This window comes from Leucobacter sp. UCD-THU (genome assembly GCF_000349545.1).
Classification (GTDB): domain Bacteria; phylum Actinomycetota; class Actinomycetes; order Actinomycetales; family Microbacteriaceae; genus Leucobacter; species Leucobacter muris.
In genome coordinates this window covers 375,470-432,589 of the sequence record NZ_KB714604.1, presented here as the reverse complement: position 1 = coordinate 432,589, position 57,120 = coordinate 375,470, and the positions used below count along the sequence as shown (strand labels likewise).

Sequence of the window (57,120 nt, the reverse complement as noted above, 5' to 3'; positions counted from 1 at the left end):
ATCCAGTAGAAACAGGAGAGATGCTCCTTGCTCGGGCGGAGGGGATCTAGAGAGGATTGTCCGTTAGGGCAAGCCCGATAGGCGCGCCGTTCCTAGTAAAGGTAAGGCAGAGAAGATGTGGCCGGGAGCAAGACCGACGGATTATGAGTCCGCTGCTCTAACCGACTGAGCTAACGCCCCTGGCAACCGTTCCATCCTAGTGGAGGCGTTCCGCGGGCTCACCCGTACGCGTCGGGGACGCACGCCTGGCGCCGCGAACGGTCGAAAAATGCCGCGACGCGCGAAGGTCGGAGCGCTTTTCGACCACTCGTGGCCCGTATCACCACGCCCTCGCTCATGTGGCACCCTCACCCAAGGCGGTGCCACGAGAACCGCGGCCCGCGAGAACTGCGAGTGCGACCCGGCAGCCCACTCAGGCCGGGGCGCGGTCGGGGTCGTAGCCCGCGTCGATGAGCGAGGTCGCGCGCTCCGTCTGCGCACTGAAGTCGAGCATGTCGGTGCGCAAACCGAGGTCGCGGTCGACGTGCAGCGCCATCGAGTGCGCGGCGTCGCGCACGTCGCGGGCCGCGATCGCGTCGAGCACTGCGCCGTGGTCGCGGTGCATCGTCTCGAGGGTGGTGCCGAGGATCACGCGCCCCTCGGTGCTCGCACCCTCGAGCACCGACATGACGCCGAGGTAGAGGTCGAGCAGCAGCTTGCTGCCGCTCGCCTCGACGACGAGGCGGTGGAATGCGTCGGGGGCGGTGCTGCGGTTGCAGGTGTCCAGGGCCTCCGGCGCGGCGCCCGCGACCAGCCCCTCGTGCACTCGGCGGTGCGCCTCTCGCAGGCCGGCGAGCTGTTCCTCGGTGCGGTGCACGGCGGCGTGCTGGGCGGCCTCGATCTCGAGCGACCTGCGGTAGACGAGCACCTCCTCGAGGTCGTGATCGGCGAGGAACTCGGACAGGATCGAGCTCACGGGGGTGCGTGATCGCACGAACGTGCCGACCCCGGGAACGGTCTCGAGCATGCCGAAAGCGGCGAGAGAGCGCACCGCCTCCCGCACGGTCGACCGGCCGACGCCGATCAGTTCGACGAGTTCGGGCTCCTTGGGGATCAGGTCGCCGACCGCCCATTCGCCGGTGGAGATCTTGCCGCGAAGGAAGTCGAGCGTGTCGCGCGCCTTCTGCGAACCGCGGGTGGTGCTTGTCATGTGACGACCTCGTGAGGGTTGGGGGAACAGCGTCAACTATATCGGGCGGCGTCGCCGTCGTTCCGCGTCGCTCTGGGCGCCCGACGGGCGACGCGCCTCACATCACGATGGTGGTGGCCGACACGTCGAGGCGGCGCAGCCGGTTCGCGGTCCAGATGATGAGCGCGCCGAGCAGCACGAGGCAGACGCCGCCGATCACGGCGACGACCGTGAGCGCGAGACCCGGCCAGGCGAGCGCGACCACGCCGCCGACGAGGATCAGCACGCCGGGTACGAGGATCGCGGGGCTGCGCCCGGCGAAGCGGGCGCCGATCGCGATCCAGAGCACCCCGAAGACCACGAGGCCGACGCCGACGAACGCGACGATCGCTCCCACGGTGAGATCGGAGAACACGATCGCGAGCACACCCGCGGCGATGAGCACGATGCCCCCGACGAGCGCGGCGGGCGACGCCGCCGACCGCGTGAGCACGGCGAGTCCGTTGGCGATGAGCGCGGATCCGAAAAGCACCACCAGCATCCAGGTCGCGGCGAAGAACGGCCACACCAGGAAGCCCACGCCGACCGCCCCGACGAGCACGCCGGTGACGAGCAGCGTCCACCACGGGAACCGCCGCTTCTCGGTGGTGTAGACGACGGGTTGCTGGCTCACGGTCGACCTCCTCGGCGCCCGCACACTGGCGGTGCGCTCGCTTCCAGACTACGACACCGCGCCTGGGCGAGAATGGAGGGATGGACCGTGAGCTCTTCCTCTCCCCCGCGCTCGAGGTGGCGCCCCGCCTGCTCGGGGCGACGCTCTCGGTGACCGGCGATGACGGCCTGGGAAGCGCGGGCACGGTGGCGATCCGGATCACCGAGGTCGAGGCCTATCACGGGGTCGGCACCCCCGGCCCCTACGATCCGGGATCGCACTCGAAGGATCGGCGCACCGAGCGCAACGCGTCGATGTTCGGCCCGCCCGGCCACGCCTACGTCTACTTCAGCTACGGCATGCACTTCGCGCTGAACATGGTGTGCTCGCCCGAGGGCACGGCGTCGGGGGTGCTGATCCGTGCGGGCGAGGTGGTCGAGGGCGGCGAGATCGCGCAGCGTCGGCGCTCCGCGAAGCGGGGCGGCGCGACCGTGCCGCAGCACATGCTCGCTCGCGGCCCCGGCAATGTGGCCGCGGCGCTCGGGATCGCCCGCGAGACCCATGACGGCCTCGACCTCTTCGAGGCGCCGTTCGCGGTTGCCCGGGACGGCGCCGTCTCCGGCCGGATCACGAGCGGTCCGCGGGTCGGGGTCGCGGGCGAGGCGGGCGGGCCGGCGTTCCCCTGGCGGTTCTGGCTCGCCGACGAGCCAAGCGTCTCCGCATTCAGGCCGGGGCGCGGCGCCCCGAAGCCTCCACGGAGGGAGCGCTCGCCGAGGTAGCGCCCGGGCCGCGCCCCGGCTCAGGCCGGAAGCCAGGCCCGCAGCGCCCCGCCGTCGGCCTCCCGCTCCAGTTCGAGCTCTCCACCGCGGTCGGCGATGCGGTTGCTCAGTCTGGCGAGGCCGCTGAGCGCCGGGTTCTCGATCGGCACCACGCCGAGGTGGCGCACTTCGGCGAGAAAGCGGCCGTCGCGCGCTTCCAGCCGCAGTTCGAGCCGGCTCGCCTCGCCGTGCCGTAGCGCGTTCGAGACGCCCTCCTCGATGGCGCGCACGAGCAGCAACCGGCTCGTGCGATCCAGCGGGTCGGGCACCGGGATCTCGTCGGCTGAGATGCGCACCGGGATCGAAGGCGGGATGCGGGCGACGAGCGCTCGAGCGGCCGGCAGCAGGCCGCGATCGAGGGCCTCCGGGTAGAGCGACGCGCTCAGTGCGCGCAGCTCGCGCTCCCGCAGCTCGTCGAGCTCGGCGCGCACCTCCTTGAGACGGGAGGCGAGTTCCCGGGCTTCGGCCGGCCCGACCCCGGCTTCGCCTTCAAGCCGCGCGCCGGCCTCGCCGAGGGCGGCGCCGAGCATCACGAACCGGTTCTGGAGCGTGCCGTGCAGCGTGTCGGCGACCTCGCGTCGCACGCGGATCTCCTCCTGCTGCAGCTCGTCGAGCGCCTCGGCTGCACGGATCGCCGCCGCCTGCCGGTCGCGCTCCGCCCACCGGGCCCGACGGCTGAGCCCGACGATCGAGACGGAGATCCCGAGCACCGCGAGACCGACCGGCACGGCCGTCAGGGCGTCGTGCAGCGCCTCCTCGGCGCGCGCGACCGGGTGCACGTTGAACAGCAGCTGCAGGCCGGCCCGCGCCACGACGCCGGTGGCGACGATCAGCAGGGCGAGCGCCGCGGCGCTCCAGAAGGGGCGGTCGATGATCCTCGTCCACGCCGCCCCGAACGCCATGATCGCGACGCTCACCAGGTTGATCGAGGCGCGCAGGCTCGCCTCGGCGACCGGCCCGAGCGCGTGACCGCCGATGCGCGGCGCGGGCACGCCGTGGACGAGCATCGACTGCGCCGTGGCCCCGAAGGCGAAGAAGACGCCGATCAGCAGCACCGAGAGCACGAGCATCCGAGTATCGGACACCCGGTCGGCCGCAGCCTCGCGCTGCGCACCGCGCATCACGCGGTCTCCTCCAGGTACAGACGTGCGGCCGCCACGCGGGGGTTGAAGCGCGCGCGGTCGATCTGCAGGCCGGCGTAGATGGCGTTCACGTGGTTGTTCACCGAGCTGAGGGCGAGGCCCAGCCGTTCGGCGATCGCCTGGTTGGTGAGCCCCTCGGTGACGAGCTGCAGCACCTCGAGATGCCGGCTGCTCAGTCCCTCCAGGCGGCCGCCGGCCCGCACTCGGCGCGAGCCGACCACGTCGGGATCGATCACGCGACGGCCGGCGGCACAGGCTCGAATAGCGCGTATCAGCTTCGCCGAGGAGGTCGAGGAGTTCTTCGAGAGGTAGCTCCACTGCTCGCGCTCGTCGAGCTCGAGCAGCAGCTGCGAGCGGTCGACCGCGGAGAGCAGCACGACGCGGAGATCGGGGTTCGACCGCTGCAGGGCGCGGCCGACATCGAGCCCGGTGCCGTCGGGCAGCTCGACGTCGAGCAGGGCCACGTCGAGGGCGCGCGCGTCCCAGTTCGACGTCGCGTCCGAGCAGTCGGCGGCGGTGACGACGGCGAAGCCGGGCACCGCACGGAGCAGATGCTGCAGCATCTCCCTGAAGAGCGGTTGATCCTCGAGAAGCCCGATCCTGAGCGTCTGCGTCATCGTGTCTCCCGGTCACCCTGCCGTGTGCGAGAAGCTTATCGCACCGGACGTCTCAGTCGGTCGCCGGCCCCGCGGACCCCGGCTGCTGTCCGCCCGACCCTACGGCCTCGGCAGGCGCGTCGAGCGCCGAGGCGCCGGTCTGCGGGTGGAACTTCGCGAGGCCGATCACCCCGACCACCGCGAGGGCGCCGGAGGCGATGAACGCGAACACCGCCCACCCCGGGGCGTTCGCCGCCTCGTTCAGCACGATGATGCCGATGAGCACCGCGACGATCGGATCGATCACCGTCAGCCCCGCCACCACGAGATCGGGCGGGCCGGACGAGTAGGCGTTCTGCACGAACACCATGCCCAGCAGGGCGCCCACCACGAGGGCCGCGACGCAGAGCCAGGTGAGGGTCTCGAACTCGCCCTGCTGCAGACGGCCGATCACCGCCTTCGCGAACGTCGCGACGAAGCCGTACAGCACGCCGGCGCCCACGATGTAGAGCAGCGCGACCCGGTGGTGCCGCAGCAGCACGAAGGCGATCAGGGCGAGCACGAGCACGACCGCGAAGGTGATGAGGATCGTGGTGAGCTTCGCATCGGTCACCGGGCGATCGGTGGCGGTGAAGGCCGCGATGCTGACGAAGGCCACGATCCCGAGCACCGCCAGGCCGATCGAGATGCGCACGCGAGTGTCGAGCCGCACGCCGCTCAAGCGCGAGTTGAGGATCGACGTGATCACGAGCCCGACCACGCCGATGGGCTGCACGATGATGATCGGCGAGAGGGCGAGCGATCCGATCTGGAACGTCACCGCGAGGCCGAGCAGCAGCGTGCCGCTCACCCAGGACGGGCGCCGCAGCAGCCCCAGCACGTGCCGAAGCGAGAGTCCGGAGCCCGCGCTCGCGCCCACGATGCGCTCGACCTTGTTGAGACCCCGCGACTGGTACTGCGCCCCGAAGGCCAACAGGGCGGCCCCCAGCAGGGCGAGCGGAATGCCCAGGAACTGCCTGGGATCGAGCGAGGCGACCTCGCCGAGCCCCTCCATCGGCAGCACCGACGCCAGCACCGTCAGGCACCGCCGCGCATGAGCTCGACCAGCCTGGCGGCGGCCCGTGGCACTTCGTCGTTCACGATGATCTCGTCGAACTCCTCGGCCGAGGCCAGCTCGACCTTCGCGGTCTCGAGCCTGCGGGCGCGCTCCTCGGCGTCCTCGGTGCCCCGGCCCACGAGCCGCTGCACGAGCTCGTCCCAGCTCGGCGGCGCGAGGAACACGAGGCGGGCCTCGGGCATGCTGGCCCGCACCTGTCGGGCGCCCTGCAGGTCGATCTCGAGCAGCATGAGTTCGTCGCGGGCGGCGGCCTCGAGTACCGGCCCCCGCGGCGTGCCGTAGCGGTGCTGGTTATGCACGGTGGCCCACTCGAGCAGGTCGTCGGTGGCGAGCATGCGGTCGAAGCCCTCGTCGTCGACGAAGAAGTAGTGGCGGCCGTGCTCCTCGCCGGGGCGGGGGGCACGCGTGGTGGCCGAGACCGAGAGCCGCACCTCGGGGTAGTGCTCTCGGATGTAGGCGGCCACTGTGCCCTTGCCGACCGCGGTGGGGCCCGCGAGCACGGTGAGGGGCGGGCGCTCGGAGGACGCGCCCGTGCGTTCGCGCACGAAGGCTTCCAGGCGCTCGCGCTGCAGCGCGCCGAGCCCGCCGAGGCGCTTGCGCTCGGAGATGCCGAGGTCTTCGCGTACGCGGTCGGCCTTCACGGCGCCGATCGCGGGGAACGAGAGGAGGAAGTCGGTGATGCGCAGCGACGCCTCCGTGCTGCCCGGGGCTCGCGATTGCTCGAGCACGCGCAACGGCGACACCTCGCCGCTGCGCAGCTTGCGCTTCAGCTCGGCGCGCGCGCGCCGCGCCGCGATCGCGGCACGGTTCGCCGCAACCCGGTCGACCTCGGGCATCGCCCGCTTCTGCGGGTTCCCATTCGTGCTCATCGTCCTGTTTCCCTCTCCCCGTTCCAAGCCTAGGGTATGTCTCGCGAGCCCTCGTCTCCCGCGCGGGTCGGTTCGGAGCGCCGCGCGCGCCGCCGTCGTCGACTCGGCACCAGGCGAACCCCGCCGCCGCTCCGGGCGAGGCGCCCGGCCGTCCGCTGCGACGCGGGCCACGAGGCGCGGCCCGGGAGCCTAGGCTCGCGAGGCGGCGAGGGCGGAGGCGATCGCGTCGGCGCGCCCGCGCACACGATCGGCGAGGCCGGCCGCTCCCCCGGCGAGGATGCTGCGAGACTCGTTCGCGAGCAGCGCGTGGCCGATGCCGCCGAAGATCTGCGCCGCCTGTTCGATGCGCGCCCCCTGGTGGCCGAAGCCGGGCGCGAGCACCGGCAGCGCGGGGCGCGCAGCGGGCTTCGCGACGTCGATGCCGAAGTCGGCGAGGTCGAGCGTCGCGCCCAGCACGACGCCGACGGAACCGACGCCCGAGCCCGCGGCGGCCTCGGCGTTGAACGCCTCGGCGTCCTCCACCATCGCGCGGGCGACGCTGCGGCCGTCGTCACGGGCCGCCCGCTGCACCTCGCGGGCCTCGGGGTTCGAGGTCGCGGCGAGCACGAAGAGGCCCTTGCCGTGGTCGCGCACGTGCGCGAACGCCCCGACGAGGCTCTCGAAGCCCTGGTAGGCGACGGCCGTCATCGCGTCGGCCTCGAGCGGGGATCCGGGTGCCAGCCAGGCGTCGGCGTAGGCCCCGAAGCTGGAGCCGATGTCGCCGCGCTTCACGTCGGCGACCACGAGCAGCCCCGCCTCCCGGGCGTCGGCGAGCACGCGCTCGAGCGCGGCATAGCCCGCCGAGCCGAAGCGTTCGAAGAACGCCAACTGCGGCTTCACGCACGCGGCCACGCCGGCGGCGGCCGCGACGACCTCGCGCCCCATCCGCTCGGCGCCGGCGGCGTCGTCCCCGAGACCCCAGTCGGCGAGCAGCGGTGCGTGGGGATCGATCCCCGCGCAGAGGTGCCGGCCCGCGGCGAACTCCGCCGCGAGTCGGCCCCCGAAGGAGCGCGCGCTCATCGCGCGGCCGCCGCCTCGGCGAGCACCGCGTCGCGATCGGCCTGGTACTCCTGCAGCGACTTCACCGCGAAGCCCTGCTGCTGCGCCGAGATGGCGCCGACCGCGGCCGAGAGCTCCGACACGGTCGTGAAGATCGGCTTGTCGGCCGCAACCGCCGCAGCGCGGATCTCGTAGCCGTCGGCGCGAGCCGAACTGCCCGACGGGGTGTTCACGATCATGTCGATCTCGCCGCGGTTGATGAGGTCGACGATCGTGTCGCCCTCGGCGTGAGCCGAGTGCTTGCGGGCGACCTCCGAGGAGATGCCGTTGCGCGCCAGCACCACCTGCGTGCCCTGGGTGGCGAGGATGCGGTAGCCGAGCTCCTGCAGCCGCAGCGCCGGCAGCACCACGGAGCGCTTGTCGCGATCCGCCACCGACAGGAAGACCGTGCCCGAGGTGGGCAGCTCGCTGCCGGCCGCCGACTGGCTCTTCGCGAACGCCGTCGGGAAGTCGCGGTCCATGCCCATGACCTCGCCCGTGGAGCGCATCTCGGGGCCGAGCAGCGAATCGACCACGAGGCCCTCGTTGGTGCGGAAGCGCTTGAAGGGCAGCACGGCCTCCTTCACGGCGATCGGCGCGTCGATGGGCGCGCGCGAGCCGTCGCGCTCGGGCAGGAAGCCGCTGTCGACGAGCTGCTCGATCGTCTCGCCCGCCATGATGCGCGAGGCGGCCTTCGCGAGCGGGATCCCGAGCGCCTTCGATACGAACGGCACCGTGCGACTGGCGCGCGGGTTGGCCTCGAGTACGTAGAGCACACCCTGTCCGATCGCGAACTGCACGTTGAGCAGGCCGCGCACGCCGATGCCCTCGGCGATGCCGAGCGTGGCTTCGCGCACCTGGGCGATCTGGTCGTGGCCGAGCGTGACGGGCGGCAGGGTGCAGCTGGAGTCGCCCGAGTGCACGCCGGCCTCCTCGATGTGCTCCATCACGCCGCCGATGTAGAGCTGCTCGCCGTCGTAGAGGGCGTCGACGTCGATCTCGATGGCGTCGTCGAGGAAGCGGTCGACGAGCAGCGGGTGGCCGGGGCCGACGAGGGCGTGGCCCTCGATGCGGCCGAAGTAGCCGCGCAGCGTCGCCGTGTCGTACACGATCTCCATGCCGCGCCCGCCGAGCACGAACGAGGGGCGGACGAGCACCGGGTAGCCGATCTCCTCGGCGACGCGCACGGCGCCCTCCTCGTCGATGGCGGTGCCGTTGCGGGGCGCCACGAGCCCCGCGCGCTCGAGGATGCCGGAGAACGCACCGCGCTCCTCGGCGAGGTCGATCGCCTCGGGGGTGGTGCCGAGGATCGGGATGCCCGCGTCCTTGAGCGGCTGCGCCAGGCCGAGGGCGGTCTGCCCGCCGAGCTGCACGACGACGCCCAGCAGCTCGCCGCTCTGCTGCTCGGCGTGGATCACCTCGAGCACGTCCTCGAGCGTGAGCGGCTCGAAGTAGAGACGGTCGCTCGTGTCGTAGTCGGTCGACACGGTCTCGGGGTTGCAGTTGATCATGATCGTCTCGTAGCCCGCATCGCTCAGCGCGAAGGAGGCGTGCACGCACGAGTAGTCGAACTCGACGCCCTGGCCGATGCGGTTGGGGCCGGATCCGAGGATCACGACCTTCTTGCGGTCGCTCGCCTGCACTTCGGTCTCGAGGTCGTACGACGAGTAGTGGTAGGGCGTGAGCGCGGGGAACTCGCCCGCGCAGGTGTCGACCGTCTTGTAGACGGGGCGCAGGCCGAGGCCGTGGCGCAGGCCGCGGATCTCGGACTCGGACACCCCGCGGATCGCCGCGATCTGCGCGTCGCTGAAGCCGTGGTCCTTGGCCTCGCGCAGCACGTCGAGCGTGAGCTGCGGGGCGCCCTTCACCGTCTCGGCGACCTCGTTGATGAGTGCGATCTGATCGAGGAACCAAGGGTCGATCGCGGTCGACTCGAACACCTGCTCGATGGTCGCGCCGAGGCGCAGCGCCTGCTGCACGTCGACGATGCGGCCGTCGGTGGGGCGCGCGATCGATTCGAGCAGTTCGGCGACGCGCGCCTCGCGCTCGGACTCGGCGACCGGCTCCCAGTGGAACGAGGTGCCGCGCTTCTCGAGCGAGCGCAGCGACTTCTGCAGCGCCGTCGTGAAGTTGCGGCCGATCGCCATGGCCTCGCCCACCGATTTCATGGTGGTCGTGAGGGTGTCGTCGGCGGCGGGGAACTTCTCGAACGCGAAGCGGGGGGCCTTGACCACGACGTAGTCGATGGTGGGCTCGAAGCTCGCGGGCGTCTTCTGCGTGATGTCGTTCGGGATCTCGTCGAGGCGGTAGCCGAGGGCGAGCTTCGCCGCGATCTTCGCGATCGGGAAGCCGGTGGCCTTCGAGGCGAGCGCCGACGAGCGGGAGACGCGCGGGTTCATCTCGATGACGATGATGCGACCGCTCACCGGGTCGACGGCGTACTGGATGTTGCAGCCGCCCGTGTCCACGCCGACGCGTCGGATGATGTCGATGCCGATGTCGCGCAGCTTCTGGAACTCGCGGTCGGTGAGGGTGAGCGCGGGTGCGACGGTGATCGAGTCGCCGGTGTGCACGCCCACGGCGTCGACGTTCTCGATCGAGCAGACCACGACCGTGTTGTCGGCCGTGTCGCGCATGAGCTCGAGCTCGTACTCCTTCCACCCGAGGATCGACTCCTCGAGCAGCACCTCGCTGGTGGGGCTGTAGTGGAGGCCGTCGCCGGCGATGCGGATCAGGTCCTCCTCGGTGTAGGCGAAGCCCGAGCCGAGGCCGCCCATCGTGAAGGAGGGGCGCACGACGAGCGGGTAGCCGAGATCCTTCGCGAACTCCTTCGCCTCCTCGAGGGTGTGCGCGATGTGCGAGCGGGCGACGTCGGCGCCCGCCTCGATCACGAGCTCCTTGAAGATCTGGCGGTCCTCGCCGCGCTGGATCGCCTCGACCTTGGCGCCGATCAGCTCGACGTCGTACTTCTCGAGGATGCCCTGCTCGTGCAGCGCCATGGCCGCGTTGAGCGCGGTCTGGCCGCCGAGGGTGGGCAGGATCGCGTCGGGCTTCTCCTTGAGGATGATCGACTCGATCACCTCGGGGGTGATGGGCTCGACGTAGGTGGCGTCTGCGAAGTCGGGGTCGGTCATGATCGTCGCGGGGTTCGAGTTGACGAGGATGACGCGCACGCCCTCTTCGCGCAGCACTCGGCAGGCCTGGGTGCCCGAGTAGTCGAACTCGCAGGCCTGGCCGATCACGATCGGGCCCGAGCCGATGACGAGGACGGAGTTGATGTCTGAACGCTTGGGCATGGCTTAGTTGGCTCCTTCTGCGCTGGCCGAGCCTGCCGAGGCCCGATCCTTGACCAGCTGGCGGAATCGATCGAAGAGGTAGAAGGCGTCGTGCGGACCGGCGGCGGCCTCGGGGTGGTACTGCACCGAGAAGGCGGGGATGTCGAGGCACTCGAGCCCCTCCACCACCTGGTCGTTGAGGCTGTAGTGGCTCACCTGCACGCGCCCGAAGCCCTCGGGAGCGTCGAGCTCGCCCTCGATGGGCGCGTCGACGGCGAAGCCGTGGTTCTGGGCGGTGATCTCGACGCGGCCGGTGCGCTTGTCGAGCACGGGCTGGTTGATGCCGCGGTGGCCGAAGGGCAGCTTGTAGGTGCCGAAGCCGAGGGCGCGGCCGAGCAGCTGATTGCCGAAGCAGATGCCGAAGTAGGGCACGCCGTCGCGCAGCAGCTCCCGCAGCAGCACGACCTGCTGGTCGGATGCCGCGGGATCGCCGGGACCGTTCGAGTAGAACAGCGCGTCGGGGGCGATGGCCCGGATCTCGTCGAGCGAGGTGGAGGCCGGCAGCACGATCACGTCGAAGCCGTGCTCGGAGAGGTACTGCACGGTGGCGCGCTTGATGCCGAGGTCGAGCACCGCGATCGAGCCGATGCGCTCGGCGCCGTCGGCGGCCGGCACGTCGTAGCGCTCGGGCGTGGTGACCTGCTCGGAGAGGTTCTTGCCCGCCATGCCGGCCTGCTCGCGCACGAGCGAGAGCTGTTCGTCGGCCGAGAGCTCGAGGTCGGCGCCCGAGAAGATGCCCGCGCGCATGGCGCCGGCCGAGCGGATGCGGCGGGTGATGGCCCGGGTGTCCACGCCCGAGATGCCGACGACGCCGTCGTCGACGAGGTCCTCGTCGAGCGAGCGCTGCGCGCGGAAGTTCGAGACGCGGCGTGCGGGATCGCGCACCACGAAGCCGGACACCCAGATCTTGCGCGACTCCATGTCGGTGTCGTTGGCGCCGGTGTTGCCGATGTGGGGCGCGGTCATGAGCACGATCTGGCCCGCGTAGGAGGGATCGGTCAGCGTCTCCTGGTAGCCGGTCATGCCGGTCGAGAACACGACCTCGCCGAGCGTGCGACCGGTCGCGCCGTAGGCGCGCCCGTCGTAGCGGGAGCCGTCCTCGAGCACCAGCACGGCGCCGCCCTCGGGCACCGCGGCCGCGGGCGGCGCCGTGACGCCGCTCGTCGTCGACTCGGGGGTCGACACCTCTTCACCTGTGTTCGTGGTCACGCGTCCTCCTGCGTCGTTCCGTCTGTGTCCGTCTGTCCCGGCGCCCCGCACATGGCGGGGGTCAGGATCTGCTCGATCGCCTCTGCGAAGCGCCGCTGCTCGGCGGGGTCCGCGAAGCGGAAGCTCGATTCGAGGGTGCGGCTCTCGCCGCCGGCCTCGCTGTCTCCGTGGGTCTCGTCGGCGCGCCAGGCGAGCAGGGAGAGGCCTCCCCGCTCGACGGCCTTGCCGATGCGAACGCCGGCGTCGCCGGTGCCCAGCACCCGGTCGGCGGCGATGTGCACGGGGCGCTCTCCGGTGACCTGGATGGTGACGCCGTCGCGGCGCACCGTCACCTCGGCGTAGCCCTTGTAGCGCAGCCCGGGCAGGGCGATGCGCTCGAGCGGGGCGCCCGCGGCGGTCGTGGAGACGTAACCCGCGCGCGGGAAGCGCTCGATGATCTCGCCGCCGGGCTCGTCGGACGACGCCGCTGCGGCCGCGTCGCGCTTCAGGCGCGCGCGCCAGGAGCACCACATGCCGACGAGCACGAGCACGCCCACCGCGCCGAAGAGCAGCGCGATCGAGTAGGCGCTCATCGGGCCCCCTCCAGCGCTGCGGTCGCGGCGGCGGCCGCCACGGTGGCGGTCTCGACGAGTGCTCCCCCGTCGAGCGTCAGGTAGCCGCGGCGCACCGTGTAGGCCACTCGACCGGGCAGCTCCATCCCGAGATAGGGCGAGTTGACGCTGAGGCCTCGCAGCCTGGCGAGGTCGAACTCGCTCGCGCCGCCCGGGTCGACGAGCACGAGGTCGGCGCTCTCACCCTCGGCGAGGGCGGCGGGGTGCCCCTCGAGCCTGCCGATCTCGGCGGGCTTCTGCGAGAGCAGGGTCTCGAGCTCGGCCCAGCTGGTGTGGCCCTCGTTCACGAGGGTGAGCAGCGCGATCGGCAGCGCCGACTCGAGGCCGACCATGCCGAAGGCGGCGACGTCCCACTCGCACTCCTTCGCCTCGACGGGGTGCGGCGCGTGGTCGGTCGCGATGATGTCGATGACTCCCTCCGCCACTGCGCGGCGCAGCGCGCGCACGTCTTCCTCGCGGCGCAGCGGCGGGTTCACCTTGTAGCGGGGGTCGTAGCTGCGCACCAGCTCCTCGGTGAGGATGAGGTGGTGCGGGGTGACCTCCGCGGTGACCTGCACGCCGCGGGCCTTCGCCCAGCGCACCACCTCGACCGAGCCGGCCGTCGAGAGGTGGCAGATGTGCAGGCGCGCGCCGATGTGCTCGGCGAGCAGCACGTCGCGGGCGATGATCGACTCCTCGGCGACCGCGGGCCAGCCCTTCAGGCCGAGCTCGCTCGAGAGCGCGCCCTCGTTCATCTGCGAGCCCTCGGTGAGGCGCGGGTCCTGCGCGTGCTGCGCGATCACGCCGTCGAAGGTCTTCACGTACTCGAGTGCGCGGCGCATGAGCAGCGGATCGTGCACGCACTTGCCGTCGTCGGAGAACACGCGCACGGCGGCGCGCGACTGCGCCATCGCGCCGATCTCGCTGAGGCGCTCCCCCGCGAGGTCTTCGGTGACCGCTCCGATGGGGCGCACCGTGGCGTAACCGGCGGCGTCGCCGAGCGACTGCACCTGCTCGACCACGCCGGCCGTGTCCTGCACGGGCATCGTGTTGGCCATCGCGAACACGCTCGTGAAGCCGCCCGCGGCGGCGGCCCGGGTGCCGGTGAGCACGGTCTCGGACTGCTCGAAGCCGGGCTCGCGCAGGTGGGTGTGCAGGTCGACGAGGCCGGTGAGGGCGACGAGCCCCTCGGCGTCGATCACGCGCTCGCCCTCGCGGGGCTGCAGCTCGGCGCCGCGCTCGACGATGCGGCCGCCCGAGATGCGCAGGTCGACGGAGGCCGCCGAACGGGGATCGGCGCCGCGCTCGGTGAGGTCGGCGGCGAGACGCGCGCCGCGGATCAGGAGGTCGGGGTTACTCATGGGTGCTCCGTTCGGATCCGCTCAACAACAGGTACAGGGCCGCCATCCGCACCGAGACGCCGTTCGCGACCTGCTCGAGCACGGTGGAGCGCTCGGAGTCGGCGGCCCGCGACGAGATCTCGAGGCCGCGGTTCATGGGGCCGGGGTGCATCACGATGGTGCGCTCGCCGAGTCTGCCGAGCCTGGCGTCGTCGAGGCCCCAGTTGCGGGCGTACTCGCGCTCGTTCGGGAAGAAGGCGGCGTGCATGCGCTCGGTCTGGATGCGCAGCAGCATCACCACGTCGGGCTGCTCGTCCCGCAGAGCGGCGTCGAGAGAGTGGTGCAGCGTGACCGGCCAGTCGCGGGCGCCGTAGGGCAGCAGGGTCTCGGGCGCGACGAAGCTCACGTGCGCGCCGAGGGCGTTCAGCAGCCAGAGGTTCGAGCGGGCCACGCGGGAGTGGGCGACATCGCCGACGATCACCACCGAGACGCCGTCGAGGTCGCGGCCCCGGCTCGAATCGGCGAAGAGGCGCCGGCGCATCGTGAAGGCGTCGAGCAGCGCCTGCGTGGGGTGCTCGTGGGTGCCGTCGCCGGCGTTGAGCACACCCGCGTCGATCCAGCCGCTGCGGGCAAGCCGTTCGGGGGCGCCCGAGGCCGGGTGGCGGATCACCACGCCGTCGGCGCCGATCGCCTGCAGGGTCTGCGCGGTGTCCTTGAGCGACTCCCCCTTCGAGACCGACGATCCCTTCGCGCTGAAGTTGATGACGTCGGCGCTCAGGCGCTTCGCCGCGGCTTCGAAGGAGATGCGGGTGCGCGTCGAGTCCTCGTAGAAGAGGTTGACCACCGTCTTGCCGCGCAGCGCGGGCAGCTTCTTCACCTCGCGCTGCTGGGCGGCGTCCATCTCTTCGGCGGTGTCGAGGATGAGGATCGCTTCGTCTCGGCTCAGCGTGCGCGTGTCGAGCAGGTGCCTCATGCGGTCGCCTCCGGAGCCGTCGCACGCACCCGGGCCGGCGCCTGCGCGAGGGAGGGATCGTCGACGCTGCCGATGGCGACCTCGTCGACGCCGTCGAGCTCTTCGAGCCGCAGCGAGATGCGCTCGTGCTTGGCGCTCGGCAGGTTCTTGCCGATGTAGTCGGCTCGGATCGGCAGCTCGCGGTGGCCGCGGTCGATGAGCGCGGCGAGGCGCACGGCGCGGGGGCGGCCGTGATCGTTCAGCGCGTCGAGGGCGGCGCGCACGGTGCGGCCCGAGTAGAGCACGTCGTCGACGAGCACCACGGTGACGCCGTCGATGCCGGCGACGGGCATCTCGGTCGGCTGCGGAGCCCGAGCGGGCTGCCGCGAGAGGTCGTCGCGGTACATGGTGACGTCGAGACTGCCGACCGGCACGTCGACTCCCTCGATGCGGGAGATGGTGGCGGCGATGCGGTGCGCCAGCAGGGTGCCGCGTCTCGGGATGCCGACGAGGATCAGGTCGCCGGTGCCCTTGTTCGCCTCGACGATCTCGTGCGAGATGCGGGTCAGCGCCCGCGATATGTCGTCGGCGTAGAGGAGGGTACGCATGTTCCCAGCACTCCTTTCCCGCCTCACAGGACGGACTTAAAGGAACTCATTTCCCTCAACAATAGCAGGCCCGGCGACCCGGGCCCGCGCTCGGCCCGCCGCGGTGCTCCGCCGCGGCGAAGCACCGCGAAAGGCGAGTTTCGCAGCTGAACCCGGAGCTGCACCTGCGAAATCCGCCTCTCGGCGCCTGCCGCGCCGTCACTCGCGCCACACCGGCGCGAGCAGTTCGTCGAGCCCGACGCCGAGCGCCCTCGACAGCTTCAGCCAGGTCTTGAGGTCGCCGTGGTGCTTGCCGGAACCGAGATTCAGGATCGTCTGCCGGCTGACCCCGGAGGCCTCGGCGAGCTGCTCGATGGTCAGGCCGGCGCGCGTGCGCTCCCGCCCGATGATCACTCTCAGCTGGGTGAGGTCGGGGTTGGGAGGAAGTGGCACCTCACCAGTCCATAGAGTTTGCCCCCGCAGCGCAGCACAGGATACTGTGCATAAAGCACAGGTTCTTGTACCCTGCCGGTGCACTACCCATCGGAATCCCACTGCCCCGACCGAAAGGACCCCGATCCACATGAAGAAAACGCTTCCCTCACTGGCAGCCGTCGCCCTGCTGACCATCGGCCTCGCCGGCTGCTCGGGCGCCGCGGAGCCCGCCGCCCCCGCTGCCCCCGCTGAGGCTCCCGCAGAGGAGGTCGTCGCCGAGCCCATCTGGACCCCGGTCGCGACGATCACCGGCAACGCGGACCAGCAGTCGGACACGATCGCGCTGACCGGCGGGAAGGTGCGCGTCACCTACGACTTCGTCGACAACGCGGGCGCGAACATGGTCGTCGGCGCGGTCTACGTGCTCACCGAGGACACCGACATCATGACCGACGGAGCGATCCCCGACGTCATGATCAGCGAGCCCGGAGCTGGCGAGACCATCCTGCGCAAGGACGCCGGCGACTACTACGTGAAGGTCACCGCGGCGAACGCCGACTACACGGTGACGGTCGAAGAGCAGAAGTAGCGCGTGGGCGCGACGAGCGCCGCTCCCGAACGACGAAAGGCGGGTTTCGCCGGCGATTCCGAAGAATCACCGGAGAAACCCGCCTTTCGACTGGGCGGCGGAGGCCGACCCGAGAAGCCCTACGCCTGCGCGTGATCGGCGATGCGGCCGAGCACGCCGTTGACGAAGCGGCTGGAGTCCTCCGTGGAGTAGTCCTTGGCCAGTTCCACGGCCTCGTCGATCGCGACCGCCGTGGGCACCTCGTCGTTGAAGAGGATCTCCCAAGCCGCGAGGCGCAGCAGCGCACGGTCGACGTTCGGCATGCGCTCGAGCGTCCACCCCTGCGCGTAGCTCATGATGAGCTCGTCGATCTCGTCGCGGTGGTCGGTGACGCCGTCCACGATCTCACGGGCGTACAGCCACGAGGCCTCGCGGTCGGGCTCGCCGGCGGCGCGCTGGGCCTCGGCGTTCACGATCGTGATGATCGACTCGTCGCGCACGTCGGCCTGGAAGAGCATGTCGAGGGCGCGCTTGCGCGCCTTGGTGCGGGCTGACAACGGTACTAGTCGTTGACTCGGCCGAGGTAGTCGCCCGTGCGGGTGTCGACCTTGACCCGGGTGCCGGTCTCGAGGAACAGGGGAACCTGGATCTCGGCGCCGGTCTCCACGGTCGCGGGCTTGGTGCCGCCGGTGGAGCGGTCGCCCTGCAGGCCGGGCTCGGTGTAGGTGATCTCGAGCACGACCGAGGCGGGCAGCTCGAGGTAGAGCGGATCGCCCTCGTGCAGCGCGATCTGCACGTCCTGGTTCTCGAGCATGAACTTCGCCGAGTCGCCCACCACGGCGCCCGAGACGGTCAGCTGGTCGTAGTCGCTCTTGTCCATGAAGACGAAGTCGGCGCCGTCCTGGTAGAGGTACTGGTAGTCGCGGCGGTCGACGTTCGCGGTCTCGATCTTGGCGCCCGCGTTGTAGGTCTTGTCGATGATCTTGCCCGAGACGACGTTCTTCTGCTTGGTGCGCACGAAGGCGCCGCCCTTGCCCGGCTTGACGTGCTGGAACTCGACCACGCTCCAGAGCTGACCGTTCTCCTTGATCACGGTGCCGTTCTTGATGTCGTTCGAGGTTGCCATACAGGTGTTCTCCGGGTTCTATCGGGTTCGAGCGCCAGAGCAGCGCCGATACAGTTTACACCGCGCTTACCGAGGCCGCCTTGCAGTTCTCCCACAAACGGCGTGCGGCCGCGATCCGCGCCGCTCTATCCTGCCGTGATGCACATGCTCTTCCGCACCCTCTGGCATCTCTGGTTCGTCGGGCCGCGCGGCCCGCGTCTCGGTTTCAGCGACGTCTCCCGCTCGCGGTTCCGCGTGTGGCCGACCGACCTCGACGTGCTGCGCCACATGAACAACGGCAAGTACCTCTCCATCATGGACGTGGCCCGGTTCGACCTGATCCAGCGCAACGGCGCGCTCGACGTGTTCAGGCGCGAGGGCTGGTACCCGGTCGTCGTGGGTCAGACCATCTCGTACCGCAAGTCGCTGAACCCGTGGATGCGGTTCTGGATCGAGTCGCGCATCCTGGGCTTCGACGAGCAGGCCGTCTACATCGAGCAGCGCTTCGTGCGGCCCGACGCGCAGCGCCGCCCCGAGATCTACGCCCGGGCGATCGTGCGCGGGCGCATCCTGCGCCGCAGCGGCGGCACGGTGCCGGTGAGCGAGGTCATCGAGAAGAGCGGGGCGGATCCCGAGCAGTTGCGCGTGCCCGACGACGTGCTCGCGTGGGGCGCGTCGTCGCGTCTCCCCTCCACCCGATCCGACGCGCGCAGCGTCTGGGAGTAGCCGGCGGCAGCCGGGCAGGGGCGCCAGCCCGGTACGGGCGCAGGGTCAGCCGACCGGCGGCCGTGCCCCGAGGTGCGGCCCCTGGTTGCCGATCTCGCGGCAGTTGATGCGCACGCTGCGCTCGCCGGCGTCGTAGACGTGGCGCGCGGCCAGACGGCCGTCGGCGAGTGCGCCCGCCAGCCAGGTGAAGCTGCGGGCGTCGACCAGCGGCTCGCTCGAGGCCGCGCGCATCAGCTGCAGCATCAGCATCTCAGGCAGCGTGGCGTGCGGGCCGTGCTCGAAGCTCAGGCCGAGCACGGCGGGCGCGAGCCCTCCCGGCACGAGCCGCAGCGTCCACCCCGTCTCGGCGCCCGCGCGGGTGCGCACGATCGGCACATTCGACGGTGCACGATCGAGCAGCGCGAACTCGCGCTCGGCCTCGTTCGCGAGCACGAGCGGCGAACCGCCCTCGGGCTGCGACAGCGGCCCCTCATGCTCGGCCGCCCGTTCGAACAACCGTCGCCAGCCCGCCGCCCCCAGGCCGTAGGGCGCCGGCACGGGCACGAGCGTGGGGTCGCCGGACAGGGCCGCGCCGAGCCGCGCGAGATCCGCACCGGCCTCGGCGAAGGCCTCGGGCTGCGGCGGTTCGAGGCCCACCCAGCCGGCGACGGCGCGAGCGGCGTCGAAGGCCCGCCCGAACCGGTCGCGCTGCGCCTCGTCGAGCACGTCGGCGAACGCGACCGAGGAGAGCGATGTCGCGCGCAGCGCTTCGGTCTCGCCGTCGAGCCAGGCGTCGAACTCGTCGGCTCGGTCGCCCCCGTTCGACGCGAGGGCGGCGTCGAGCTCGCTCGCGAGCTCGGGGAAGAGCGCCCGCGTGAGGCGGATCCGGTCCCCCGTGTCTGGCGTGCTCATGTGCCCTCCCGCTCCCTGTCGCTCATCTTCACGGTAGCTCACTCTCGACCAGGTCGAGGATCGCCTCGGCGATGCCGCTCGGGTCGTCGACGCGACGGCTGCTCGGTGCGTAGCGCCGCACGATCTCGTCGGAGCCGATGCCGATCCCGTGCACGTCCACGCCCGCGGCCCGCAATCGCCGCAGCTCGCGTGCGGCCGCGACGGGGTCGTTCGACCCTCCGTCGCTCACCAGCAGCACGAGCCGTCGTCGTTCGACGCCATCGGCCGCCGCGGCCGCACTCGCGCCGGCTGCGCCTGGCGCGACCCCGAGCTGCTGCGCCGCGGTGAGCAGCGCAGCGCCGTCGTTCGTGGAGCCCCTCGGCGATCGGATGCCCGAGTGCATGCGGCGCCTCGCCTCGTCGTCGAGGCCCCGGCTCAGCGGCTTCACCACGAGCGGCTCGGCGTCGAACAGCACGAGCGCGGTGCGGATGTCGAGGTCGAGTTCGATCCCCGCCCGCTGCTCGGCGTGCGCGACGTCGCGTTCGACGCCCGCGAGCGCCTCCATCATGATGAGCGCCGCATCGGCCGCCGCGTCGGCGATGCGCCCCTGCATCGACGCCGAGCGGTCGACGAGCAGCACGTAGTCGGTGCTGCCCGCGCGGCGGCGGCGGCGCGGCCGGGACTCCCGGCGCAGAAAGGCGGCCGGGCGCGCCACGCCCGCCCGCGCCTCGGCGACCGCGCGGGCCAGGGCCTCGGGGCTCAGCATCTCCCCCTCCGGCACCGGCCGGCGACCGATCCCGCGCACCTGGGCGACCCGCTCGGCGATGACCCGCGCCCACACCGCCCGCATGCGTTCGATCGCGTCGGCCAGCTCGCCGGCCCGACCGCGGTAGTCCGAGAACGCGAGCCCGCCGTTCGCTGCGGCGCCGCCCCCGGCCTCCCTCGGATCGCCGCTGCTGCGCGGCGCACCCTCGAGCGGAGGCAGGGACATCGCCTCGAGCAGCGCCCCCTCGGCGGGGAGCGGCGTCGCGAGCAGCGCGCTCACGAATCCCGCCTGCTCGGCGGCGAACAGGTCTGCGCCCTCGGCCGTCTGACGCCCCTCGCCCGCCCGGGCGCGCTCGTCGTCTTCCGGCGCCGACGCCTCCCCGTCCTGGCCGCCCTCGTCGGGCGCCTGCTGAGCGGCGTCGCCGCCCGCGCCGGCCGCGCCGAAGTCGTCGGAGGCGCCGCCGCCCTCGTGCTCCTGAGCCTCGGCTCCCCGGGGCGCCTCACCCCACCCGCGGTCACGCGCGTCCCTCGCGAGCAGCCGTTCGTAGGGCGGCAGCAGCAGCGCGAGCGCGCGTTCGAAGCGGTCGAGCGCGCCTCGTCCGGGGTCGGGCGCCAGCACGCGCTGCAGGGCGTCGCCCCGCTCGGAGGCCCGCTGCAGCGCGTCCCACTCGGCGGCGACCTCGGCGTCGGCCCCATCGGTGGGCGCCGGCGCGCCGAATCCCGCCGCGAGCAGCAGGGCGACCCACTGCAGGTGCCGAGCCTGCTCGCCCAGCCCCTCCGGCAGGCTGCGGGCCATCGCCGACGCGAGCCGGTCCCGCATTCCCGGCAGCGCCGTGAGCAGCTCGGCCGCGGCCTGCAGGCGCACGACTGCCGCGACGAGCGGCTGCGCGGCGGGCCGTCCCGACACGATGGAACGGCCGCGACGCGCCCGCTCGGGGGTCACCCGCTCGCCGCGCACGCTCTCCCAGAGCTGCAGCAGTGCGAGCGCGACGGCCTCGTCGCGCCCGTGACCGCGCTGCGCGTACCAGCCGAGTCCCACGCGCAAGCCGGCCTCGTCGAGCTCCCAGTCGTCGTCATCGGTGACCGAGACGGGCACGCCGATCAGGGCGCCGACGGCGCGCAGCCGCTCCCGCTCCTCGATGCCCCGGTCGACCATGCCCACACCCTACCGGGGCCGGCGCGAGACCGATGCTGCCTGCGCGTGACGCGCGACGACCCGCCGCGGCCGCAGCCGCTCGCGTGAGCGTCGTGCGCGCAGTGGTAGCGTGACGGGCATGCTGGCATTCGACGCTGACCCGGTGCTGCGCGAGGCGCGCTCCATCGCCGATGAGCGCCGCCGTGTGCGCCGCGCGCTGCGTTCTGCGACCGGGCACGACGAGGCCGCGGAGCACCGCGCCGATCTGGCCTCGCTCGATGCCAGGCTCGCCGCGATCCTCGACGACCCGGACAACCGCGAACTCGTCGACCGGGCCCTCGTCGAGCGGGCGCGCGTGCTGCGCCTCGCGGTCGCGGCCCGGCGCGAACGGACGGCCCGCGACGCGACCCTCGCCTCCGCGCACGCGATCGTGGGTCGCGCGGTCGCCGCGGGCAGGGCGCCGACGGCGTCCGAGGGGGTGCGCGTGCGGGAGCTGCGAGCGGCCGCCGGCGCAGAGTCCCAGCGGGGATGGCGATCCGCCATCACCTCCGCAGAACGCCGCGACGGCGTGCTCGAAGCGCTCGGCGCGCTGCGACTGCGGGAAGCCGCCCGCCAGCTGCGCGGCGGCCTGCTCGAGACGGCCCAGATGCGCGGCATCATCTCGGAAGCGCTGCCCGCCGTGCTGCGCGGCGACCCGGTGCTGCTCGTCGGCGAGACTGGTGGCGCGAAGACCGCCCTCGCCGAGCACCTCTCGCGGCTCGCGGTCGGCGGCGAACCCGAGTTCGTCTCCGGCTACGGCGACATCACGGGCGCCCAGCTCATCGGCACCCACGAACTGCGGGCCGCTGGCGGCGCGACCGTGAGCGTGTTCGTGCCGGGGCCGCTGCTGCGGGCCATGACCGAGGGCCGGCCGGTGATCCTCGACGAACTCAACGCGATGCCGGCCGAGTTCCTGAAGCGTCTCAACCGGGTGCTGCAGCTGCGCCCGGGCGACGCGTTCGGCGTGCAGGAGGACGCGGGCCGCGAGGTGCGGATCGCGTCGGGCTTCGCGATCCTCGCCACCGCCAACGAGCAGACCCCGCATCGATACCGGGGGCTCGATCGCCTGAGCGCCGAACTGGTGAACCGCTTCGGCGCGAACGCCTACCGCGTGCACTACCCCGACACCGGCCTCGGCTACGACGGTTTCCCCGTCGAGAACGCGCTGCTCGCGACCGCCGCCGTCGTGGATCGGCGGGGCGAGCTGCCGCCGGGGCTCGGCGTCGACGAGCTGTTCCGGGTGGCGCGGGCGGCGTTCATCAGCCAGCAGGTGTTCGCGGGCGAGCACGGCGAGGGCTTCGGCGACTACGTGAGCACGGAGCGCGAGATCGACGGGCGACCGGGGCTCGAGGAGGCGGTGCTCGCGCCGCGCACCCTCGTCGCGATCCTGCAGAAGGTCGCCGGCAGCGCCGGCACCGTGACGCTCGATCACGCGCTCACCCGCTTCGTCGAGGGTGTGATGCACCGCGAGGATCGCCGAGTGCTCGCGCTGATCCTGCAGGGGCAGGGATTCCGGATCGGCTGATCCGCGTCGCTAGAAGATCTGCCGCAGGTAGGTGCGGGCCAGGTCGAGCACCTCGTCGCCGCGACCGGACAGCACCGAGCGCAGCGCGTAGAGCGTGAAGCCCTTCATCTGCTCGACGCTGATCGAGGGCGGCATCGACAGCTCCTGCCGGTCAGTCATCACCTCGACGAGCGCGGGTCCGTCGTGGGCGAAGGCCTCGCGCAGCGCATCCTCGAGCTGATCGGAGTCGCTCACCCGCGTCGCGTGCACGCCCACGGCTCGCGCGACGGCCGAAAGGTCGGGGTTCTTCAGCTCGGTGCCGTAGTTCACGAAGCCGGCGGCCTTCATCTCGAGTTCGACGAAGTTGAGCGACGAGTTGTTGAACACCACGATCTTGAGCGGCAGCGGCGCGTTCTGCTCGAGCGTCAGCAGTTCGCCGAGCAGCATCGCGAGGCCGCCGTCGCCGGCCAGCGCGATCACCTGGCGGTTGCGGTGCGAGGCCTGCACGCCGATGCCCTGCGAGAGCGCGTTGGCCATCGAGCCGTGGCTGAACGAGCCGATGAGGCGCCGGCGTCCGTTCATCGTGAGGTAGCGGGCGGCCCACACGACGGGCGAGCCCACGTCGGGGATGAACACCGCATCGTCGGCGGCCAGGCGGTCGATCAGCCTGGCGACGTACTGGGGGTGGATGGGCTTGCCCGACGCGGTCGGTGTGGCGAGCTCGTCGAGCTTCTTGCGGGTCTTGCGGTAGTGCTCCAGCGCGTCGTCGAGATGGGAGCGGCGCTTCTTGCGCTCGATCAGCGGCAGGAGCGCCGCGGCGGTCTCGCCGGCGTCGCCCACGATCCCGAGGTCGAGCGGGGCGCGGCGGCCCAGCTGCTCCCCGCGCACGTCGACCTGGATCTTGGTCGCGCCCGCGGGGAAGAACTGCTGGTAGGGGAAATCGGTGCCGAGCATGAGGATCGTGTCGGCCGCCTCCATCGCCCGGTAGCCGGAGGCGAAGCCGAGCAGCCCGGTCATGCCCACGTCGAAGGGGTTGTCGTACTCGATGTGCTCCTTGCCGCGCAGGGCGTGCACGACGGGGGCGGCGAGGGCGTCGGCCAGGGCGATGACCTCGTCGTGGGCGCCCGCCACCCCCGCTCCGGCGAGGATCGTCACCTTCTTCGCGCCGTTCAGCAGTTCGGCGGCGCGCTCCAGCTGCTCCTGCTGCGGGAGCACGCGCGGGCGGGTCGTCGTGATCCTCGCGATGCCCTCGTCCGGGATGTCCGCGAGCGCGACGTCGCCGGGGATCACGAGCACGGCGACCCCCTGCCGTTCGACGGCGGTCTGCATCGCGATGCGCAGCAGTCGGGGCATCTGCTCCGCGCTCGAGACGTGCTCGGCGTACACGGAGCACTCGCGGAAGAGCTCCTGCGGGTGCGTCTCCTGGAAGTAGTTCGACCCGATCTCGGCGCTCGGGATGTGCGCGGCGATCGCGAGCACCGGCACCCGCGAGCGCTGCGCGTCGTACAGCCCGTTGATGAGGTGCAGGTTGCCGGGACCGCAGCTGCCCGCGCACACCGCCAGCCGCCCCGTGGTGCCGGCCTCCCCCGCTGCCGCGAAGGCGGCGCCCTCCTCGTGGCGCGCGTGCACCCACTCGATGTCCGAGGTGCGGAGCGCGTCGGTGAAGCCGTTGAGCGAGTCGCCAGGGATCCCGTAGACGCGTTCGACTCCGTTCGCCTCGAGGGTGTCGACGATGTTCTGCGCGACCGTGGTCATGGAGGTCCCCCTTCGCCCGTTGCGGCGGCGGGTCTCCGCCGCTCCCTCCCATCCTCGTGGCGCCCCGGGACGGGCACAAGGGGGTTGCGGCGGGAGCGGCGGGCCTCGGCGGGCTCAGCCGGCGGGCGCCTCGTAGGTGAGCACGCGGGCAACGTCGTGCTCGGGCCTCTTCTCGCCGGCGAGCACCTCGAAGTCGAGGTGGTTCTGGCGCGGCGGCAGCGGGCACGTCACGAAGTTCGTGACGGCGCAGGGCAGTGCGACGGCGTAGTTGAAGTCGATCCAGTCGATGCGGCCCTCGCCGTCCTCCGAGAATTGCAGCTCGATCACGCGGCCGGCCCCGTAGGTGACGGGGCCGCTGGTGAGGTCGCGGATGTGGGCGACGGGCTGCACCCGGTCGCCGGCGTCCTTGCCGATGAGCACGATCTCGTAGGTCTTGCCGCCGTGCTCGAAGCGCAGGGTGCCGATCCGGCTCGTGGTCTCGCGCACGCCGCGCTCGACCGTCTCCTGCTCGACGTCGTCGCGCTCGGCCGGCGTGAACGCGGCGGGGATGCGCCAGTCCGGGTCGTAGTCGAACGCGGTGAGGCCGATCTGCTCGGCGCGCACGGAGACGCGCGGATCGCGCACGCGCACGCCGAAGATGCGTTCTCCGGCGTCGTTCGTGCGCGGCACCGTCTCGACCTCGCACTCGCCGAAGTAGACGGGCGCGCTCGCCCCGTGGCCGTAGGTCTGATTGCGGCCGGTGACGATCTCGACGGGACCCGTCGGGTACTCGCCGTCGACGGACAGCGTGGGACCCTCGGCCGGCGGGGTGTAGATGACGCGTCCGTCCTCGACGCTCCAGGCGCCGGGCAGCAGTTCGAGCTCGACGCCCGACGCACCCTCGTGCAGCCAGTACTGGGCGACGAGCGCCGTCCAGCCGTAGGGCCGCGTGAGATCCGAGACGTGCTTGTGGCGCCACTCGCGCCACTGGCCTGCGAGATGCTCGGTTACCGGCATCGGTGCTCCTTTACTGTTCATGGGTGGAAGTCTGTCGCGCCGCCCGATGCACGAACTCGCACACGCGGTCGAACGAGTCGGCGCTCGCCTCGGCGTTGCCGCGGGGTGTGCCGCCGTTCGAGTAGTGCACCCCCGAGACCGGGTGCACGCGCTCGATCTCGGTGCTCGGCAGGTGCGGGATCGTGATGCCGTGGCCGGCGTCGGCGTAGTCGAGGTGCAGCCGTTCGGCGGCGTGGCCGTGCCGTTCGAGGGCGGCGAGCACGATGCGTGAGGCCAGGCTCGACGGCCAGGCCCGGTCGTCGAGGCCCGACACGCACGCGACCGGGCCGGGGAAGCGCTCGATGGGGATGCGGGCGGCGCGGGCGAGGGCGCGGTCGCGCAGACCGTCGACGTAGACGTCGGCGTGGCGGGTGGGCGCGGGGTCGTCGTTCCAGGGCTGCCAGTCGACCTCTCGGTTGTCGTGCCAGAGATGCTCGAGCGGCTCGCCGCCCCGGGTCCACGTGGGGCCGCTCCATCCCTCGGCCGGATCTGCGGCGCCCTGTGCGCCGAACACGAAGGCGGCCGGCACGAAGGCAACGGCGCCGAGGATGCGCTCGGGGAAGGTCGCCGCGAGCAGCAGCGTGAGCTCGCCGCCGCGCGACTGCCCGCTGACGAGCGGCGCGCCGCCGAGCGGGTCGAGCTCGGCGACGGCGTAGTCGAGGGCGCGCTCGAAGTATTCGAGGGGCGTGCGGGAGATGTAGTCGGGCAGCCCGGGCGCTTTGAAGTAGCCGAGCGCGAGGGCCTGGATGCCGTGCGCGGCGTAGAGTGCGGCTCGGGGCTCGTTGACGCCGCCGCCGGAGCCGTTCATCACGATGATCGTCGGGAAGGGGCCGGCGCCTGCGGGCCGGAAGAGTGTGGCGACGAGGCCCCGCTCGCGGATCTCCCGCCGCCGCACGCCCTCGGCGAGCAGTCGCTGCTCGACGACGACTTCGGCGAACGCCGGGGGCGCGCCGCGGTCGAAGACGCCCTCGGCCGGCACGTCGAGCAGGCCGGTGCCCGGCTCGGCTCGGCCGGTGATGCGGGTGAGGATCGGCTCGGCGACAGCACGCGGCTCGACGCCGCCGCCGACGGCGGTCTCCCGGCGCTGCGCCCAGAAGAGGCCCATCGCGTCGGCGACGCGATAGTCGCCCGAGACCGGGGCCGAGGCATCGAGGTCGACCCGGCCGTCGGCGTCGGCGAGGAAGGTCGCCTGGGACGCCCACAGCTCGGCGCCGCGCAGCGTCTCCGCGCGCAAGGTCACGAGGGATCCGGGCACGGCCGCCTCGACCGTGACGCGGCGGCGTTCGGAGAGCAGGCCGATCCGCGGTTCGGCCTCGATGCGCAGCGCGCCGGTCACGACGCCCCCTCCGCTCCGCGCGCGAGCAGCGCGTCGTACTGGTGCTGCGTCAGGGCGACAGCGCCCTCGAGGTCTTCGTGCCCCTGCGGGAGCGCATCGAAGCGGCCCGGCACGTGACCGCCCGCCGCACGCCACTCCGCCGCGATCTCCGCGCACGTCTCGGCGATCCCGCTGCCGCCCGCCCGCGCGGGATCGAACGCGATGATCACCGCTCCACGGCCCGCGGCCCCCTCGCCGGACGGCGCCCGCCCGCCCACCGCGGCCCCGGCGATCACCTCGACGAGCAGGCCCGTCAGCGACCCGAGACGGCCTTCGGGCAGCAGGGCGGCCGCGGCATCGGCGGCGACGGTCGGCCGGCCCTGCGCGTCGAGTGCGACGCCCTCGGGCAGCGGCTCCCCCGCCTCGCGACGACGGCGCAGCTCGGCGAGCGTGATGCGGGAGGTGGCGAAGTCGGCCACGAGCGGCGATCCGCCGGTTCGCGGTGCGGCGAAGGCGAGCGGGTTGGTGCCGATCGCGGGCGAGGATCCGCCCCACGGCGCCACCATCGCCGGCGCCTGCGCCGAGACGAGCGCGACCGCCCCCGCCTCGGCGAGGGAGCGCGCCGCGAGCCCGAGCACGCCGAGCGCGCCGACGTTGCGGACGCCGACCAGCCCGATGCCGTGGGCGGCCGTCGACGCGGCGGCGATCCTCACCGCCGCCGCGAGCGCCAGCGGTCCGGGGGCGCCGGTCGCATCGATGCCGTCGATCGCCCCCGAGCCGGTCGCACCGGCGTCCACCGCCGACTCCCGGCCGGTCGCAGGGCCCGCAGCAGCATCCCGCGCGTCGCGCGTCGCGGGCGCCCCCGGGCCTGAGCCCGAGACGCGCAAGAGGTCGCGCAGCAGCATGTCGACGCCGAACCCGGTCAACCCGAGACGCTCGGCCTGCACGATCCAGCGCGCCGCGAGATCCGCGTCCTCGGCCTCGATGCCGCGCGCTCGCCCCGCATCGGCGAAGGGTGCGAGCGCGGCCGCCACGTCGCCTTTCAGGCGGTGAGCCGCGACCTCGATCAGCGCGTCCACGGCGCCCCGCTCAGTACTTCACCCACGGCACCACGCGGCGCTCGACGAAACCCTCGAGAGCCGTCGCGCCGTAGCCGAGCGCCGAGATGGTGACGATGCCGACGTACATCTTCGAGACCGCGAACGTCGACCACGAACTCCAGATGAGGTAGCCGAGGCCGCTCTGCGAACCCACGAACTCCGACGCCGCGATGATCACGAACGCGCCGCCCGTCGCGAGCTTCATGCCCGTGAAGATCGACGGCAGCGCGTACGGGAACGACACCGTGAACCACCGCTGCAGCCGGGTCGCGCCGTTCGCGCGCGCCACGTCCTCGAACAGCGAGGGCGTCTGCATCACGCCGCTCATCGTGTTGAAGAACAGGTAGAAGAAGACGCCGATGGCGACGATCACGTACTTGCTCGTCTCGCCGAGCCCGAAGATGAGCAGCAGCAGCGGGAAGATCGCGACCTTCGGGATGGGCAGCAGGCTCGAGAAGATCGGCTCGAGCAGCTGGCGCAGCGGGCGAACGGTGCCGAGCAGCACCCCGAGCAGCACGCCCGGGATCGCGCCCATCAGGAAGCCGACGAAGATGCGCGACAGCGTCATCGCGGTGTGCTCGATGAGCACACCGTCCATCAGCATCTTCACGAACGTCTCGACGATCGAGCTCGGCGGCGGGAAGAACCGCGCGTCGAGCACGCCGGCGCGGCTGAGCACCTCCCAGACGAGGATGAGCAGCAGCGGGGTGTACGGGCCGATGCGGCGGATCCACGGCGAGCCCTTCTCGGCCTGCACCGCCGCGGCCAGCTTGCGCGTGACCTCCTCCCGCGACGCCGTCGGATCCTGCCGGGTCTCCTCCACCTGAGCGGTCACGCCGCCTCCTCCCCCGCCGCGTCCTGCTCGAGCAGGTTCCAGAGCTGATAGGTGATCTCGCCGTAGCGCGGATCGCGCCGCAGCTCGATGATGTCGCGCGGCCGTTCGAACGGGATCTCGATCTCGGCCACGATGCGGCCGGGCCGGCGCGACATCACCACGACGCGGTCGGCGAGCGTGAGCGCCTCGTCGACGCTGTGCGTGATGAACATGACCGACTTCGAGGTCTGCTCCCAGATGCGCAGCAGCTCCTGCTGCAGCGCGACGCGGGTCTGCTCGTCGAGCGCGCCGAAGGGCTCGTCCATGAGCAGCGCGTCGCCGTCGTCGGCGAGAGCGCGCGCCACCGAGGTGCGCTGACGCATGCCGCCCGAGATCTGCGCCGGGTAGTAGCTGCCGAAGTCGGAGAGCCCCACCAGGTCGAGCAGCTCGCGCACCCGCTCGCGGCGGGCGGCGCGCGGCATGCCGCGCAGCTTCAGCGGGTAGCCGACGTTCTCGGCGACCGTGAGCCACGGGAACACGCCGTGCTCCTGGAACACCACCGACGGGCGGCTCTGCGTCACGACCGAGCCGAGGCTCGGCTTCTCGAGCCCGGCCGCCACCCGCAGCAGGGTGCTCTTCCCGCACCCGGACGGGCCGAGCACGCAGACGAACTCCTTCTCGCCGATCTCGAGCGAGACGTCCTCGACCGCGACGAGCACGTCGCCCTTCGAGTCGGCGTCGGGAAACGCCTTCCAGAGGTTGCGGATGGAGATGCCGGGCTTCGTCACTTCGCCGCTGCCTGCTCCGAGGCCTGCGCGACCGCCTGCTGCAGGATGTCGTCGCGGAAGACCTCCTCGATGCCCGACGGGCCGTCGAACTCGAGGGCGCCGCGCTCGCGGAAGAAGGCCTCCTGGCGGGCCACGTCCTCCCAGTCGATGGCGCCGTCGGGATCCTGCAGGGTCAGGCCGATGGCGGTGAGGGTCTCGACCGGCAGATCCGTGTACTCCGCGATGATCTCCTGGTCGCCCGGATCGTTCCAGCCGCCGGCCTCGAGCTCCTGCACGGCGCGCAGGTAGGCGGCGGTGAAGGCGGTCACGGCCTCGGGGTACTTGTCGACGTACTCGCTGTTGAACACCAGCGCGCCCAGCTCGACGCCCGCCTGGTAGTCGACGGGCAGCAGCTCGTGGCCGATGTCCTCGCCGGCGATCGCCGACGAGATGGGCTCGATCGTCCAGCTCGCGTCGACGGAGCCGTTGGCCATGGCCGGCGGGATGTCACCCGGGCTCAGGTTGACCAGCTCGACGTCGTCGAGGCTGAGCCCCACCGAGTCGAGGGCGAGGTGCACCGAGTAGATGCCGAACCCGCCGTCGCCCGGAATCCCGATCTTCTTCCCCCTGAGATCCTTCGCATCGGTGACGCCCGAGACGTCGGAGGCCATGAGCGGCGCGGGGTTCTTGCCCTCGGCGGGCACCTTCGAGACGCTCGCGATGACCGAGAGCGAGGCGCCCGCCTTCGTCGCGTTGAACAGGCCGGCGCCCCAGGTGGCGCCGCCCGCGGTGATGCTGCCGGTGCTGACCTGCTGGTAGGTCTCGCCCGAGCTGCCGCTCTTCGAGATCAGTTCGACGTCGAGCCCGGCCTCCTCGAAGTAGCCCTTCTCCTCGGCGATGAAGAACGGGGCGTAATCGGCGTACGGCGAGTAGAGGAAGGTGATCTTCGGGGCGTCTGCCGGGTCGCCGGTGCCGGCGGCCTCGGCGTCGCCGCCCGAAGCGCATCCTGCCAGCAGGGCTGCGCTGGCGAGGAGGGCGATGCCTCCCGAGAGTCGGCGTCGAAGGCTCATAGCGGGAACTCCTGTGTCATGTGGGATCGCGGACCGGATGTCGCCCGCAACGCATCAAATCTACCGGGCGGCGGAGGCCGTCGCGCGCCGCGCGTCACATTCGGCAACACCGCCGCGGCGGAGCGCTCCGAGCGCGCTCGTCAGGAGGCGATCTCCTGGTACGCGAACTGCAGCACCGACTCGTCGACGCCCGCGAGCACGCGCGGCCTGGCGATGTCGTCGAGCACGATGAAGCGCAGCATCCCGGCGCGCGCCTTCTTGTCGCGCTGCATCGTCGCGAGCAGCCCCGGCCAGCGGCCCGCGGGGTACGACAGCGGCAGCGAGAGCGACGAGAGCACCCTACGGTGCCGCTCCACCACCTCGTCGGAGAGCGATCCGGCCATGCGCCCGAGCTCGGCCGCGTACATCATGCCGATCGAGATCGCCACGCCGTGGCGCCACTGGTAGCGCTCGGCGTGCTCGATGGCGTGGCCGAGGGTGTGGCCGTAGTTGAGGATCTCGCGCAGCCCGCCCTCGCGGAAGTCTTCGGAGACGACGCGCGCCTTCACCCCGATGGCGAGCTCGACGACCCGCTGGAACTCGGGCGCCCCGGGGTCGGTCGCGCGCTCGACGTCGGCCTCGATGATGTCGAGGATCTCGGGCTCGGCGATGAAGCCGCACTTCGCCACCTCGGCGAAGCCGGCGAGGATCTCGTTCTTCGGCAGCGTGTCGAGCAGTTCGATGTCGCAGATCACCGCGGCAGGCGCGTAGAAGCAGCCCACCAGGTTCTTGCCCTCTGCTGTGTTGATGCCGGTCTTGCCGCCCACGGACGCGTCGACCATGCCGAGCACCGTGGTGGGGATCTGCACGAGCCGCACGCCGCGCAGCCAGGTCGCCGCCACGAAGCCCGCCAGATCGGTGACGGCGCCGCCGCCGAGCCCGATCACGGCGTCGGTGCGGGTGAAGTCGGCCTGCCCCATGATCTGCCAGCAGAACGCCGCCACCTCGACGCGCTTCGCCGATTCGGCGTCGGGCACCTCGGCGAGCAGCACCTGGCCGTAGCGCTGCTGCAGGGAGCTGCGCAGCTCGTCGGCGAGCCTTCCCACGGTGGCCGTGTGCACGATGAGCACCTTGGCGACGCGGTCGCCGAGCGCCTCGGGCACCCGGTCGAGTACGCCGCGTCCCACCGTGACGGTGTAGTCGGTGTCGCCGGTGACCTCGATGAGGGTCGGGGTGTCGCTCATGCGTTGTCGCTCCTCTTCCTGAAACTGCGAGCCCACTGCGCCACGCGGCGCGCGAGCTGCTCCTTGGTGGCCCGGTCGGTGCGATAGGTCACGTCGGCGACCTCCTCGTACAGCGGGCGGCGCTCCTCGAGAATGCGCCCCCACGCCACGGGATCGTCGCGCAGCAGCGGCCGGCGCGACAGGTTCGCGGTGCGCAGCACCGCCTCCTGCGTGGTCATGAGCAGCACCACCGGGTGCTCGGCGAGCAGCCGTCTCGTGCTCTCGGTGAGCACCGCCCCGCCTCCGAGCGCCACGATGCGCCCGCCGCCGGTCGCGAGCTCGGCTGCGATCACCTCGGCCTCGAGCCGCCTGAACTCGGGCTCGCCGTGCCGCTCGAAGAACTCGGTGATGGGGCCGTACTGGCGCACGAACACGGCGTCCGTGTCGATGAACGGCACACCGAGCTCGCGCGCCACCCGCTTGCCGAGACTCGTCTTGCCCGCCGCCATGGGGCCCACGAACACCACGGCCCGGTCGGGCAGCCGCGCGCCGCCGCGCCGCCGGCGCCGCCGCCGTGAACGGCCGCGCGAACCCGCGGGCGCGTTGCGAGCGGCAGCAGCCTGGTCGGCCGCGGCGTCGCGCGCCTGCTGACCGTCGTTCGGAGGCGTCGGCCGCGCTGGCGGAGCGGGCTTGGGCTTCGACGCGGGCGGCCCCGTGTCGCGCCCCGCTCGCCGGTGACCGTTCACGACTCGATGACGGTCGCCAGCCGCTCGGGGATCGCCGCCACGTAGGCTTCGAGGTTGCGCCGGGTCTCGGGCAGGCTGTCGCCGCCGAACTTCTCGGTCACCGCGTCGGCCAGCACCAGCGCGACCATCGCCTCGGCCACGACGCCCGCGGCGGGAACGGCGGTGACGTCGCTGCGCTGGTGGTGCGCCTTCGCCTCCTCGCCGGTCGCGGTGTCGATGGTGGGCAGCGCGTGGGGCACGGTGGCGATCGGCTTCATGCCGGCGCGCACGCGCAGCACCTGACCGGTCGTCATGCCGCCCTCGATACCGCCGGCCCGGCCCGTCTCGCGGGTGATGCCGCCGTCCTCGAGGTGCAGCTCATCGTGCGCGACCGAGCCGCGGCGGCGCGTGGTCTCGAAACCGTCGCCGACTTCGACGCCCTTGATCGCCTGAATGCCCATCAGAGCGCCGGCGAGGCGCGAGTCGAGGCGGCGGTCCCAGTGCACGTAGGATCCGAGCCCGGGCGGCAGGCCGTAGGCGAGCACCTCGACGATGCCGCCGAGGGTGTCGCCGGTCTTCTTGGTGTCGTCGACCTCCTCGATCATGCGCGCGCTCGTCTCGGCGTCGAAGCAGCGCAGCGGGTCGGCGTCGAGCGACGCGACGTCGTCGGGCCGCGGCAGCGGCGATCCTGCGGGCACCTCGACCTCACCCATCGAGATCGTGTGGCTCACGAGACGGATCCCGAGCTCGGCGAGGAAGGAGCGGGCCACGGCGCCGAGCGCCACGCGCGCGGCGGTCTCGCGCGCGCTGGCGCGCTCGAGCACGGGGCGCGCCTCGTCGAACCCGTACTTCTGCATACCGGTGAGATCGGCGTGCCCCGGACGGGGGCGCGTGAGGGGGGCGCCACGGCCGCGGGACTTCTCGGTGAGCTCGGTCTTCTCGGCGCTCATCACCTCGGTCCACTTGGGCCACTCGGTGTTGCCGATGCGGATCGCGACCGGACCGCCGATCGAGACGCCGTGCACCACGCCGCCCGACAGGTGCAGCTCGTCCTGCTCGAACTTCATGCGCGAGCCGCGGCCGTAGCCCAGCTTGCGGCGAGCGAGGTCTTCTCGGATTCCGTCGAGCGAGACGGGCACCCCGGCGGGCAGTCCCTCGAGGACGGCGATCAGTTCAGGGCCGTGTGATTCTCCGGCAGTCAGCCAACGCAGCATACCCGCTATCTTCCCACATCCGTCGGCTCCGCCGCGTCGCGCATGGCCTCGAGCACGCGGTCCTCGTGCGGCAGGGGGGTCGCGGGATCGCCGGCCACGAAGATGCGGATCTGCAGCAGCGCCTGCTCCACGAGCATCGCCGTCCCGGGGTGCGCCTCGCCGCCGGCCTCGTGCCAGCGCACGGCGAGCGGAGACGGCCACGGGTCATAGGCGACGTCGAACAGCGGGATCTCCGCCAGGGCGTCCGGCAGGGGGAACTCGGCGCCCGCCGGGCCCGGCAGGGTCGAGATGATGAGCGTCGGGCGCGAGACGCGGGGGTCGGCGTCGACCATCGCGGCGAGGACTGCTCCATCCACGAGGCTCTCGGTGCGGGGCGCCACGGTGCCGGAGACGTGCAGCGCCCGATCCGATCCCGGCTCGCACGTATCGCCGAATCGGGCGACCAGATCGCCGATCGCGGCGACGTTGCGAGCGACGATCTCGACGTGCTCGGCGCCCAGGCCGCGGGCGGCGAGCACCGCCGACACGGCGGTGGCGCCCGACCCGAGCACGACCGTGCTCGTCGGGTCGAGCCCGGCCTTCGAGATCGCGGCGGCGAGGCCCCCGACGTCGGTGTTGAAGCCGGCCCAGGCCGTTCCGCCATCAGGGCCGGGTACGCCGAGGCGCAGCAGCGTGTTCACCACGCCGCTCTCCTCTGCGACGGGGTCTCGCACGAGGGCGAGCCGATGCGCCTCCTCCTTGAGTGGCATCGTGAGCGACAGGCCCCGCCACTCCGCTCCGCACTGCTCGAGGAACCCCGCGAGCCCGTCCGCCTGCAGTTCCTCTCGCCCGTAGCTCCAGTCGAGTCCGAGCTGCGCATACGCCGCCGCGTGGATCGCGGGAGACTTCGAGTGGGCGATCGGCGAGCCGAGCACCGCGAGGGTCGCCGTGGGCAGCGCCGTGGTGGGCGGCCGCTCCCCCTCTGCGTGCCGGGATGCGCCCGGGCGGCTCACCTCAGCACCCGCTGTCGGGGGTCGCGGCGCACCAGTCGCGGTACTCCTGGATCGCGGCCTCGTGCTCCGCCTCGTTCGTGGTGAACGTCAGGGCGCCGTTCCCGCCGGGGGCGTTCACGAAGTACAGCCAGTCGGTGTCGGCCGGGTGCAGAGCGGCATCGATCGCCGCGCGGCCGGGGTTCGAGATCGGGCCGATCGGCAACCCCTTGTGCACGTAGGTGTTCCACGGGTTGTCGTCGCTCAGCGCCTCGTCGCTCGACCAGAAGCTGCCGTGCTCGCCCGAGCCGTACTGCGCGGTGGAGTCCATGCCGAGCGCCATGTCGATCTCGAGCCGCTTGTAGATCACCTGCGAGATCTTCGAGAAGTCGTCGTCCCGCCCCTCGCGCTGCACGATCGAGGCGACGGTGAGCACGCGCTCGCGATCCGCCTCGGGCACGCCGAACTCGTCGAGCACCTGCACCTGGTGGCTCACCAGCAGGGCGATGATGTCGTGCGCCGTCATCTCGGGCTGGAACTCGTAGGTCGCCGGGAACAGCCAGCCCTCGAGCGACGGCACGCCCTCGGGAAGGCCGAACACCGTGGGGTCGACGGCGGCCGCGGCGAACTCCTCGTAGGGGATGCCGGATCCCTGCGAGAGCCGTTCGAGCGTGCCCTCGATCGTGAGCCCCTCCGGGATCGTTGCGCTCAGCTGCCGGAGGTTCGCCGGATCCTGCATGGCGTCGAGGGCGGCCTGCGAGCTCATCCGCTCGCGCAGGGTGTAGATGCCGGGCTGGAACTCGACCTGGGGCTGCTGCGCGAGCAGCAGTTCGGTGAACGCGTCCGAGGTCTTCACCACGCCGGCCTCCTCCAGCGAGGCGGAGATGTCGGTTCCGATCTCGCCCGCGCGAACGGTGACCGAGACCTCGTCGCCCTGGTCGCCGTCGTCGTAGTCGTTCGTGGTCCAGCCCATGGCCAGCGAGACCTGCTCGCCGTAGTGCGACCAGAGGTAGGCTCCGGCGCCGGCGAGACCGCCGAGCAGCAGCAGGGCGACGAGCAGCGAGATGAGGACTCTCCGGCCGGTGCGGCGGGCGTCCTCGCGCGTGCGAGCGTTCATGTTCGAGTCTCCTCCTCGGGGGGCTCAGGGATTGCGACCGCGTGTCCGGGGGCCTCGCCGCGGGCGCGCTCGACGTCGAGCCCGTGCTGCAGGATCACCACCGCCGCGGCCTGGTCGATGATCGACCGGCTCTGCTTCGTCTTCTTGCCCGCCTGCCGCAGCTGGCCCTGCGCGGAGACGGTCGAGAGCCGCTCGTCGACGAGGCGCACTGGCACGCCGTCGCCGTCGAGCCTCGAGGCGAGGCGCTCGGCGAAGGCCGCGGCGTCGTCGGTCGAGGGGGTGCGCTCGCCCCGCAGGTTCAGCGGCAGGCCCACGATCACCTCGACCGCATCGAGGTCGGCCGCGATCTGCGCGATGCGCACGAGGTCGGCGTCGCCGCCGAGGTCGCGCGGCACCGTCTCGACCGGGGTGGCCAGCATGCCGTGGGGGTCGCTGCGGGCGACGCCGACGCGGGCCTTGCCCACGTCGACGCCGAGTCGCACGCCGATGCGCATCAGCCGCCCAGGTGTCGCCGGATCTCGGCGAGCGCGTCGTCGATCTTCGCGGGGTCGGTGCCGCCGCCCTGCGCGAGGTCGGGCTTGCCGCCGCCGCCGCCGCCGAGCACCTTCGCCCCGAGCTTCGCGAGGTCGCCCGCGCGCACGCCGCGATCGCGGGCGCCCTGAGTGGTCGCCGCGATGACGACGGGCTTGCCGCCGGCCTCCCCCGCGAGCGCTACGACGCCCGCCTCGGCGGCGAGCCGATCCCGCAGCTGCAGCACGAGCGCGCGAACGTCGTCGGCCGATCCGACCGAGCCGAGCGAGCCGAGCACCGCTCGCACCCCGTCGAGATCACGGGCGCCCGCAAGCAGCTCGGGCACGCGCTGGCCCAGCTTCTCGGCCTCGAGCGCGGCGACCTTCTTCTCGGCCGCCCGCAGCTGGGCGCCGAGATCCTGCACCTTCGTGACGAGCTCGGCCCGCGGCACCTTCAGCCCGCTGGTGAGCTGCTGCACGATGGCCCGCTCGGCGGCGAAGTTGCGGAACGCCTCGATGCCGACGAGAGACTCGACGCGGCGGTTCGTCGAGCCGACCGAGCTCTCCGAGACGAGACTGATCATGCCCACCTCGGCCGCACTCGACACGTGGGTGCCCGCGCAGAGCTCGCGCGACCACGGACCGCCGATATCGACGACGCGCACGCGGTCGCCGTACTTCTCGCCGAAGAGCGCCATCGCGCCCATCGCCTTCGCCTCGTCGAGGGGCATCTCGCGGGTGACCACCTCGTAGTCGCTGCGGATCGCGAGGTTCGAGATCTCCTCGATCTCGCTCTTCGTCTCGGTCGAGAGGGCGTCGCTGTGGGTGAAGTCGAGCCGCAGGTAGCCGGCCTTGTTGTACGAGCCGGCCTGGTGGGCGTTCGGACCCAGCACGTCGCGCAGCGCGGCATGCACGATGTGGGTGCCCGAGTGGGCCTGCGTGGCGCCCCGGCGGTAGTCGGCGTCGACGCGGGTCTCGGCGCGCGCATCGAGACCGATGGTGCCGATCGTCACCTTGACGGTGTGCACGATCAGGCCCGGCACCGGCTTCTGCACGTCGAGCACCTCGGCTTCGAAGCCGTCGCCGATGATGATGCCCTGGTCGGAATCCTGCCCGCCCGACTCGGCCCACAGCGACGTCTCGGCCAGCACGATCTCGGCCAGCTGGCCCTCGCGCGCCTCGGGCGCCGGCGCGCCGTCGACGACGATGCCGAGCACGCGGCTCTCGTGGATCAGCTCGTCGTATCCGACGAAGGCGGTCTCGCCGAGTCCGCGCAGCTCCTTGTAGACCGAGAGGTCGGCCCGCTGACCCTTCTTCGCCTTGGCGTCGGCCTTCGCGCGGTCGCGCTGCTCCTGCATGAGCTCGACGAAGACCCCCCGGTCGACCTGCACCCCCGCTTCCTCGGCGATCTCGAGCGTGAGCTCGATCGGGAAACCGTGGGTGTCGTGCAGCAGGAACGCGGTGTCGCCGGGAACGTCGGCGCCGGCGCCCTTCGCGCTGTCGACGGCGGCGTCGAGGATCTGGATGCCCGAGGCGAGCGTGCGCAGGAAGGTCTTCTCCTCGGCGTAGGCCGCGCGCGAGATGAACTCGAAGTCGCGCTCGACCTCGGGATACGCGGCCTTCATCGCGTCGCGGGAGACGGGGAAGAGTTCGGCGAAGCTGGGCCCGTCGAAACCGAGCAGCCGCATCGAGAGGATCACCCGGCGCAGCAGGCGGCGCAGAATGTAGCCGCGGCCCTCGTTCGACGGCGTGACGCCGTCGGCGATGAGCATGAGGCCGCTGCGCACGTGGTCGGCGATGACGCGCAGTCGCACGTCGTCGGCGTGGTTCTCGCCGTAGGTCTTGCCGGCGAGCTCGGCCGCGCGATCGAGCACCGGCCGCACCTGGTCGATCTCGTACATGTTCTGCACGCCCTGCTTGATGAAGGCGACGCGCTCGAGCCCCATGCCCGTGTCGATGTTCTTGTTCGGCAGCTCGCCCACGATCGTGAAGTCGGTCTTCGACGTCACATCGGTGATCTGGTACTGCATGAACACCAGGTTCCAGATCTCGACGTAACGGTCGTCGTCGGTGGCGGGGCCGCCGTCGACGCCGTACTCGGGCCCGAGGTCGTAGAAGATCTCCGAGCACGGGCCGGCGGGGCCGGGCTGACCGGTCGACCAGTAGTTGGTGTCCTTGCCGAGCCGCTGGATGCGCTCGTCGGGCAGCGTCGAGAGCCGCTTCCACAGCGCGAGGGCCTCGTCGTCGTCTTCGTAGACGGTGACCCAGAGATCCTTCGGGTCGAAGCCGAGCCCGCCGTCCGCCTCGCTCGTGGTGAGCAGCTCCCAGGCGAAGCCGATCGCCTCCTCCTTGAAGTAGTCGCCGAAGGAGAAGTTGCCGCACATCTGGAAGAAGGTGCCGTGGCGCGGGGTGCGGCCGACCTCTTCGATGTCGTTCGTGCGGATGCACTTCTGCACGCTCGTCGCGCGCGGGTAGGGCGCGGGAACGAGGCCGGAGAGGTAGGGCACGAACGGCACCATGCCCGCGACCGTGAACATGAGGCTGGGGTCGTCGCTGACGAGCGACGCCGAGGGCACGACGGTGTGCCCTCGCTTCTCGAAGAAGTCGAGCCAGCGGCGGTGGATTTCAGCGGTCTGCATCCGGTGGGGATCCTTCTGGTCGGTGTTCGTGGGGCTGGATCAGCGCTGCTCGCGCAGCTTGCGCAGCGCGGCCTCGACGTCGTCGAGCAGTTCGTCGGCCTCGGCCTCCGCCTCGCGGTAGCCGGTGACGAAGGCGCGGTTCAGCTCGTCGACGCCGCGGTTGACCCGGGCGAAGAAACGGCGCCCCTCGGGCGTCTGGTTGACGAAGTGCGCGGCGATGAACCCCAGCACCACTCCGCTCATGAGCCACAGCAGTTTGCGCATGTTTCCATTCCTCCTAGCGGCGTTCGACCGCGGCCGGTCGGCCGGGCGCGGGAAGCACCCCTCAAGCTTAGCGGTAGCCCCCGACGGAGGCTCTGCGACCCGTGGGAACGCCGAAGGGGCGCCGGATCTCTCCGACGCCCCTTCGGCGTGTGGTGCTCGGTGCTCAGCGGCCCGAGTAGTACTCGACCACGAGCTGAACCTCGCAGGTCACGGGGACCTCGGCGCGCTTCGGGCGACGCACGAGGCGGGCCTGGAGCTTGTCGAGCTCGACCTCGAGGTAACCGGGAACGTTCGGCAGCACCTCGGCGTGACCGCCGGCAGCGGCGACCTGGAAGGGCTCGAGGCCCTCGGAGCGCTCCTTGACGTGGATGAGCTGACCCGGCTTCACGCGGAAGGAGGGACGGTCGACGATCTTGCCGTCGACGAGGATGTGGCGGTGCACCACGAGCTGGCGGGCCTGCGCGGTGGTGCGGGCGAAGCCGGCGCGCAGCACGAGCGCGTCGAGGCGCATCTCGAGCAGCTCGACCAGGTTCTCACCGGTCAGGCCGTCCTGGCGACGGGCCTCCTTGAAGGCGATGACGAGCTGCTTCTCGCGGATGCCGTACTGGGCCCGCAGACGCTGCTTCTCGCGCAGGCGGACGGCGTAGTCGCTGTCGCTCTTGCGCTTGGTGCGGCCGTGCTGACCGGGGCCGTAGGGGCGCTTCTCGAGGTAGCGCGCGGCCTTCGGCGTGAGGGCGATGCCGAGCGAGCGGCTCAGGCGAGTCTTGGAACGGGTACGCGACGTAGTCGACACGTGGGTCCTTTCGGGTTTCTGTGCGGGGTGCGGGCTCGGGATCGAGCCCTGTGTTCTCTCGGCCACGCTGCGCCCGCATTCACGAGCTCTCGCTCGCAATGCACGCGACGCAGCAAACCGTCTTCGGTGAGGGAACGACCAGTGCAGAAACCCGGCTACAGGGCGACTGCCACCTGCTCTCCGCGCGCAGCCGTGCGCGGCAGTGGTGTTGGCCAGCGACTAGCTTATCAGATCTCTCGGCGCGGTTCGCGGCACGAACTGCTCGTGAGCGGAGGATCAGCCGCCCCGCGTGATGCGGCGGATCTTCTCGAGGCGATCCGAGATCTCGCGCTCGTTGCCGTGCTGGGTCGGCGCGTAGTAGACGCGGTCGATCAGCTCGTCGGGAAGGTACTGCTGACGCGAGACGCCCCGCGGGTCGCTGTGGGGGTAGACGTAGCCCTTGCCGTGGCCGAGCCGTTTCGCCCCCGGGTAGTGGGCGTCGCGCAGGTGCTTCGGCACCAGGCCGAAGCGGCCGGCCTTCACATCTGCGATCGCCGAGTCGATCGCCGTGATGACCGCGTTCGACTTGGGCGCCGTGGCGATGTAGATGGTGGCCTCGGCGAGCGGGATGCGGGCCTCGGGCAGGCCGATGAGCTGGGTCGCCTCGGCCGCTGCGACCGCGATCGGCAGCGCCTGCGGGTCGGCGAGCCCCACGTCTTCGGCCGCGTGCACCATCAGTCGGCGCGCGATGAACCTGGGATCTTCGCCGGCCTCGATCATGCGTGCGAGATAGTGCACCGCGGCGTCGGGGTCGGAGCCGCGCAGCGACTTGATGAAGGCGCTGATGACGTCGTAGTGCTGGTCTCCGTTGCGGTCGTAGCGCAGCAGCGCGCGATCTACCGCTGCAGACACGATCTCGGGCGTCAGCCGCGGGCGGGCGGGCTTCTCGGCTCCCGATCCCGCTGCTCCTGCTGCGCCCTCCCCCGCACGCGCCCCGCTCGCCGAATCAGCCTCGGCACCCGCGTCCGCCACGGCATCTGCGTCTGCCCAGGCATCCTCGCCCGCATCGGCAGCTGCGGACGCGTCGCCTTCGCCGGCGTCCGACTCCCCCTCCTCGCCGGCACGGGCCGGATGCCCGTCCGCCCCCGCCTGCTCCTCATGCTGCACCGCCCCGCCGCCGGCGAGGGCCGAGGCGGCGGAGGCCTCGAGCGCGGTGAGCGCCCGCCTGGCGTCGCCCGAGGCGAGCTGCACGAGCGCATCGAGGGCCTCGTCGTCGGCGTCGACCGCCCCGCCGAGCCCGCGGGGATCGGCGATCGCCCGCTCGAGCAGGCGACGCAGATCGGCGTCGTCGAGCGGTTCGAGGGTGAGCAGCAGCGAACGCGAGAGCAGCGGACTGATCACCGAGAACGAGGGGTTCTCGGTCGTGGCCGCCACGAGCGTCACCCAGCCGTTCTCGACGCCGGGCAGCAGCGCGTCCTGCTGGGCCTTCGTGAAGCGGTGGATCTCGTCGAGGAAGAGCACGGTCGCGATGCCGTAGAGGTCGCGGTCGTTCAGCGCCCGCTCCATGACCGTACGCACGTCTTTGATACCGGCGGTGACCGCCGAGAGCTCGACGAAGCGGCGGCCGCTCGAGTGCGCGATCGCCTGCGCCAGGGTGGTCTTGCCCGTGCCGGGCGGCCCCCAGAGGATGACCGACACCGCGCCGCCGCCGCCCTCTGAGTCGGAGGCGAGGGTGCGCAGCGGCGATCCCGGGCGCAGCAGATGCTGCTGCCCCACCACCTCGTCGAGCGAGCGGGGCCGCATGCGCACCGCGAGCGGCGCCGTGTGCGAGGGAGCGGCGTTCGTTTCCACGTGGCCATGCTACCCAGCGCCTCTGACATTCGCGCCCGAGTCGAGCCCCGACGAGCCGGGCAAACCCGGCTGTGGCATAGTGGAGGGGTCTATTCCGTTATGGTCGGCGACCCCGGCCCCACACGACAGGTGAGCAGAACCTTGAGCGAAGCGACCAACGAAACGCCCTGGGGCCGAGTCGACGACGACCGCACCGTCTACGTTCGCGAGGGTGACGGCGAACGTGTGGTCGGCTCGTTCCCCGACGGCACGCCCGAAGAGGCCCTGGCCTACTTCACCCGCAAGTACGCCGACCTCGAAGGGCAGATCGTGCTGCTCGAGGCCCGCATCGCCCGCGGCACCGCCGATGCCTCCGCGGCCGACACCGTCGCGAAGCTGCGCGAGCAGCTCGTCGAGCCCGCCGCCGTCGGCGACATCGCCGCCCTCCGCGCGCGCGTCGAGAAGCTCGGCGAGAAGACCGCAGAGCTCGGTGAGAAGCAGCAGGCCGAGCGCGAGGCCGCCCGACAGGAGGCCGTCGCCAAGCGGGAGGCCATCGTCGCCGAGGCCGAGCGTCTCGCCGCCCAGCCCGAGTCCTCGATTCGCTGGAAGGACACGAGCCACGCCTTCGAGCAGCTCTTCACCGACTGGCAGACCGCCCAGCGCAGCGGGCCCCAGATCCCGAAGCCGCAGGCCGACGCCCTCTGGAAGCGCTTCCGCACCGCGCGGCAGACGTTCGACTCGGCGCGCCGCTCGCACTTCGCCCAGATGGACGCCAACAACAAAGAGGTGAAGCAGCGCAAGGAGCGCATCATCTCCGCAGCCGAGGCGCTCGCGCCGAAGGGCGTCGAGGGCATTCCGGCCTACCGCGCCCTGCTCGACGACTGGAAGGCGGCGGGCCGCGCGAGCCGCAAGCTCGACGATCAGCTCTGGGCCCGGTTCAAGGCGGCCGGCGACGTGCTCTACGAGGCGAAGGCCGCCGAGGCCGCTCAGACCAACGAGGAGTACACGGCGAACCTCACCGCCAAGCAGTCCCTGCTCGACGAGGCCGCCCCCATCCTCGAGCAGCGCGACCACGGCGCCGCGCGCAAGGCGCTCACCGAGGTGCAGCTGCGCTGGGACGAGATCGGCCGCGTTCCCCGTGAGGCGCTGCGCGACATCGAGTCGCGTCTCCGCAAGATCGAGGATCACGTGAAGGGCCTCGAAGAGGAGCACTGGCGCAAGACCAACCCCGAGACGAAGGCCCGCAGCGAGGGCCTGCGCGGTCAGCTCGAGGCCTCGATCGCCGAGCTCACCGCGGAGGTCGAGGCGGCCCGCGAGGCGGGCGACGCGAAGGCCGTGGCCTCGGCCGAGGAGAAGCTCGCCACGCAGCAGTCGTGGCTCGCCGCGATCGGCGACTGAGCACCTCGACCGGAGTTCGCTCACAACGGGAGCCCAGGGCTCCGATCCGAGCGAGTTATCCACATTCAACGCCGGGGCCTGGTCTTTCCAGGCTCCGGCGTCGAGCATTGAGGCATGACCGCTTCCGCGCCTCCCCTGCTCCCCCGCTTCGACCGCTGGCCCCCGGCGGTGCGCTCGGCCGAGCGACTGCGCGGCAGCCTCGTGGGCTGCGGGCCCGGTGTGCGCGGAGCGGGCTGGCCCGACACCCCGCGGGTACGCGCCTCGGCCCTCGGCCCCTGGCTCACCCCGGATCGGGTCGCTGTGCGGCTGACGGCCGCCTGGGTGTGGGGCGCCTGTCGCGATCCGGGGCGCCCGCTCGAGTTTTCGACGCTCGGCGGACGTCGCCCACCGCTGCGGCGCCGCGGCCCCGATCTCGCCCTGCACCAGTTCGTCTACCCCGACGAGGCGCTGCACGTCTTCGATCCCGGCCTGCGCGTCACCGGGCCCGCCCAGACCGTCTGCGACCTGCTGCGCACGCCCGGCGCCTTCGAACCGCGGCGCCGAGTGGCGGTGCGGCTGCTGCTCCCGCTCGTCGCCGGAGGCGCCGATGAGATCCGCGCGAGACTCGTGAACGGGCGGGCGCAGTACCGCTGCGTCGCGCTCGGGCGCCTCGACGCGGTGTGAGGGGCCGCCGTCAGTTGGTGATGCGGTAGACGTCGTAGACGCCGTCGATGCGGCGCACGGCGTTGAGCACGTGATCGAGGTGGGTGGAGTTCGCCATCTCGAACACGAACTTGCTGATCGCCAGACGCGACGTGGAGGTGTTCACCGAGGCCGAGAGGATGTTGACGTGGTGCTCCGAGAGCGAGCGGGTGATGTCCGAGAGCAGACCCGCGCGATCGAGCGCCTCGATCTGGATCTGCACCAGGAACACGCTCTTCGTCGACGGAGCCCACTCGACCTCGACCACTCGATCCTGCTGCTCGCGCAGGTTCTGGAAGTTGTGACAGTCCACGCGGTGCACCGATACGCCGTCCGCCTTCGTCACGAAGCCCATCACCTCGTCGCCAGGAACGGGCGTGCAGCACTTGGCCAGCTTCGCCAGCACGCCCGAGGCGCCCTTCACCACGATGCCGCTCGAATCGGCCACCTTGCTCGCGCGGGGCGCCTCGATGATGGGCAGCGTCGCGAGGGCGGGTTCTGTCGAGGTCTGCTCGTCGAACAGCAGCGCGGTGACCTTCTCGACCACCGACTGGGCCGACACGTGCCCTGCTCCCACCGCGGCATAGAGGGCGGTCACGTCGGCGTACCGCAGCTGCAGCGCGACCTGCTGCAGGCCGTCGGAGTTCATCACCTGGTGCAGCGGCAGCCCCTGCTTGCGCAGGGCCTTGGTGATCTCGACTTTGCCGCTCTCGGCGTCCTCCTCCCGGCGCTCCTTCGTGAACCACTGACGGATCTTGTTCTGCGCCCGCTTGCTCTTCACGAAGTCGAGCCACGACTTGTTCGGGCCGGCGTTCGGATCCTTCGACGTGAACACCTCGACGACGTCGCCGTTCTGCAGCGGTGTCTCGAGCGACACGAGGCGGCCGTTCACCCGCGCGCCCATCGTACGGTGCCCGACCTCCGTGTGCACGGCGTAGGCGAAGTCGACCGGGGTACCGCCGGCGGGCAGCCCGATGACGCGCCCCTTCGGGGTGAAGACGTAGACCTCCTTGGCGCCGATCTCGAACCGCAGCGCGTCGAGGAACTCGCTGGGATCTTCGGTCTCGGCCTGCCAATCGGAGATGTGCGCGAGCCAGGCCATGTCGCTCGAGCCCGGCGCCTGCTGCCCCTGCTGGCGTTGCTTGTACTTCCAGTGCGCGGCCACGCCGTACTCGGCGCGCTGGTGCATCTCGACCGTGCGGATCTGGATCTCCACCGCCCGGCCGTCGGGGCCGATCACGGTGGTGTGGAGCGACTGGTACAGGTTGAACTTCGGCGTCGCGATGTAGTCCTTGAAGCGGCCCGGGATCGGCGTCCATCGCGCGTGCACGGCTCCGAGCACCGCGTAGCAGTCTCGGATCGAGTTCACGAGCACGCGGATGCCGACGAGGTCGTAGATGTCGTCGAAATCTCGGCCGCGCACCACCATCTTCTGATAGATCGAATAGAGTTCCTTGGGCCGGCCCGTCACCTCGCCGCGGATCTTCGCCTCGCGCAGATCGTTGTCGATCGAGCTGATCACGCGGCCGACGAGCTCGTCGCGCTGCGGGTTGCGCTGCGTCACGAGGTTCTCGATCTCGGCGTAGAGCTTCGGCTTCAACACCGCGAACGAGAGGTCCTCGAGCTCGGCCTTCAGCGACTGGATGCCCAGCCTGTGGGCGAGCGGCGCGTAGATCTCGATGGTCTCCTGCGCCTTGCGCTTGGCGGAGTCGCCCGGCACGAAGCCCCAGGTGCGCGCGTTGTGCAGGCGATCCGCCAGCTTGATCACGAGCACGCGGATGTCCTTCGACATCGCGACGACCATCTTGCGCACCGTCTCGGCCTGCGCGGAGTCGCCGTACTTGACCTTGTCGAGCTTGGTCACGCCGTCGACGAGCATGGCGATCTCATCGCCGAACTCCTCGGTCAGCTGCTCGAGCGTGTACTCGGTGTCTTCGACGGTGTCGTGCAGCAGCGCCGCGGCGATCGCCACGGGGGCCACCCCCAGCTCGGCGAGGATCTGGGCCACCGCGATGGGGTGGGTGATGTAGGGCTCGCCGCTGCGCCGCTTCTGCCCCCGGTGGGCGCGCTCGGCCACGGTGTAGGCGCGTTCGATCACGGAGAGATCGGCGCGAGGATAGTTGCCGCGCACCGTGCGCACCAGCTGGTCGACGGCGCCGGGAGAGGTGCCGCGGGAGAAGATCCGGGGCACCAGCCGACGCAGCGCCGTCGCGCCGCTCTGCTGCGTTACGTCGTTCGTGGCCACCTCAGACCTCCCTCGAATGTTTGAACGTTACACCACGAGAGGTCATTCCCACGAACCAGCCGCTAGGCGCCGATCGGAGCTCCGTTCTGCTCGTCGGCGTCGCTGGTCGCGGGCTTGCGGGAGCGCAGGGCCTTCTCGTCGTGACGCTTGATCCCGGGCTCCCCCGCGCGCAGGTGCGCGTAGGCCGGTGCCGCGATGAAGATGGTCGAGTAGGCGCCCACCAGGATGCCGATGAACAGCGCCAGCGAGATGTCGCGCAGTGTGCCCGCCCCCAGCACGAACGCCCCGATGAAGAGGATCGACGCGACCGGCAGCAGGGCGACCACCGAGGTGTTGATCGAGCGCACGAGCGTCTGGTTGACGCCGAGGTTGACCGACTCCGCGAAGGTGCGGCGGTCGTTGAGCTCGCCCGGAGAGGTGTTCTCGCGGATCTTGTCGAAGACCACGACGGTGTCGTAGAGCGAGTAGCCGAGGATCGTGAGGAAGCCGATCATGGCGGCCGGCGTGATCTCGAAGCCGGAGATGCCGTAGATGCCCGCCGTGATCACGAGGTCGTGCAGCAGCGCGATGATGGCCGCGAGCGACATCTTCCAGGTGCGGAAGTAGATCGCCATGACGAGGGCCGCGAAGAGCAGGAAGACGAAGAGGGCGATGACCGCTTGTCGGGTGATGTCTTGGCCCCAGGCCGGGCCGATGTACGAGTACGTCACCTCGTCCTCGCCGACCCCGTAGGCCTCGGCGAGCGCCGTCGTCACCGCGCGGTTCTCGTTCTCGTCGAGCGCCTCGGTCTGCACGCGGATGTCGGTGGGGCCGAGCTGGGTCACGCGGGGCGCCGCCGAGGGCAGCACGTCGGCGACGGCCTCCTCGGCGAGCGCCGGATCGCGGTCGCCCTGCTCCGAGAGGTGCACCTGGAACTGGCTGCCGCCCGTGAACTCGATGCCGAAGCTGAATCCGCCGCGGGCGAGAGGCCCGAGCACCGAGAGCACGATGAGCACGATCGAGATCACGTACCAGATCTTGCGCTTGCCGACGAAGTCGATCGACTTCTCGCCGGTGTAGAGAGCGTTGCCGAATTCGGCGAATGAGCGAGCCATGCTTAGCTCTCCTTTCCGGTGTTGGCGGTCTCGAGCGAGATGCCCTGCTCCGCCGCCTTGCGCTCGGCGATGGTCTGCCGGCGCTCGGCCTCCTTCTGGCTGCGCGCGTTCTTCTTGCCCGCGCCCTTGGCGGCGATGACAGGCTCGCGGAACTGGGCGCGGCCTCGGTACACCGCGCCGAGGCGCTGGGGATCGAGACCCGACGCGGGGTGGCCCGAGCGGTAGAAGCGGGTGCGGGCCAGCAGCGTCATCATCGGGTGCGTGAAGAGCGCGACCACGAGCACGTCGACGAGCGTCGTGAGGCCGAGCGTGAACGCGAAGCCCTTCACGTTGCCGACCGCGAGGATGAAGAGGATCACCGCGGCGAGCAGGTTGACGCCGTCCGAGGCGAGCACCGTACGGAAGGCCCGCTTCCAGCCGTGCTCCACCGCGCTCTCGATGCTGAACCCGTCGCGCAGCGCGTCGCGGATGCGCTCGAAGTAGACGATGAAGGAGTCGGCGGTGAAGCCGACCGCGACGATGATGCCCGCGACGCCCGCGAGCGAGAGCCGGTAGCCCTGCCTCCACGAGAAGAAGGTGAGCAGCAGGTAGGTGAGCACCGCGGCGATCGCGAGGGACGCGATGGTGAGCGAACCGAGGGCCCGGTACTGGAAGATGGAGTAGACGACCACGAGCAGCAGGCCGATCAGACCGGCGAGCAGGCCCGCCTGCAGCTGGTTCGTGCCGAGCGTCGCCGAGATGTCCTCCTGGCTCTGCACGGTGAAGTCCATCGGCAGTGCGCCGAACTTGAGCTGATCGGCGAGCGCCTGCGAGGACTCCTGCGTGAAGCTGCCGCTGATCGAGGGGCGTCCGTCGAGGATCTGGCCGTTCATGGTGGGAGCCGAGAGCACGCTGCCGTCGAGCACGAAGGCGAAGCGGTTCTGAGGCTCGGCAGCACCGTAGAGGCGCGTGCTGATCTTGCCGAAGGTATCGGCGCCCTGGCTGTTCATGGTGATCTGCACGACCCACTCGCCGGTCGTCGCACCGGTGTTGGTGGTGCCCATCTGCGCGACCGCGTCGGTGATGACATCGCCGCTCAGCTCGACCGGGCCGAGGATGAACTTCTCCATGCCCGCGTCGTCGCAGGTGATGAGGGGTCGGTCGGCCGCCGCTTCGCGGGTGTCGAGCGCGGCCTCGGAGTCGCAGCTGAACGCGTCGAACTGCTGCTGCAGCGCGGGGGTGATCCAGGCCATGTCGCCGGCTTCGGTGGGCAGCGGATCGGGATCCACGTCGCCCGCGTCGGCAGCGGCGTCGTCGGCCGTCTCGGCGTCGTCGGCCTGCTCGTCGGTCGCGGTCGTCTCGGACGACTGCTCGTCGGCGGCAGCGGCATCCGACGAGTCCTCCGCGTCGGCCGTCTCGCCCTCGGGGGTCGCCGCCGCGTCGTCGCCCTCGGCCTGCTGCTGCAGCTGCTCGAGGTCGACACCCATGCCCGTGGCGAGCACCGGGCGGAAGTCGAGCTTCGCCGAGGCCTCGATGCGCTGCAGCGTGGCTTCGTCGGCCTTACCGGGGATCGACACCGAGATGTGCTGGCCGCCCTGCGTGGTGATCTCGGCCTCGGAGACGCCGGCGGCGTCGACGCGCTGGCGGATGATCGAGACGGCCTGCTGCAGCTGCTCGCCGCTGACCGCCTGGCCGTCCGTCTGCTCGGCTGCGAGCAGGATCTGCGTGCCGCCCTGCAGGTCGAGTGCGAGCTTGGGCGTCCATGTCGCATCGCTGCGGAACACCCCGTAGGTGATGAGGCCCGCAAGGCCGACGATGAGGACCAGGAGGAATACGAGGGAGCGACGAGCCCTCCGCACCGCGGGTGTGGACGCCAAGACTTACTGCTTTCTCTATGGGTGAAGTGGAAGGTGCCGCGGTCCCCTCCCGCGGCGCGCGGATCAGGCCTTGGGAGCCTGCCCGTCGGTCTGGTCGTCGGCGTCGGGGCGCTCGGTCTCGGTCGAGTCGGCGCTGCCCTCAGCGGCGTCGGCACCGGTGGCGGGCTCGCCGGGAACGCCCTTGGCGAGGCGCTCGCCGAACTCGGGATCGTCGTCGGGGGCGAAGGAACCGGCGATCGGCTCGTCGGCGTCGGTGCTCTCGACCGGGGTGACGACCTGCGAGATGGCGTTGCGGTGCACGACCAGCGTGCTGGTGCCGCTGCGCACGACGGCGCGATTCTCTTCCTCGTCGATCGACTCGATGGTGCCGAAGATGCCCGACTGCAGCATCACCTCGGCGCCGGGGCGCAGGCCGTTCTGCAGCTCCTGCATCGCCTGCTGACGCTTCTTGCCGTTGCGGAACATGAAGAAGATCAGAACTGCGATGAGTCCGAACATGAGAATGCTGATCGGGTCGAGAGCCACGAGAGTCCTTTCGATGGGCGGTCCGGAAATGGAGCCGCGAGGCACAGATTTCATAAGCCTACCGTGCTTCGGCTGGAAAACCCGACGAACGGAAGGCCTCATCCGACGAAGCCGTACGGCTGGCTCTCAGGGAGCGGGCAGCGGCCCGGCGCCTCAGATGAGCGTGGGCGCGCCGTTCGGAGCGCCGGGCGGCGCGACGCCCACGTGCTCCCAGCCCAGCCGTGTCGCCACCCTGCCGCGAGGGGTGCGGGTCAGCAGACCGGTGCGCACGAGGAAGGGCTCGACGACCGCCTCGATCGTCTCGGCCTCCTCGCCCACCGAGACCGCGAGCGTCGAGAGGCCCACCGGCCCTCCCGAGAACCGTTCGACCACCGCGCGCAGCACCTCGCGGTCGAGACGGTCGAGGCCGTGCTGGTCGACGTCGTAGAGGGCGAGTGCCGCCTGCACGCTGGCGGTGTCGCCGGGCGTCTCGTGCACGAGGCTGTAGTCGCGCACTCGGCGCAGCAGCCGGTTGGCGATACGAGGGGTGCCCCGGGATCGCCGGGCGATCTCGTCGACGCCCTGCTCCGACAGCGCGAAGTCGAGCAGGCCGGCCGCGCGGCGGACCACACTCGCGAGCTCGTCGTCGGAGTAGAACTCGAGATGCGCGGTGAAACCGAAACGGTCGCGCAGCGGATTGGGCAGCAGACCCGCCCGAGTGGTCGCGCCCACGAGCGTGAAGGGGGCGAGTTCGAGCGGCACCGACGTCGCGCCGGCGCCCTTGCCCACCATGATGTCGACCTTGAAGTCCTCCATCGCGAGGTAGAGCATCTCCTCGGCGCTGCGCGCCATGCGGTGGATCTCGTCGACGAACAGCACCTCTCCCGGCGTGAGGGCGGAGAGCACGGCTGCGAGGTCGCCGGCGTGCTGGATCGCGGGGCCGGACGTCTGGTGGAGCGGCTTGTCGAGTTCGGAGGCCACGATCATCGAGAGCGTGGTCTTGCCCAGTCCGGGCGGGCCCGCGAGCAGGATGTGGTCGGGGGTGTGCTGCCGCATGGTCGCGGCGTCGAGCAGCAGCCCGAGCTGGCGGCGCACCTTCGACTGGCCGACGAACTCCGAGAGCGTCGACGGGCGCAGCGCGCCCTCGTACCCCTGCTCGGACGGCGACGCCTGAGGCGAGAGCTCCCCCGTCATCGGCGTGCTCCGGCTCCGCTGCGAGCGGCCTGCAGCAGTGCGAGCGCGGCCCGCAGCAGACCCGCATGGTCGTCGGGGGCTCCGGCGTCGCGGGCGTCCTGCACGGCCTGGCGGGCATCCGATTCGGACCAGCCGAGGCCGACCAGGCCCTCGCTGACTGCGTCGGCGGCGCGCTGCACCGGGTCGCCGGGGGCCGTGTCGGGAGCGCCCGCATCGGCGAAGGCCGACTCGGGAAGCTTGCCCGCGAGCGAGACGACGATCAGCTTCGCCGTCTTGGGGCCGATGCCCGAGACCTTGCGGAACGGTTTCTCGTCCTCCGCGGCCACGGCGCGGGCGATCTCGGCGGGGCTCAACGACGAGAGCACTCCGAGCGCGCTGCGCGGTCCCACGCCCGAGACGGCGATGAGGTGACCGAACACGTCGAGTTCGTCCTGCGTGGCGAAGCCGAACAGGGTCAGCGAGTCCTCGCGCACCACGAGCGAGGTGTGCAGCGAGACCTCGTCGCCGACGACGGCCTGGGACACGCGCCCGCTGGGCATCTCCACGCGCATGCCGATCCCGCCGACACCCACGACGACCCAACCGGCGCCGGACGCGAGCACGGGCCCGCTTATCGAAGCAATCACGCACCCAGCCTAGAGTGCGCATCGGACGGAGGGGCTCGCGCCACACCGATCATTCGAATATATCTACGAACGACCGATGCATGCCGGCATGGCGCCTCGGCGGCGGTCTCACCGACTGCACCGGTGCGGGCCTCGCGCTCCCGCGAGGTCCGCACCGCACCGCTCTACGCGCCGTGGGCCGCCGCCGTGCGGGACACGCCGGCGGCGGAACCTTCCGCGTTCCGGCTGCGCACCGCCCGGTTCACAGCCGAGACGATCGCCTTGAGCGTCGCGCGCGTGGTATCGGGGTCGACGCCCACGCCCCACAGCCGCTGGCCGTCGACCTCGAGATCGACGTAGGCGGCGGCGACGGCATCGCCGCCCGAGCTCATCGCGTGCTCGACGTAGTCGAACAGCGTCACGGCGTGGCCGTTCTCGTTGATGCCCGTGATGAAGGCGTCGACCGGGCCGTTGCCGCGGGCGGTGAGCTGATGCTCCCCCTCGCCGTCGCGGTAGTCGACGGTGAGCTCGGTCACCCCGTCGCCCGCGCTCGTCGACGCGGTCCGGAACAGCTCGTAGCGGCCCCAGCGTTCGAACGACGAGTCGGTCGTGGGCAGGTACTCGTCCTGGAAGATGCGCCAGATCTCGTCGCTCGAGACCTCGCCGCCCTCGCTGTCGGTGAGCCCCTGCACCACCGCGCTGAACTCGATCTGCAGCCGGCGCGGCAGGTCGAGGTTGTGGTCGGTCTTCAGCAGGTAGGCGACGCCGCCCTTGCCCGACTGGGAATTGACCCGGATGACCGCCTCGTAGGAGCGCCCCAGATCCTTCGGGTCGACGGGCAGGTAGGGCACGGCCCATTCGATGTCGTCGATCGCCGTGCCCGCGGCCTCGGCGTCCTGCGCCATGCGCTCGAAGCCCTTCTTGATGGCGTCCTGATGCGAACCCGAGAACGCCGTGTAGACGAGGTCGCCGGCCCACGGGCTGCGCTCGGGCACCCGCAGCTGGTTGCAGTACTCGGCGGTGCGACGCACCTCGTCGAGGCGGGAGAAGTCGATCTGGGGGTCGATGCCCTGGGTGAACAGGTTGATGCCGAGGGCGACGAGGTCGACGTTGCCCGTGCGCTCCCCGTTGCCGAAGAGGCACCCCTCGATGCGATCCGCACCTGCCATGTAGCCGAGCTCGGCCGCCGCAATGGCCGTGCCGCGGTCGTTGTGAGGGTGCAGCGAGAGGATGACGTTCTCGCGGTGGTTCAGGTGGCGGCTCATCCACTCGATCGAGTCGGCGTAGACGTTCGGGGTCGCCATCTCGACCGTGGCGGGCAGATTGATGATGACCTTGCGCTCGGGCGCGGGCTCGAAGATCTCGAGCACGTCGTTGCACACCTCGACCGCGTACTCGAGCTCGGTGCCGGTGTACGACTCGGGCGAGTACTCGTAGTAGATGTCGGTGCCCGCGCAGATCGACTCGCTCGCCCGGCAGAGCTTCGCGCCCTCGGTGGCGATCTCCTTGATGCCCTCGCGGTCGGAGCGGAACACCACGTCGCGCTGCAGGATGCTCGTGGAGTTATAGAGGTGCACGATGGCCTGCTTGGCGCCGACGAGCGACTCGTAGGTGCGCTTGATCAGGTGCTCGCGCGCCTGGGTGAGCACCTGGATGGTGACGTCGCCGGGGATCGCGTCGTCTTCGATGAGCTGCCGCACGAAATCGAAGTCGGTCTGACTGGCCGAGGGGAACCCGACCTCGATCTCCTTGTAGCCCATCTTGACGAGCAGGTCGAACATGATGCGCTTGCGCTCGGGGCTCATGGGATCGATGAGCGCCTGATTGCCGTCGCGCAGGTCGACGGCGCACCAGCGGGGGGCCTCGGTGATGCGCTTCGCGGGCCACGTGCGGTCCGGCAGGTCGACCGCGATGATCTCGTGGAACGGGCGGTAGCGATGGACCGGCATGCCGGAGGGCTTCTGCGTGTTCTTCATGGGCTCGTACTCTCTCGTCTCAATAACTCTTGCTCAGCCAAACACGAACACCGCGACGAGGGAGGCCTGGGACTAGGACTCGTCGCGGCAGCTAAGGAGAAGCGAGCCGAACAGCATGCAGCCACTATACCACCGCCGCGTGGGCCGCTCGCTCGCCCGCAGCGCCTCGCCGGGCCGCCGGGCTCGCCGTCGCGTCGGCATCCGGCGGGGCGCGTCGAGGCAGAACCTCATAGGGTGGAACGCATGAGGACGATGCGCGGAAAGCTGTTCGGGATCGCGATCGCGGTGCTCGGGATCACGGCGGGGCTGTTCGGGATCGGGCCGGTCGCGCTCGCCGGATCCGCGCCGCCCGCGCACGCGAGCGTCGACGATTTCAGCTACGACGGCTGGCGGGTGGAGTACCGGATCGGCACCGACGACGAGGGGCGCGCGATCGCGCGCGTCACGGAGACGCTGACGGCCCGCTTCCCCGACTTCGATCAGAACCGGGGTCTCGTGCGCGGCCTCCCGATCGACTACGAGGGCTCGTCGACGGACCCCCGCGACTTCTCGGTGACGGATGCCGCCGGGGAGCCGGTGCCCTTCGACGTGGAGCGCGACGACGGTTTCGTCGCGGTGCTCACGGGCGACGACCGCTACGTGCACGGCGTGCAGACGTACGTGATCGAGTACACCCTCAGCGACGTGGTGCTCGCCCGCGACGACGGAAAGGCCGACGAGTTCTACTGGGATCTCACGGACTTCGAGCACCGGCAGCCGATCAACGGCTTCTCGGCGCAGATCTCCTTCTCCCCCGAGCTCGCCGAGCACCTGAACGGCGACGCGAGGTGCTACTCGGGCGCGGCGCACTCCACGCAGGAGTGCGCGATCAGCGAGGCCGGGGGCGAGTTCTCGGTCTCGGTCGCCGCACTCGATCCGCGCGAGGGCGTCACCGTCGCGATCGGGCTGGAGCCCGGCAGCGTCGCGCAGCCCCCGGCGCGCCTGCCGAACTTCGCCCTCGACACGCTGCCCTTCGCGGGCGGCGCCGCCGCGCTCGGAGTCGGCGTCGCCGGGCTGGTGTCGGTCCTGTCGCTGCGCCGCAAGCATCGCACGGCGCGCGGCACCATCGTCGCGCAGTACGACGTGCCGAACTACCTGCCCCCGCTCGTCGCGGCTCCGATCGTCGGCTCGACCTCGAACCCGGCGTCGGCGCAGCTCGTGCACCTCGCGGTGAACGGCACGCTCCGCATCGAGGACGGCGTCGCCGAGCAGGGCCTCTTCGGCCCGAAGCAGCCGCAGCCGGTGCTGCGGCTGGTCGACCCCGGGCGCGCGGTCGACCCCGTCGACCGCGAGGCGATGCTGCAGCTCTTCCCCCAGGCCGCTCCGGGTGCGGCGTTCACGATCCCGAAGCAGAGCGAGTCGTTCGCGTCGAAGATGCGCAAGCTGCAGTCGAGCGGGGTCGAGCAGGCCCGGAGTCGCGGTTACTTCCAGCGGCTGCACAGCCCGGCCGCGCGCGCGCTCGGCATCGTCGGCATCGTCGTCTCTGCGGGGCTGCTCGTGCTCTCGCTCGTCGGCATCGCCCAGCGCGGCAGCGTCGCGGGGCTCGTCGGCCTCGTCGCGGGCGGAATCGCGCTCGTGCTGTCGATCATCGCCGTGTGCCCCCAGCGCGTGCATACGCCGGCCGGGGCCGAGACCCGCGAGTACCTCGAGGGCGTGCGCGAGTTCATCAGGGTCGCCGAGGCGGATCGCATTCGGATGCTGCAGTCGTACTCCGGGGCGGAGCGACAGCAGGACGGCTCGGTCGACGTGATCCACCTCTACGAGAAGCTGCTGCCCTACGCGATGCTGTTCGGGCTCGAGAAGCAGTGGACGCGCACCCTCGCGGTGCGCTACGAGCAGAGTCCCGGCTACGTGCCGTACTGGTACCCGGCGGTCGCCATGCACGGCCTGGGCGCGTTCGACAGCACGATCTCGCAGTTCACGAGTTCGCTGAACTCGTCGGTGAGCTACACGTCGAGCAGTTCGGGAGGTTCGAGCGGGGGCGGCTTCAGCGGAGGCGGCGGGGGAGGCGGGTTCAGCGGCGGCCGGTAGCCCGCGGAGCGAAGCGAGGGGCGGTGCGCGGAGACGGCCTGGAATCGTAGGATCCCAGGCCGTCTCGGCTTCGACGCGGAGCGCAGTGGGCTTACGCTCGACGCTCGGAGTACTGGGCGCTGCCGAAGCCGATGATGAGGTAGCCGATCGCCGACAGCAGCCACAGCAGGAAGAAGGAGAAGACGCCGCCCTTGCCGAAACGCTCACCCAGGCGCAGCGCGACGAGGATGCCGAAGACGATGTTCACGATCGGGATCAGGTAGAGCAGCGCCGACCACGCCGAGTATCCCGCCACCTTGACGAGAATGAAGACGTTGACGATCGGGATGATCGCGAGGATGCCCGGGTACCCGGCCTTCGAGAACACCCGCCACAGCGCGATAGCGACGATGACGTACCAGATGATGGCGAAGACGCCGTACTCCTGGGTGAGCGCGGTGATCTGAGCCTGATCGGTGATGGATTCAGTGAGGTGCATACTCCAGACAATACTGGATACCGGTCAGAAACCGAGCCTTCCGAGCGCCTTCGGATCCCGCTGCCACTCCTTGAGCACCTTCACGCGCAGCGAGAGGTAGACTCGGCGCCCGAGCAGCGCTTCGATCTCGCGGCGGGCGCGCTCTCCCACGTCGCGCAGCCGCGATCCGCCCTTGCCGATCACGATGCCCTTCTGGCTGTCGCGCTCGACGTAGATGGAGGCGTAGATCTCGATCAGCCCGGGTTCGCCGTCCGATCCCTCGCGCTCCTCGCGGTCGTCGACCGTCGCGGCGAGCGAGTGCGGCAGCTCCTCGCGGGCGCCCTCGAGCGCGGCCTCGCGGATCAGCTCCGCGATGCGGTCGTCCTCGCCCTCGTCGGTGGTGGTCGCGCTCTCGTAGAGCGGAGGCGAATCCGGCATCAGGCCGAGCAGCACGTCGCTCAGCACGTCGAGCTGGTCGCGCGTGACGGATGAGATCGGCACCACCGCGTCCCACTCCCGCAGGGATCCGAGCCGGGTCAGCTGGTCGATGATCTCGCCCTTCGACGCCTCGTCGACCTTCGTGAGAATGGCCACCTTCCTGGCGCGCGGGAAGTCGTCGAGCCGCTCGTTGATGAAGCGGTCGCCCGGGCCGAGCTTCTCGTTCGCGGGCACGCAGAAGCCGATCACGTCGACGTCGCCGAGGGTCGCCTCGACGAGCGCGTTCAGCCGCTCCCCGAGCAGCGTGCGCGGGCGGTGGATGCCCGGGGTGTCGACGATGATGAGCTGTCCGTCGGGGCGGTGCACGATGCCGCGGATGGCGCGTCGCGTCGTCTGCGGCTTCGGGCTGGTGATGGCGATCTTCTCCCCGACGAGCGCGTTGGTGAGGGTCGACTTGCCCACGTTCGGCCGCCCCACGAACGAGACGAAGCCCGCGCGGAATCCGGCTCCCTCGCGCGCGGCCGCGTCGGCCCGCGCGCCGCCCTGCTCGGCGTGTTCTGAGCGCTGCTCGCTCATTCGTCTTCCTCTTCCTCTTCGGGCCCGACCCACCGGGCCACCACGGTCAGCAGGCGCTGCCGCTTGCGCTCGGTGTCGGCCGCGGTGAGCTCGATGCCGTCCACGGTGACGGTGTCGCCCGTCTCGGGCAGGCGGCCGAGATGCTTGGCCACGAGCCCGCTCACCGTGTCGACGTCTTCGTCATCGAGTTCGAGGCCGAACAGCTCGCCGAGGTCGTCGACCGAGAGGCGCGCGCTCACGAGGAACGATCCGTCCTCGCGCTCGGCGACCTCGGGCACTTCGCGGTCGTGCTCGTCGGCGATGTCTCCGAGCAACTCCTCGATCAGGTCTT

Annotated in this window: 52 protein-coding genes (1 of these 52 running past the window's edge); 7 read left to right on the top strand and 45 right to left on the bottom strand. The window is 71.2% G+C overall.

From position 1 onward, the window contains the following. Positions 1–412: 412 nt before the first annotated feature. Positions 413–1,189: a FadR/GntR family transcriptional regulator gene (locus tag H490_RS29435; protein ID WP_017885113.1), complete on the bottom strand. Its 777-nt coding sequence runs from the start codon at positions 1,187–1,189 to the stop codon at positions 413–415. 97 nt (positions 1,190–1,286) lie between these two features. Further along, positions 1,287–1,841 (bottom strand): DUF308 domain-containing protein, encoded by a 555-nt coding sequence (locus tag H490_RS29430; protein WP_017885112.1) that lies wholly within the window; start codon positions 1,839–1,841, stop codon positions 1,287–1,289. Positions 1,842–1,921: 80 nt separating this feature from the next. Between H490_RS29430 and H490_RS29425 the strand changes: the two genes are divergently transcribed. After that, positions 1,922–2,599, top strand: coding sequence for a DNA-3-methyladenine glycosylase (locus tag H490_RS29425; RefSeq protein WP_017885111.1), 678 nt, complete (start codon positions 1,922–1,924; stop codon positions 2,597–2,599). Positions 2,600–2,619: 20 nt separating this feature from the next. Here the strand turns inward: H490_RS29425 and H490_RS29420 are convergent, their stop codons facing one another. The 12 genes from H490_RS29420 to H490_RS32755 all read right to left on the bottom strand — a co-directional run bounded on the left by H490_RS29420 (position 2,620) and on the right by H490_RS32755 (position 15,905). Further along, positions 2,620–3,759 carry a sensor histidine kinase gene (locus H490_RS29420; RefSeq protein ID WP_017885110.1) on the bottom strand — a complete coding sequence of 380 codons (1,140 nt, stop codon included), beginning with the start codon at positions 3,757–3,759 and terminating at the stop codon, positions 2,620–2,622. Beyond that, positions 3,759–4,397 carry a response regulator transcription factor gene (locus H490_RS29415; protein WP_017885109.1) on the bottom strand — a complete coding sequence of 213 codons (639 nt, stop codon included), beginning with the start codon at positions 4,395–4,397 and terminating at the stop codon, positions 3,759–3,761. Before H490_RS29415 ends, H490_RS29420 begins: the two co-directional genes overlap by 1 nt. Positions 4,398–4,449: 52 nt before the next feature. Then, a complete protein-coding gene (locus H490_RS29410) occupies positions 4,450–5,451 on the bottom strand; it encodes a DMT family transporter (protein ID WP_017885108.1) in 1,002 nt (333 codons plus the stop codon). A gap of 2 nt (positions 5,452–5,453) precedes the next feature. After that, on the bottom strand, positions 5,454–6,362 hold the full coding sequence (gene gmk / locus H490_RS29405) for a guanylate kinase (protein WP_017885107.1): 909 nt from the start codon (positions 6,360–6,362) through the stop codon (positions 5,454–5,456). A gap of 189 nt (positions 6,363–6,551) precedes the next feature. Further along, positions 6,552–7,421 carry an orotidine-5'-phosphate decarboxylase gene (gene pyrF / locus H490_RS29400; RefSeq protein ID WP_017885106.1) on the bottom strand — a complete coding sequence of 290 codons (870 nt, stop codon included), beginning with the start codon at positions 7,419–7,421 and terminating at the stop codon, positions 6,552–6,554. Beyond that, positions 7,418–10,735, bottom strand: a complete 3,318-nt coding sequence (carB, locus tag H490_RS29395; protein ID WP_017885105.1) for a carbamoyl-phosphate synthase large subunit — start codon at positions 10,733–10,735, stop codon at positions 7,418–7,420. Before carB ends, pyrF begins: the two co-directional genes overlap by 4 nt. 3 nt (positions 10,736–10,738) lie before the next feature. After that, a complete protein-coding gene (gene carA / locus H490_RS29390) occupies positions 10,739–11,983 on the bottom strand; it encodes a glutamine-hydrolyzing carbamoyl-phosphate synthase small subunit (RefSeq protein ID WP_017885104.1) in 1,245 nt (414 codons plus the stop codon). After that, a complete protein-coding gene (locus tag H490_RS29385; RefSeq protein WP_017885103.1) occupies positions 11,980–12,555 on the bottom strand; it encodes a hypothetical protein in 576 nt (191 codons plus the stop codon). Before H490_RS29385 ends, carA begins: the two co-directional genes overlap by 4 nt. Continuing rightward, positions 12,552–13,934: a dihydroorotase gene (locus tag H490_RS29380; protein WP_017885102.1), complete on the bottom strand. Its 1,383-nt coding sequence runs from the start codon at positions 13,932–13,934 to the stop codon at positions 12,552–12,554. Before H490_RS29380 ends, H490_RS29385 begins: the two co-directional genes overlap by 4 nt. Then, positions 13,927–14,886, bottom strand: coding sequence for an aspartate carbamoyltransferase catalytic subunit (locus tag H490_RS29375; protein WP_017885101.1), 960 nt, complete (start codon positions 14,884–14,886; stop codon positions 13,927–13,929). The genes H490_RS29380 and H490_RS29375 overlap by 8 nt, the downstream gene beginning before the upstream one ends. Next, the gene (gene pyrR / locus H490_RS29370; protein WP_017885100.1) at positions 14,883–15,473 is read right to left on the bottom strand and encodes a bifunctional pyr operon transcriptional regulator/uracil phosphoribosyltransferase PyrR; all 591 of its coding nucleotides are present in this window, start codon (positions 15,471–15,473) and stop codon (positions 14,883–14,885) included. The genes H490_RS29375 and pyrR overlap by 4 nt, the downstream gene beginning before the upstream one ends. 198 nt (positions 15,474–15,671) lie before the next feature. Then, positions 15,672–15,905, bottom strand: coding sequence for a helix-turn-helix transcriptional regulator (locus tag H490_RS32755; RefSeq protein ID WP_031290271.1), 234 nt, complete (start codon positions 15,903–15,905; stop codon positions 15,672–15,674). A 130-nt stretch (positions 15,906–16,035) separates the two neighbouring features. Between H490_RS32755 and H490_RS29360 the strand changes: the two genes are divergently transcribed. Beyond that, entirely contained in the window at positions 16,036–16,476 is a 441-nt protein-coding gene (locus tag H490_RS29360) for a hypothetical protein (RefSeq protein ID WP_017885098.1), read from the top strand. Between the two features lie 119 nt (positions 16,477–16,595). Here the strand turns inward: H490_RS29360 and nusB are convergent, their stop codons facing one another. Together nusB and efp are read right to left on the bottom strand one after the other, a co-directional pair. Then, positions 16,596–17,012 (bottom strand): transcription antitermination factor NusB, encoded by a 417-nt coding sequence (gene nusB, locus H490_RS29355; RefSeq protein WP_017885097.1) that lies wholly within the window; start codon positions 17,010–17,012, stop codon positions 16,596–16,598. A 5-nt stretch (positions 17,013–17,017) separates the two neighbouring features. Beyond that, positions 17,018–17,581 (bottom strand): elongation factor P, encoded by a 564-nt coding sequence (efp, locus tag H490_RS29350; protein ID WP_017885096.1) that lies wholly within the window; start codon positions 17,579–17,581, stop codon positions 17,018–17,020. A 138-nt stretch (positions 17,582–17,719) separates the two neighbouring features. Here efp and H490_RS29345 point away from each other — a divergent pair, with 138 nt between their 5' ends. Beyond that, on the top strand, positions 17,720–18,286 hold the full coding sequence (locus tag H490_RS29345; protein WP_031290270.1) for a thioesterase family protein: 567 nt from the start codon (positions 17,720–17,722) through the stop codon (positions 18,284–18,286). Between the two features lie 45 nt (positions 18,287–18,331). Here H490_RS29345 and H490_RS29340 read toward each other — a convergent pair whose 3' ends face one another. Then, positions 18,332–19,177: a hypothetical protein gene (locus tag H490_RS29340; RefSeq protein ID WP_017885094.1), complete on the bottom strand. Its 846-nt coding sequence runs from the start codon at positions 19,175–19,177 to the stop codon at positions 18,332–18,334. Between the two features lie 28 nt (positions 19,178–19,205). Beyond that, on the bottom strand, positions 19,206–21,077 hold the full coding sequence (locus H490_RS29335; RefSeq protein ID WP_152424319.1) for a vWA domain-containing protein: 1,872 nt from the start codon (positions 21,075–21,077) through the stop codon (positions 19,206–19,208). 118 nt (positions 21,078–21,195) lie between these two features. Between H490_RS29335 and H490_RS29330 the strand changes: the two genes are divergently transcribed. Next, positions 21,196–22,620, top strand: coding sequence for an AAA family ATPase (locus tag H490_RS29330; protein WP_031290269.1), 1,425 nt, complete (start codon positions 21,196–21,198; stop codon positions 22,618–22,620). 9 nt (positions 22,621–22,629) lie between these two features. Here H490_RS29330 and poxB read toward each other — a convergent pair whose 3' ends face one another. From poxB to H490_RS29245, 17 genes are all read right to left on the bottom strand, one after another. Further along, entirely contained in the window at positions 22,630–24,354 is a 1,725-nt protein-coding gene (gene poxB, locus H490_RS29325) for a ubiquinone-dependent pyruvate dehydrogenase (RefSeq protein ID WP_017885091.1), read from the bottom strand. Between the two features lie 114 nt (positions 24,355–24,468). Further along, positions 24,469–25,371, bottom strand: coding sequence for a DUF1684 domain-containing protein (locus tag H490_RS29320; RefSeq protein WP_238560355.1), 903 nt, complete (start codon positions 25,369–25,371; stop codon positions 24,469–24,471). Then, positions 25,361–26,725 (bottom strand): acyl-CoA thioesterase/bile acid-CoA:amino acid N-acyltransferase family protein, encoded by a 1,365-nt coding sequence (locus H490_RS29315; RefSeq protein ID WP_017885089.1) that lies wholly within the window; start codon positions 26,723–26,725, stop codon positions 25,361–25,363. The genes H490_RS29320 and H490_RS29315 overlap by 11 nt, the downstream gene beginning before the upstream one ends. Further along, the gene (locus H490_RS31240) at positions 26,722–27,783 is read right to left on the bottom strand and encodes an Ldh family oxidoreductase (RefSeq protein ID WP_017885088.1); all 1,062 of its coding nucleotides are present in this window, start codon (positions 27,781–27,783) and stop codon (positions 26,722–26,724) included. Before H490_RS31240 ends, H490_RS29315 begins: the two co-directional genes overlap by 4 nt. A 10-nt stretch (positions 27,784–27,793) precedes the next feature. Continuing rightward, positions 27,794–28,639: an ABC transporter permease gene (locus H490_RS29305; RefSeq protein ID WP_017885087.1), complete on the bottom strand. Its 846-nt coding sequence runs from the start codon at positions 28,637–28,639 to the stop codon at positions 27,794–27,796. After that, positions 28,636–29,406, bottom strand: coding sequence for an ABC transporter ATP-binding protein (locus H490_RS29300; protein WP_017885086.1), 771 nt, complete (start codon positions 29,404–29,406; stop codon positions 28,636–28,638). The genes H490_RS29305 and H490_RS29300 overlap by 4 nt, the downstream gene beginning before the upstream one ends. Beyond that, complete coding sequence (locus H490_RS29295) at positions 29,403–30,455, bottom strand: ABC transporter substrate-binding protein (RefSeq protein WP_017885085.1); 1,053 nt, start codon at positions 30,453–30,455, stop codon at positions 29,403–29,405. The genes H490_RS29300 and H490_RS29295 overlap by 4 nt, the downstream gene beginning before the upstream one ends. Before the next feature lie 140 nt (positions 30,456–30,595). Beyond that, on the bottom strand, positions 30,596–31,678 hold the full coding sequence (gene aroB / locus H490_RS29290) for a 3-dehydroquinate synthase (RefSeq protein ID WP_017885084.1): 1,083 nt from the start codon (positions 31,676–31,678) through the stop codon (positions 30,596–30,598). After that, on the bottom strand, positions 31,675–32,403 hold the full coding sequence (locus H490_RS31235; RefSeq protein WP_017885083.1) for a shikimate kinase: 729 nt from the start codon (positions 32,401–32,403) through the stop codon (positions 31,675–31,677). The genes aroB and H490_RS31235 overlap by 4 nt, the downstream gene beginning before the upstream one ends. Further along, positions 32,400–33,596, bottom strand: a complete 1,197-nt coding sequence (gene aroC / locus H490_RS29280; protein ID WP_017885082.1) for a chorismate synthase — start codon at positions 33,594–33,596, stop codon at positions 32,400–32,402. Before aroC ends, H490_RS31235 begins: the two co-directional genes overlap by 4 nt. A gap of 5 nt (positions 33,597–33,601) precedes the next feature. Then, complete coding sequence (locus tag H490_RS29275) at positions 33,602–34,588, bottom strand: shikimate dehydrogenase family protein (protein ID WP_017885081.1); 987 nt, start codon at positions 34,586–34,588, stop codon at positions 33,602–33,604. A gap of 1 nt (position 34,589) precedes the next feature. After that, positions 34,590–35,681: an endolytic transglycosylase MltG gene (gene mltG, locus H490_RS29270; protein WP_017885080.1), complete on the bottom strand. Its 1,092-nt coding sequence runs from the start codon at positions 35,679–35,681 to the stop codon at positions 34,590–34,592. Beyond that, positions 35,678–36,175 carry a Holliday junction resolvase RuvX gene (gene ruvX, locus H490_RS29265; protein WP_017885079.1) on the bottom strand — a complete coding sequence of 166 codons (498 nt, stop codon included), beginning with the start codon at positions 36,173–36,175 and terminating at the stop codon, positions 35,678–35,680. The genes mltG and ruvX overlap by 4 nt, the downstream gene beginning before the upstream one ends. Beyond that, positions 36,175–38,829, bottom strand: a complete 2,655-nt coding sequence (alaS, locus tag H490_RS29260; RefSeq protein WP_017885078.1) for an alanine--tRNA ligase — start codon at positions 38,827–38,829, stop codon at positions 36,175–36,177. Before alaS ends, ruvX begins: the two co-directional genes overlap by 1 nt. A 39-nt stretch (positions 38,830–38,868) precedes the next feature. Then, complete coding sequence (locus H490_RS29255) at positions 38,869–39,093, bottom strand: hypothetical protein (RefSeq protein ID WP_017885077.1); 225 nt, start codon at positions 39,091–39,093, stop codon at positions 38,869–38,871. A 163-nt stretch (positions 39,094–39,256) separates the two neighbouring features. Continuing rightward, complete coding sequence (rpsD, locus tag H490_RS29250) at positions 39,257–39,886, bottom strand: 30S ribosomal protein S4 (RefSeq protein WP_017885076.1); 630 nt, start codon at positions 39,884–39,886, stop codon at positions 39,257–39,259. A 276-nt stretch (positions 39,887–40,162) separates the two neighbouring features. Beyond that, positions 40,163–41,668: a replication-associated recombination protein A gene (locus H490_RS29245; protein ID WP_051066245.1), complete on the bottom strand. Its 1,506-nt coding sequence runs from the start codon at positions 41,666–41,668 to the stop codon at positions 40,163–40,165. A gap of 189 nt (positions 41,669–41,857) precedes the next feature. On the opposite strand from H490_RS29245, the gene H490_RS29240 reads away from it, so the two are divergent. Continuing rightward, positions 41,858–43,093 (top strand): DUF349 domain-containing protein, encoded by a 1,236-nt coding sequence (locus H490_RS29240; protein WP_031290263.1) that lies wholly within the window; start codon positions 41,858–41,860, stop codon positions 43,091–43,093. Positions 43,094–43,207: 114 nt separating this feature from the next. Continuing rightward, a complete protein-coding gene (locus H490_RS29235; protein WP_017885073.1) occupies positions 43,208–43,756 on the top strand; it encodes a hypothetical protein in 549 nt (182 codons plus the stop codon). Positions 43,757–43,766: 10 nt separating this feature from the next. Here H490_RS29235 and H490_RS29230 read toward each other — a convergent pair whose 3' ends face one another. The 7 genes from H490_RS29230 to leuA all read right to left on the bottom strand — a co-directional run bounded on the left by H490_RS29230 (position 43,767) and on the right by leuA (position 53,248). Continuing rightward, a complete protein-coding gene (locus tag H490_RS29230; protein ID WP_017885072.1) occupies positions 43,767–46,019 on the bottom strand; it encodes a RelA/SpoT family protein in 2,253 nt (750 codons plus the stop codon). A gap of 62 nt (positions 46,020–46,081) precedes the next feature. After that, positions 46,082–47,113, bottom strand: coding sequence for a protein translocase subunit SecF (gene secF, locus H490_RS29225; protein ID WP_017885071.1), 1,032 nt, complete (start codon positions 47,111–47,113; stop codon positions 46,082–46,084). 2 nt (positions 47,114–47,115) lie between these two features. Further along, on the bottom strand, positions 47,116–48,969 hold the full coding sequence (secD, locus tag H490_RS29220; RefSeq protein ID WP_031290261.1) for a protein translocase subunit SecD: 1,854 nt from the start codon (positions 48,967–48,969) through the stop codon (positions 47,116–47,118). Between the two features lie 63 nt (positions 48,970–49,032). Further along, positions 49,033–49,494 (bottom strand): preprotein translocase subunit YajC, encoded by a 462-nt coding sequence (gene yajC / locus H490_RS29215; RefSeq protein WP_017885069.1) that lies wholly within the window; start codon positions 49,492–49,494, stop codon positions 49,033–49,035. 153 nt (positions 49,495–49,647) lie between these two features. Further along, positions 49,648–50,667, bottom strand: a complete 1,020-nt coding sequence (gene ruvB / locus H490_RS29210; RefSeq protein ID WP_017885068.1) for a Holliday junction branch migration DNA helicase RuvB — start codon at positions 50,665–50,667, stop codon at positions 49,648–49,650. Further along, positions 50,664–51,293: a Holliday junction branch migration protein RuvA gene (ruvA, locus tag H490_RS29205; RefSeq protein ID WP_031290260.1), complete on the bottom strand. Its 630-nt coding sequence runs from the start codon at positions 51,291–51,293 to the stop codon at positions 50,664–50,666. The genes ruvB and ruvA overlap by 4 nt, the downstream gene beginning before the upstream one ends. Before the next feature lie 164 nt (positions 51,294–51,457). Continuing rightward, complete coding sequence (gene leuA / locus H490_RS29200; protein WP_017885066.1) at positions 51,458–53,248, bottom strand: 2-isopropylmalate synthase; 1,791 nt, start codon at positions 53,246–53,248, stop codon at positions 51,458–51,460. A gap of 243 nt (positions 53,249–53,491) precedes the next feature. On the opposite strand from leuA, the gene H490_RS29195 reads away from it, so the two are divergent. Next, complete coding sequence (locus tag H490_RS29195; protein ID WP_152424317.1) at positions 53,492–55,318, top strand: DUF2207 domain-containing protein; 1,827 nt, start codon at positions 53,492–53,494, stop codon at positions 55,316–55,318. 91 nt (positions 55,319–55,409) lie between these two features. Here the strand turns inward: H490_RS29195 and H490_RS29190 are convergent, their stop codons facing one another. The 3 genes in view from H490_RS29190 to H490_RS29180 are tightly spaced (at most 24 nt apart) and all read right to left on the bottom strand, a layout consistent with a single transcriptional unit that may run on beyond the window. After that, on the bottom strand, positions 55,410–55,796 hold the full coding sequence (locus H490_RS29190; protein ID WP_017885064.1) for a DUF5684 domain-containing protein: 387 nt from the start codon (positions 55,794–55,796) through the stop codon (positions 55,410–55,412). 24 nt (positions 55,797–55,820) lie between these two features. Further along, positions 55,821–56,789: a GTPase Era gene (era, locus tag H490_RS29185; protein ID WP_017885063.1), complete on the bottom strand. Its 969-nt coding sequence runs from the start codon at positions 56,787–56,789 to the stop codon at positions 55,821–55,823. Further along, positions 56,786–57,120, bottom strand: partial view of a hemolysin family protein gene (locus tag H490_RS29180; protein ID WP_017885062.1) — the final stretch only. It continues 562 nt past the right edge of the window; the window shows 335 of its 897 coding nt (coding positions 563–897); the start codon falls outside the window, past its right edge — the gene reads right to left on this strand; it ends in the stop codon at positions 56,786–56,788. Before H490_RS29180 ends, era begins: the two co-directional genes overlap by 4 nt.

Coding starts and splice junctions, on each gene's coding strand:
- H490_RS29435 (WP_017885113.1), bottom strand. CDS start 1,189: ATGACAAGCACCACCCGCGGTTCGCAGAAGGCGCGCGACACGCTCGAC.
- H490_RS29425 (WP_017885111.1), top strand. CDS start 1,922: ATGGACCGTGAGCTCTTCCTCTCCCCCGCGCTCGAGGTGGCGCCCCGC.
- H490_RS29420 (WP_017885110.1), bottom strand. CDS start 3,759: ATGCGCGGTGCGCAGCGCGAGGCTGCGGCCGACCGGGTGTCCGATACT.
- H490_RS29415 (WP_017885109.1), bottom strand. CDS start 4,397: ATGACGCAGACGCTCAGGATCGGGCTTCTCGAGGATCAACCGCTCTTC.
- gmk (WP_017885107.1), bottom strand. CDS start 6,362: ATGAGCACGAATGGGAACCCGCAGAAGCGGGCGATGCCCGAGGTCGAC.
- pyrF (WP_017885106.1), bottom strand. CDS start 7,421: ATGAGCGCGCGCTCCTTCGGGGGCCGACTCGCGGCGGAGTTCGCCGCG.
- carB (WP_017885105.1), bottom strand. CDS start 10,735: ATGCCCAAGCGTTCAGACATCAACTCCGTCCTCGTCATCGGCTCGGGC.
- H490_RS29385 (WP_017885103.1), bottom strand. CDS start 12,555: ATGAGCGCCTACTCGATCGCGCTGCTCTTCGGCGCGGTGGGCGTGCTC.
- H490_RS29380 (WP_017885102.1), bottom strand. CDS start 13,934: ATGAGTAACCCCGACCTCCTGATCCGCGGCGCGCGTCTCGCCGCCGAC.
- H490_RS29375 (WP_017885101.1), bottom strand. CDS start 14,886: ATGAGGCACCTGCTCGACACGCGCACGCTGAGCCGAGACGAAGCGATC.
- pyrR (WP_017885100.1), bottom strand. CDS start 15,473: ATGCGTACCCTCCTCTACGCCGACGACATATCGCGGGCGCTGACCCGC.
- H490_RS29360 (WP_017885098.1), top strand. CDS start 16,036: ATGAAGAAAACGCTTCCCTCACTGGCAGCCGTCGCCCTGCTGACCATC.
- efp (WP_017885096.1), bottom strand. CDS start 17,581: ATGGCAACCTCGAACGACATCAAGAACGGCACCGTGATCAAGGAGAAC.
- H490_RS29345 (WP_031290270.1), top strand. CDS start 17,720: ATGCACATGCTCTTCCGCACCCTCTGGCATCTCTGGTTCGTCGGGCCG.
- H490_RS29340 (WP_017885094.1), bottom strand. CDS start 19,177: ATGAGCACGCCAGACACGGGGGACCGGATCCGCCTCACGCGGGCGCTC.
- H490_RS29335 (WP_152424319.1), bottom strand. CDS start 21,077: ATGGTCGACCGGGGCATCGAGGAGCGGGAGCGGCTGCGCGCCGTCGGC.
- H490_RS29330 (WP_031290269.1), top strand. CDS start 21,196: ATGCTGGCATTCGACGCTGACCCGGTGCTGCGCGAGGCGCGCTCCATC.
- poxB (WP_017885091.1), bottom strand. CDS start 24,354: ATGACCACGGTCGCGCAGAACATCGTCGACACCCTCGAGGCGAACGGA.
- H490_RS29320 (WP_238560355.1), bottom strand. CDS start 25,371: ATGAACAGTAAAGGAGCACCGATGCCGGTAACCGAGCATCTCGCAGGC.
- H490_RS29295 (WP_017885085.1), bottom strand. CDS start 30,455: ATGAGCCTTCGACGCCGACTCTCGGGAGGCATCGCCCTCCTCGCCAGC.
- aroB (WP_017885084.1), bottom strand. CDS start 31,678: ATGAGCGACACCCCGACCCTCATCGAGGTCACCGGCGACACCGACTAC.
- aroC (WP_017885082.1), bottom strand. CDS start 33,596: ATGCTGCGTTGGCTGACTGCCGGAGAATCACACGGCCCTGAACTGATC.
- mltG (WP_017885080.1), bottom strand. CDS start 35,681: ATGAACGCTCGCACGCGCGAGGACGCCCGCCGCACCGGCCGGAGAGTC.
- ruvX (WP_017885079.1), bottom strand. CDS start 36,175: ATGCGCATCGGCGTGCGACTCGGCGTCGACGTGGGCAAGGCCCGCGTC.
- alaS (WP_017885078.1), bottom strand. CDS start 38,829: ATGCAGACCGCTGAAATCCACCGCCGCTGGCTCGACTTCTTCGAGAAG.
- H490_RS29255 (WP_017885077.1), bottom strand. CDS start 39,093: ATGCGCAAACTGCTGTGGCTCATGAGCGGAGTGGTGCTGGGGTTCATC.
- H490_RS29245 (WP_051066245.1), bottom strand. CDS start 41,668: ATGCGGCCCCGCTCGCTCGACGAGGTGGTGGGGCAGCAGCATCTGCTG.
- H490_RS29235 (WP_017885073.1), top strand. CDS start 43,208: ATGACCGCTTCCGCGCCTCCCCTGCTCCCCCGCTTCGACCGCTGGCCC.
- secF (WP_017885071.1), bottom strand. CDS start 47,113: ATGGCTCGCTCATTCGCCGAATTCGGCAACGCTCTCTACACCGGCGAG.
- ruvB (WP_017885068.1), bottom strand. CDS start 50,667: ATGACGGGGGAGCTCTCGCCTCAGGCGTCGCCGTCCGAGCAGGGGTAC.
- leuA (WP_017885066.1), bottom strand. CDS start 53,248: ATGAAGAACACGCAGAAGCCCTCCGGCATGCCGGTCCATCGCTACCGC.
- H490_RS29195 (WP_152424317.1), top strand. CDS start 53,492: ATGAGGACGATGCGCGGAAAGCTGTTCGGGATCGCGATCGCGGTGCTC.
- H490_RS29190 (WP_017885064.1), bottom strand. CDS start 55,796: ATGCACCTCACTGAATCCATCACCGATCAGGCTCAGATCACCGCGCTC.
- era (WP_017885063.1), bottom strand. CDS start 56,789: ATGAGCGAGCAGCGCTCAGAACACGCCGAGCAGGGCGGCGCGCGGGCC.